At 52.9% G+C, this 57671-nt stretch carries 41 protein-coding genes and 1 riboswitch (1 of these 42 running past the window's edge); of the genes, 2 read left to right on the top strand and 39 right to left on the bottom strand.

Translation table 11 applies throughout. The annotated features are described in order from the left end of the window. The 7 genes from BUB68_RS08980 to BUB68_RS08950 form a co-directional block, all read right to left on the bottom strand. On the bottom strand, positions 1-15291 hold the 5' portion of the coding sequence (locus BUB68_RS08980; RefSeq protein WP_073090314.1) for a leukotoxin LktA family filamentous adhesin. It extends 3696 nt beyond the left edge of the window; only the first 15291 of its 18987 coding nucleotides appear in the window; its start codon is at positions 15289-15291; its stop codon lies beyond the left edge, outside the window. A 72-nt stretch (positions 15292-15363) separates the two neighbouring features. Continuing rightward, on the bottom strand, positions 15364-17055 hold the full coding sequence (locus tag BUB68_RS08975) for a ShlB/FhaC/HecB family hemolysin secretion/activation protein (RefSeq protein ID WP_073090311.1): 1692 nt from the start codon (positions 17053-17055) through the stop codon (positions 15364-15366). A gap of 213 nt (positions 17056-17268) precedes the next feature. Continuing rightward, a complete protein-coding gene (gene rsmA, locus BUB68_RS08970; protein ID WP_073090308.1) occupies positions 17269-18132 on the bottom strand; it encodes a 16S rRNA (adenine(1518)-N(6)/adenine(1519)-N(6))-dimethyltransferase RsmA in 864 nt (287 codons plus the stop codon). After that, positions 18129-18686, bottom strand: a complete 558-nt coding sequence (gene rnmV / locus BUB68_RS08965) for a ribonuclease M5 (protein ID WP_073090305.1) — start codon at positions 18684-18686, stop codon at positions 18129-18131. Before rnmV ends, rsmA begins: the two co-directional genes overlap by 4 nt. Before the next feature lie 9 nt (positions 18687-18695). Continuing rightward, on the bottom strand, positions 18696-19370 hold the full coding sequence (locus BUB68_RS08960) for a dTMP kinase (RefSeq protein ID WP_073090303.1): 675 nt from the start codon (positions 19368-19370) through the stop codon (positions 18696-18698). Further along, positions 19367-20830, bottom strand: coding sequence for an aminotransferase class I/II-fold pyridoxal phosphate-dependent enzyme (locus BUB68_RS08955; protein WP_073090300.1), 1464 nt, complete (start codon positions 20828-20830; stop codon positions 19367-19369). Before BUB68_RS08955 ends, BUB68_RS08960 begins: the two co-directional genes overlap by 4 nt. Beyond that, a complete protein-coding gene (locus tag BUB68_RS08950; RefSeq protein WP_073090297.1) occupies positions 20827-22113 on the bottom strand; it encodes a sensor histidine kinase in 1287 nt (428 codons plus the stop codon). Before BUB68_RS08950 ends, BUB68_RS08955 begins: the two co-directional genes overlap by 4 nt. A 393-nt stretch (positions 22114-22506) precedes the next feature. On the opposite strand from BUB68_RS08950, the gene BUB68_RS08940 reads away from it, so the two are divergent. Then, complete coding sequence (locus BUB68_RS08940) at positions 22507-22968, top strand: nitrous oxide-stimulated promoter family protein (RefSeq protein WP_073090293.1); 462 nt, start codon at positions 22507-22509, stop codon at positions 22966-22968. A 102-nt stretch (positions 22969-23070) separates the two neighbouring features. Here the strand turns inward: BUB68_RS08940 and BUB68_RS08935 are convergent, their stop codons facing one another. From BUB68_RS08935 to BUB68_RS08785, 32 genes are all read right to left on the bottom strand, one after another. Further along, positions 23071-24039 carry a tetratricopeptide repeat protein gene (locus BUB68_RS08935; protein ID WP_178139501.1) on the bottom strand — a complete coding sequence of 323 codons (969 nt, stop codon included), beginning with the start codon at positions 24037-24039 and terminating at the stop codon, positions 23071-23073. Between the two features lie 33 nt (positions 24040-24072). Continuing rightward, positions 24073-24777, bottom strand: a complete 705-nt coding sequence (locus BUB68_RS08930) for a CAP domain-containing protein (RefSeq protein ID WP_073090289.1) — start codon at positions 24775-24777, stop codon at positions 24073-24075. A gap of 52 nt (positions 24778-24829) precedes the next feature. Then, complete coding sequence (locus tag BUB68_RS08925) at positions 24830-26020, bottom strand: FtsW/RodA/SpoVE family cell cycle protein (RefSeq protein ID WP_073090288.1); 1191 nt, start codon at positions 26018-26020, stop codon at positions 24830-24832. Between the two features lie 29 nt (positions 26021-26049). Beyond that, complete coding sequence (gene trmB, locus BUB68_RS08920; protein WP_073090286.1) at positions 26050-26700, bottom strand: tRNA (guanosine(46)-N7)-methyltransferase TrmB; 651 nt, start codon at positions 26698-26700, stop codon at positions 26050-26052. A 12-nt stretch (positions 26701-26712) separates the two neighbouring features. Beyond that, a complete protein-coding gene (locus BUB68_RS08915; RefSeq protein WP_073090284.1) occupies positions 26713-28632 on the bottom strand; it encodes a sigma 54-interacting transcriptional regulator in 1920 nt (639 codons plus the stop codon). Between the two features lie 156 nt (positions 28633-28788). Continuing rightward, positions 28789-30600: a M48 family metalloprotease gene (locus tag BUB68_RS08910; protein WP_371914853.1), complete on the bottom strand. Its 1812-nt coding sequence runs from the start codon at positions 30598-30600 to the stop codon at positions 28789-28791. A 337-nt stretch (positions 30601-30937) separates the two neighbouring features. After that, a complete protein-coding gene (locus BUB68_RS15625) occupies positions 30938-33319 on the bottom strand; it encodes a flagellar hook-basal body complex protein (protein WP_073090280.1) in 2382 nt (793 codons plus the stop codon). 255 nt (positions 33320-33574) lie between these two features. Further along, complete coding sequence (locus BUB68_RS08900) at positions 33575-34528, bottom strand: chemotaxis protein (protein ID WP_073090278.1); 954 nt, start codon at positions 34526-34528, stop codon at positions 33575-33577. A gap of 149 nt (positions 34529-34677) precedes the next feature. Beyond that, the gene (locus BUB68_RS08895; protein ID WP_073090275.1) at positions 34678-35550 is read right to left on the bottom strand and encodes a CvfB family protein; all 873 of its coding nucleotides are present in this window, start codon (positions 35548-35550) and stop codon (positions 34678-34680) included. An 11-nt stretch (positions 35551-35561) separates the two neighbouring features. Beyond that, positions 35562-35906: a ribosome silencing factor gene (gene rsfS / locus BUB68_RS08890; RefSeq protein ID WP_014425449.1), complete on the bottom strand. Its 345-nt coding sequence runs from the start codon at positions 35904-35906 to the stop codon at positions 35562-35564. 24 nt (positions 35907-35930) lie between these two features. Beyond that, complete coding sequence (locus BUB68_RS08885) at positions 35931-36974, bottom strand: LCP family protein (protein WP_073090271.1); 1044 nt, start codon at positions 36972-36974, stop codon at positions 35931-35933. A gap of 15 nt (positions 36975-36989) precedes the next feature. Then, a complete protein-coding gene (gene yqeK / locus BUB68_RS08880) occupies positions 36990-37568 on the bottom strand; it encodes a bis(5'-nucleosyl)-tetraphosphatase (symmetrical) YqeK (protein WP_256625848.1) in 579 nt (192 codons plus the stop codon). Then, complete coding sequence (gene nadD, locus BUB68_RS08875; protein WP_073090269.1) at positions 37565-38170, bottom strand: nicotinate-nucleotide adenylyltransferase; 606 nt, start codon at positions 38168-38170, stop codon at positions 37565-37567. The genes yqeK and nadD overlap by 4 nt, the downstream gene beginning before the upstream one ends. Further along, a complete protein-coding gene (locus tag BUB68_RS15265; protein ID WP_178139500.1) occupies positions 38167-38328 on the bottom strand; it encodes a hypothetical protein in 162 nt (53 codons plus the stop codon). Before BUB68_RS15265 ends, nadD begins: the two co-directional genes overlap by 4 nt. Further along, complete coding sequence (locus BUB68_RS08870) at positions 38328-39581, bottom strand: glutamate-5-semialdehyde dehydrogenase (protein WP_073090266.1); 1254 nt, start codon at positions 39579-39581, stop codon at positions 38328-38330. Before BUB68_RS08870 ends, BUB68_RS15265 begins: the two co-directional genes overlap by 1 nt. A 27-nt stretch (positions 39582-39608) precedes the next feature. After that, positions 39609-40739 (bottom strand): glutamate 5-kinase, encoded by a 1131-nt coding sequence (gene proB, locus BUB68_RS08865; protein WP_073090263.1) that lies wholly within the window; start codon positions 40737-40739, stop codon positions 39609-39611. A gap of 19 nt (positions 40740-40758) precedes the next feature. Beyond that, entirely contained in the window at positions 40759-41061 is a 303-nt protein-coding gene (yhbY, locus tag BUB68_RS08860) for a ribosome assembly RNA-binding protein YhbY (RefSeq protein ID WP_014425456.1), read from the bottom strand. Positions 41062-41091: 30 nt separating this feature from the next. Continuing rightward, positions 41092-42372 carry a GTPase ObgE gene (gene obgE / locus BUB68_RS08855; protein ID WP_014425457.1) on the bottom strand — a complete coding sequence of 427 codons (1281 nt, stop codon included), beginning with the start codon at positions 42370-42372 and terminating at the stop codon, positions 41092-41094. A gap of 205 nt (positions 42373-42577) precedes the next feature. Then, positions 42578-42868 carry a 50S ribosomal protein L27 gene (rpmA, locus tag BUB68_RS08850; RefSeq protein ID WP_026761230.1) on the bottom strand — a complete coding sequence of 97 codons (291 nt, stop codon included), beginning with the start codon at positions 42866-42868 and terminating at the stop codon, positions 42578-42580. A gap of 19 nt (positions 42869-42887) precedes the next feature. Continuing rightward, the gene (locus BUB68_RS08845) at positions 42888-43196 is read right to left on the bottom strand and encodes a ribosomal-processing cysteine protease Prp (RefSeq protein ID WP_073090260.1); all 309 of its coding nucleotides are present in this window, start codon (positions 43194-43196) and stop codon (positions 42888-42890) included. A 3-nt stretch (positions 43197-43199) separates the two neighbouring features. Then, positions 43200-43511 carry a 50S ribosomal protein L21 gene (gene rplU / locus BUB68_RS08840; protein WP_014425460.1) on the bottom strand — a complete coding sequence of 104 codons (312 nt, stop codon included), beginning with the start codon at positions 43509-43511 and terminating at the stop codon, positions 43200-43202. A gap of 343 nt (positions 43512-43854) precedes the next feature. Next, on the bottom strand, positions 43855-45186 hold the full coding sequence (locus BUB68_RS08835) for an NCS2 family permease (protein WP_073090257.1): 1332 nt from the start codon (positions 45184-45186) through the stop codon (positions 43855-43857). Positions 45187-45265: 79 nt separating this feature from the next. After that, positions 45266-45368: riboswitch (purine riboswitch) on the bottom strand. A gap of 48 nt (positions 45369-45416) precedes the next feature. Continuing rightward, on the bottom strand, positions 45417-46730 hold the full coding sequence (gene hemL, locus BUB68_RS08830) for a glutamate-1-semialdehyde 2,1-aminomutase (RefSeq protein ID WP_073090255.1): 1314 nt from the start codon (positions 46728-46730) through the stop codon (positions 45417-45419). After that, positions 46723-47709, bottom strand: a complete 987-nt coding sequence (gene hemB / locus BUB68_RS08825; RefSeq protein ID WP_073090252.1) for a porphobilinogen synthase — start codon at positions 47707-47709, stop codon at positions 46723-46725. Before hemB ends, hemL begins: the two co-directional genes overlap by 8 nt. Positions 47710-47726: 17 nt before the next feature. Continuing rightward, positions 47727-49235 (bottom strand): uroporphyrinogen-III C-methyltransferase, encoded by a 1509-nt coding sequence (gene cobA / locus BUB68_RS08820; protein ID WP_073090249.1) that lies wholly within the window; start codon positions 49233-49235, stop codon positions 47727-47729. Between the two features lie 20 nt (positions 49236-49255). Then, positions 49256-50194 carry a hydroxymethylbilane synthase gene (gene hemC / locus BUB68_RS08815; RefSeq protein ID WP_073090246.1) on the bottom strand — a complete coding sequence of 313 codons (939 nt, stop codon included), beginning with the start codon at positions 50192-50194 and terminating at the stop codon, positions 49256-49258. Beyond that, positions 50157-51473, bottom strand: coding sequence for a glutamyl-tRNA reductase (hemA, locus tag BUB68_RS08810; protein ID WP_073090243.1), 1317 nt, complete (start codon positions 51471-51473; stop codon positions 50157-50159). Before hemA ends, hemC begins: the two co-directional genes overlap by 38 nt. Further along, positions 51427-52092 (bottom strand): precorrin-2 dehydrogenase/sirohydrochlorin ferrochelatase family protein, encoded by a 666-nt coding sequence (locus tag BUB68_RS08805; protein WP_081371936.1) that lies wholly within the window; start codon positions 52090-52092, stop codon positions 51427-51429. The genes hemA and BUB68_RS08805 overlap by 47 nt, the downstream gene beginning before the upstream one ends. A 234-nt stretch (positions 52093-52326) precedes the next feature. Beyond that, positions 52327-52998 (bottom strand): response regulator, encoded by a 672-nt coding sequence (locus BUB68_RS08800; protein ID WP_073090240.1) that lies wholly within the window; start codon positions 52996-52998, stop codon positions 52327-52329. A 36-nt stretch (positions 52999-53034) separates the two neighbouring features. Next, positions 53035-54357: a secretin N-terminal domain-containing protein gene (locus tag BUB68_RS08795; protein WP_073090237.1), complete on the bottom strand. Its 1323-nt coding sequence runs from the start codon at positions 54355-54357 to the stop codon at positions 53035-53037. A gap of 2 nt (positions 54358-54359) precedes the next feature. Continuing rightward, positions 54360-54926: a hypothetical protein gene (locus tag BUB68_RS08790; protein WP_073090235.1), complete on the bottom strand. Its 567-nt coding sequence runs from the start codon at positions 54924-54926 to the stop codon at positions 54360-54362. Positions 54927-55134: 208 nt separating this feature from the next. Continuing rightward, positions 55135-56502: an amino acid permease gene (locus BUB68_RS08785; protein ID WP_073090232.1), complete on the bottom strand. Its 1368-nt coding sequence runs from the start codon at positions 56500-56502 to the stop codon at positions 55135-55137. Between the two features lie 204 nt (positions 56503-56706). Here BUB68_RS08785 and BUB68_RS08780 point away from each other — a divergent pair, with 204 nt between their 5' ends. Then, entirely contained in the window at positions 56707-57354 is a 648-nt protein-coding gene (locus BUB68_RS08780; RefSeq protein ID WP_073090229.1) for a YigZ family protein, read from the top strand. Positions 57355-57671 lie beyond the last annotated feature (317 nt).

The following is a 57671-nucleotide window of genomic DNA, read 5'->3' as shown; positions in this document are numbered from 1 at the left end:
ATTGCCTGCCGACGTGATATCACCGATAGCCGTCACACCAAGATCCTGCGTGGCTGTCATTGTCCCATTCAAATCGATATTCGTGGCAGACAGGGAGATATTATTGCCCCTTGCTTCTCCTGCCAGCTGGATATCTACTGCTTTGACCGTGACATCATTACCTGCTGATACTTTATCCTTGACATCTGCCTTGGCTGCTGCCGTCAGATTTACCTCCTTATCGGCTGAGAGCTGACCATCCGCCGTGATATTCCGGCCGGAAACCGTCAGATCATTGCCCGCGGTCCAGTTGCCTACCGACGTGATATCGCCGGCAGCCGTCATATCAAGGTTATGCGTGGCTGCTATATTGCCATTCAGATCGATATTCGTACCCGCAACCGTCATATCGTTGCCGGCAGTCCAGTTGCCAACCGACTTGATAGCGCCCGTGGCCGTCAAAGTCAGGTCATGGTCTGCGTTTGTATTCCCGACAAGATTGATATTCTGTCCCTCAACAGTAACCTTTCCACCAGCCTTCACATCATCCTTCAATTCCACATCATTGCCCTTGGCATGGATATCGCCGCCGGCAATCCAGTCATTCTGAGATTTAAGGGTATTATTGTCTGCCAACAGTTCCAGATTGCCCTTGACATTGACAATCTCTTTGGTAGTCAATGCGCCCTGGCTCTTCACCCACAAATCGCCGGTAAAGCCCGGAACCGTCTCCGTGCCGATATGGCCCAGATCCATGCCGACAGTATGCAGAGCGGGCCGTTCCAATCCCAGCAGATAGCCATTTACACCCGCAGCCGTTACCGAAACTCCGGAATTCAACAGCCGCAAGGCATTGCCTTTAGCACCCAGATCACCTGTCTGCGAGGCAAGGGAAATACTTGTACCTGCATCCAAGTAAGAAGCAGCTGTCGCTTCCTCTTCCTGATCCGCCATCACAATACCCTTGTCCGCGCTTAAAACCATGGTGTCGCCGGCATAGACCACATTCGCAATAGCCAGCGTCCCCGGTGTATGCAGCCACAAATCATCTGTCAGTTCCACACGGTTCAGTACCATGCTGTTCTTCGCATGCTCCACGCCCTGGAACTGTGCACTATGACCAGCAGCCTGGATATCGACACCATTGCTCAGGATATAGAGCGGCCGATCCGGCGTGCCCAAATCACTGCCAACACCATTATTCGTGGCATCCAGGAACAGATGCTGCGCATTGATATAGGGAATGGTGCCTTCCAGATTGGCCGTGCTGCCCACCAAACCTTTGGCCGACCAAAGCTTCAGCGTATCCGGCGTATAGACGCTGCCTACGGACAAAGCGTTTTCGCCTACATTCTTGATATAGATGTTGGCATTGGAACGGGCACTCAGATCGCCGCCGGCCTGCACATTGATGGCTTTCGCCTCGCTGCCGACAGCACCAGCGCCGCCTTCCAGCAGGACTTCTCCCTTGGCGATGACATTTGCCGCATTGGCATCATCGAGCGCATTTTCCAGCCCGGCCTTGCCCATGATCCGCACCAGACCGTTATCCGCCTGGATGGTGCCCAGCTTCAGCACGGAGGCTTCGCCATCTTCAGCAGCCTTGCGGGCAGACAGGGAGATGTCCTCCGCCTCATTGCCCACAGCCTGCGCATTGATGACACCGGTAGCATGGATGCCCAATGGTGCCATGCCCGTTACCTCAAAATAATCCTTGCCCTGCCCATCCTGACGATGGATCACATCCGCCGCATCGGCATTTGCCAATATCTTCAAGTAATATATATTCGTCTTGCTCGGATCATTGGGGTCCACATAGCCATTGGCCAGCTGCTCATAGGCAATGTTCTGCGGTTTGAGGTTGCTGCCCACATTCTCGCCGACCAGCGTGATATTGCGGCCGGAAACATTGGCTACCTTATCCCTGCTGTCCGTCGAACCGACTTCCTTGTTGACAATCTCGCTGCGCAGAGCGTAGAGCAGTTCATCCTGTGTCCACTTGTAGGTGGGATTCTCCGCTTCTGCCTTGAGCTTTGCATAATCGCTGCCTGCATCTGCTGCCAAATGTGACAGATACGCATCACTATTCGCATAAGCGCCATATTCTGAGTCCAGCTTCGCATAGATTTTCTGGTTTTCCTCCGTCAGGCCAGCCTGATTTTCCTTCATGACCAGATAATCTGCAAAATTCTTTCTGACCATCTCCTCGTAATCGGCAACATTGCGCTCCAACTTGCGGATATAAGCATTGTTGCGGTCTGGTCCTGCAATCATGCCGGCATCAATCCAGCGCTGGATGCGGGCCGCAGTTTCATCACTGGTCTCATCGCCGTTATAAGGAAGAGCATCCACAAAGCTGCCGCCGGCATTGTTCAGGGTAACATCCCCGGCGATGGAGCGAACGATGCCGATGCGCATATCGCCGCCCGTACTTTCATCCGCATTATTCTGCTTCAGGAAGATATCCTTCTGGGCCGTGGCACTGATGCTGGCACTGCGCGAGTCATCATTGAGGGCCTGCTGGCCGGCACGGACCTTGAGCATCTGCCCGGCCGTACCGATAGCACCAGCCCGGCTGGTCAGGTCTATGCGCTGGCCAATCAGGCCATCGCCCGTACCCTGCAGGATATTGCCACTGGCATTCAGCGTGATGTTATTGTTGCCTGCCACGGACGCAGCCGCCTGCGCTTTTACCGTGGATACCTCCACATCGCCATTGACCGTAATGCCGATATTACCATCCTGGGTATTGGCCTGCAGTTGGACGGCTTTCGCCTTGTCCAGTGCTTCAATATTGATATTGGCAACATCCTTCTGTGCATTCAGATTGACCTTATTGCCGATGACCGACACACCGGCGTTGCCAAGGATACCGCCCTGCGCAGAACTGATGTCAATGGTGCCCGCAGCATTATTGTTGCGGATATTGCCCGCAAGGGTGATTCCGCCCCTGCTCTGCACATTGATGGTGCCGTCATCCTGGCCAATGAACTTGATTGCAATGGGATTATCGGCCTTGATGCTGGACACATAGGTCTGCATGGAACCTTTTTTCTTATCCCAATTGTAATAATAGTTTTTCCATAAAACATAATTCTTTGAAGTGGCTTTGAAATTCAAACGATCCATCTCGCTCAGAATCACATTATCCGCGACAATCTGGTAGTCTCCGCTTCCCGTCTGTGGCTGAGAAACAAAGATACCATTCGGCAACGGTTTTGTTTCAGCCGGGTATTCTGTCTTCACGACCTTACTACTATCCGATTCAAAGCTGAATACATCCGCATTGAAAATCTTGGTATCCCGATAGTAGTAATGGATGGTGGTGGTGGAATCCGAACCGACCGTCCAATTGTAACGGCTGTTGGCCGCTGGCGTGTAACTATAGCTGCGGCCTGTATTTACCGTATCGCTGGTCTCTTGCGGATCTGCCCCCATATACCCCGTGGTTGTCGTGACCTTATCGGTGGTATAGCTATGACGGGTCAGGACTTCCTTGCCATTTTCCATGGAAGATGTGGTCAGCACAACTTCTCCATTGATATCATTATTGAGGATTTTCCCCACCTGCATGGCGGTATCGCTCTGATTTTCAATCCGGATATCCGCACCGCCATCTACGGCAAAAATCTGCCCACCGGTGGTGCTGATGATGCGGCCAGTCAGATACACCCTGCCTCCCTGGGCATCGATATCTTCTGTCAGCAATGTATCATTATCCGGATCATAATAGACCTGAACCGTGTACTTCAATGAACCATCTGTATCCTTGTTATCCCAGCTCGTTCCCCCCTCATTGACCTTGTAGATGCGATGACCTTCATAGAGCTTGGATTTGCTAAAATCCTTATTAGCCGCCGCTGTCTTGGCCGCAGCCACCTGCTCTTCTGTCACGACAGCCGCATACTTGCCATAGCCGCTCTGCAGGATGCCATTCACATTGATGGCATCTGCCGCAATGAAAATTGCATTGCCGGCAATCCGGCCAGCTTTTGTTGCCGTGGATTCGCTCTCACTTCTTGCATTCGAACCATCCACTGTTGTTGTCGTATGCTTTGGCTCTGTATAACTATTGCCCCAGCCATTATTTATGTTGGTTATGGCCGCATCATTGGTCGTCTTATACACATCCTCCGGCGTCGAGCCGATATGCACCACGCCCTTGGTATAGCTTTGGGTTACACTGCCGGATGTGGCCGTGAGTCTTATGGTGCGGCCATCTACACCGGTTGCCTTGCTGTCCGAGCCATTGATGATGATATCGCCGTTCCTGTTTCGGTTGGTGATATTCACATCCCCGATACCGCCATTCACATGGCCGGCAATCTCAATGGCCCCCACACCATCATAGGTGCCGGTCACCGTGTCGGTCGTTTCCCCCTTGGTTACTCGATCCGTCAGGGTAATGCCGCTGATGGACGCGTTGTCCGAGGTAATATTCACAGCCGGGCCATCGCCGGTGACAGATTTCAGCTTGCTGTAAGCGACATCATAGTTCTTATTCCCATTGAGCTCTTTGATCTGCGCCTTGCCGGCAGCATCGGAAGCAATGAGGTTATCCCGGTAAATGATGCCTTCCCCTTTGTCGCGAAGCAGGACATCATTGACCACCAGATAAGCATTGGATTGATTCTCCACTTTGACTTCCGGATTGGTCTTGGCCACCACAGAACCCGTACCATAGAAGTTGCTGCTGTCCACGTTGATGGTCCCGCCGCTGGCTTCCAAAAGTTCCGGCAGGGCCACGATGGGAATATCATAGCCTGAGGTAACCGGAATATTGACCTTCTTGCCATTAACCTCTGTTTCCTCCAAAAGGCCCAGATTCTTCATCTTGGCTTCCAGCAGCTCCAGTTCCGCAGCATAACCGGCATAGGCAATGGCCGTTTGCCCATCGCCTCCCTTGCCATCTTTGCCGCTATAGGAGTTGAGGAGCGTTTTCAGTTCCGACCAGCGATTGGCCAGGATATTGGCATAACTGCTGCTGTACTGCTTCGTGGCCTGTTCCAGTTCCGTATAATGCCGGCCCTCATCATCCACTATGGATATAGTATAGGCAGCGTCACCGCCCGCAGCCGTAACATCATGGCTTTCCAGGATAGTTGCGTCTTTAGCATCTTTTACATCATGATGCCCCAGATAGCTCTGCGGTACTACCTGACCTGTGATGGTGACATAAAGCTTGTCCTGATACCCGGCCAGCAGGGAACCATCCACCTGCGCATAATTGGTCGTACTCGTGACCAGCTTATCAATCCGGCCACTGCCGTCACTGGTTTCCACTACGGGAATTGCTTCCTTATCGCCGCCTTTGCCGCCATAAATGGTATGGTAGCTGGCCTGCTTCAGGATATTTTCCTGGCCATTCACCGCCTTGATGTTGATATTGCGCAGAGCTTCCCCAACAGCACCGGCCTCGACCTGCACCGTATTGTTGCGCTGGTTTTCCATATCGAGTTCACGCCGCCAGCCCAGGGGAATGAGCGTATCATTACGCGCATCGGCAATCGACAGCTGCTTGACATTGGACAGATTGCCATTCCGGTCCGCACCGGCATAGAGATTGATATCCTTCTGGCTCTTGATCGTGCCTTTGACGTTTACTTGATTCGTCCGCTTGATATTGTGCTCGGTGATTGCCGTGGGACCGGCTCCGGCAAGACCGCGAACCTGACCTTCCGCATGAACCGTGCTGTCAATATCATCATAAGCCGCCAGCGTAATGCCGCCCTTGTCATAGCCGCCAGTATTACAGAGCATTGCCCCCTGCCCCAGAGTTACCTTATTGGCCGATGTATAATCTGTCCGGGACTGTGTCACAATCGTCTGGGTTAAGCCGCCATTCAGGCCTTCGGCATAGTTATTCAGGACATCCTTGTTGGTCACTTCGTATTCCTGCGTACCGACAGTTGTCACTTTGGCATTGTCACCGATATTGACCTGCGTGCCTTTCTTGATGACATCCTTGCTTTCCAGTACAGACATACCATAGAAAGATATTGCCGTCATATCCAGGCGTTTGCCATATTTGTTGTTCTTGCGGGTGTTGAGGTAATTTTCTGCCCCCACATACACTCTGTTGGCCTGAATATCTGCATCCTTGCCAATATTGGCTGAGGTGATACGCCCCTTGCTGCCGATATCCAGATTGGTATACAAGCCACCTCCTTGATAAATCCCACCGCTGCCAGAGAAGGCCTGGATATCCATGCCATCCTCCTGCTCGGCAGCTACCTGCAGTTCATCCGTAACATCCCACTTGCCATAGATATTGGCACTGGCTGCATTATCAAAGTAAGTAATCGCCTTGGCAGTATTGCCGTAATCGGCGATACCGCCGCCGGAACCACGCACATAGGAATCCGTGTAGGAATCAACCCTGGCGCCCAGCAGCAGTTTATACACATCGCCGCCACCGGCATTAACGCTGGCCGTATCTTCAGCCCGGGTCGTACCGGTAATCGCGCCTGCCGCAAATTTGATGGCACTGACCGTAACATTGCTCACATCATTCTGACGGCTGGCCAGATTGACGGCCGCAATGGTCAAGGCCGCACGTTTTTCCTTGTTTTCACTATCCTTGAACTTATAGTTTTCTTTTCCAATATTGATGGCCGCATTGGTCTTGGTGCTGACCAGGGAATCATCGCCGCTATACCCTGGGATGGCCATACCGGCCACTGCCACACTGCGCAGACGGGAAGCCGCCGTGATTTCCTTCTCCTTGCCCACCTGAGCACCAAAGTATACAGAACCTGCCTGGAAGGCATTATTATCATCGGCATTGATAAGCGCACTGCTGTTGACCTCCGCCGTAGCATACGAAGCCATGCCCGTAGCTACGCCCACTGCATGATTGTCAATATCCACTTTCAGCTTCGGGGCATTGGCCGCCTGGAAGGACAGGGCATCGGCCGCAAAGGCATAGTTGCTGCCCGTAATGTTGATCTGCGAGGTGCTGTTGTCCTTGGCATAAGTCTTATTGCCGCCCGCAGCCAGCAGGCCGGCAGATATGCCTGTGCTGTTAGCCGTAAAGTTCCCCGTATTGACGGCATTCACATTGATCTTGCCATCGGCCTTCGTGCTCTTGATGGTATGCGTTCCACTGTTGTTTTCAAAATTGACCGCCAGCACACTAGTATTAGTGATGCCCGTATCAATAGCGTTTACCGTAGCTACGCCAGCCGTAACCCCATTGACATTGGTATTGGCCGTAACGCCGCTTTTGGCATTGATATTCACCTCACCCGTCGAAGTGATATTCGTATTCTTGACATGCACAGCGGTGGAACCGCTCATTTCCGCTTTGCTGGAAATGGCAGTAATGCCCACTATCCCCAAATTGCCTACGGCCCCCTGCGTGTAAAGGCCGGACTTGCCATCCCGGGAAGCATCTGCAGTATTGGCCCTGATATCCACACTGCTGCCCGTCAGGCTGGCACCATCGAGACTTACGCCATTAGCATTCTTCAGCGTGGCTTCCGCATTGGTAACCACAAAGCTGCCTGCACCCACACTGGTGCCGATGGTCGACAGGCTAAGCCGGTTCTTCTCCTCTGCATCGAGAGACAAAGCGCCGCCGGCATTGATGGACGAACCATTGACCGACAGCTGACTGCCCAAAGATGTACCTGCTACATTGGTGTCTATCTGGAAAGCAGTCCTCTCTCTTGCCTGCTGACGTTCCGCCTTAGTCAGGCCCACGAAGCTGGCTGTATTATCCTTATCCAGAGCATTTGCCTTGCTGATTTTGTCCTGCAGGGCTTTATCGGCCTTGAGACTCTCATTGACGGAGGTATTCATATGATTTACCCCCACTGACACGCCGCCCAGCGACACGTTGAGCATGAAGGTATCGATATCCCGCACGATATCCGCCTTGACTTTGACGGTATCCTTGGCCGTAAGCAGGCTGTTGCTGCTGATGTTGACATAGGATTTATCCGCTACGGTGTTGACGGTGCTGTTGACACCTACGCCGCCAAACAACCCCCCCGATACAGAACCTGTCCCCTGATCGCTCCAGATGACATCATGGGAATTGACATCAATCTTGCCAGCCTGCAGCGTGGAGCCGCTGATAACTACGCCCACATCCGAAGTCAGCTTGCTGTGGTTGAAGGTGCCCACGATACCGACCCCCATGCCAGCCCCTGCACCGGAAACCAGGCTTGCCTCCTGTATCGTCTTGTTCCTGGCTTCGATTTTGGCCTGCGACGTCGTCTTTTCCGTTTCTTTCAGGGTACTATTGGCCACCGTGGTCTTGACAGTGGACTGCTGATCCACCAGATTGATGCCCATTCCTGCAGAAGCACCGATACCAGCCACGGAAGCCCCATAAGTTCCCATATAGATCCGGCTCTCATTGTCCGCCAGGATATCGGCCTTGTTGGCAAATTCCAGATTGAGCCTGTTGGTTCTGGCCTGAACATCCATATCCAGATCATCCGAAATCACATTGGCATTGGCTGCAGCTCCTGTCACGGCCAGACCGCCAGCGATAGCCAGATTGGAAACGCCCTGTTTGGCCAGTGCCTGCAGCTTGAAGTCATGGGCTTTCACATCGGCCGCACTCTGGGAATAACTCTCTGCCAGAACCTTGCGGCTCAGATTGTTGGCATTCTGCGTAGCACCAAAGCCTACGTTGGCCCCACCAGCAGCCCCCACTTCAAAAGCACCGATATTGGTATAATCCGCCGCTTTTACCGTGGTATTTTGGGTGTCTTTAATAGACCCACCGTATTGAGATTTATCCTCATTTACAGAGGTATCATTCAGGCTGGCTCTTGTCTTGCCCTCGATGAAGTTTTCATTGAAAGTACCCGCTACACCACCGATAGCACCACCAGCTCCTGTCAGGAGATCCGAGGCGATGGCATGGGTGGCACTGCTGTCGATGACCAGACCGGTCAGGGACGTATTTTCGCGGCCTTCCTTGAGCTTGCCAGGCACGAAGGTTGCCTTTTGCACCTGCCCTTGGATCAGTCCCCGGCCCTCCGCATCTGTTTTCGCATCCTTTATGCCGTTGTTGACGGCAATCTTCTTCGCATCATCGCTGTTTACCGCCGTATTCGTGACCAGCCTGCTGCCCGTGACCGCCGCCACCGTATCGCCGTTTATCTGATTATTGGCCACCGATACGCCAGCGGCACCACCAGCACCGCCAGCGATAACCCCGGCAATAGCCGAAATCGCATCATCACTCTGGGACACCACGCCGATATTCTGCGCACTGATGATATTGGCCTTATTCATTTCTGCCGTGGTATTGCCCCGGATATAGTTGTAGCTGTATGAACCGCCAACGGCAAAGGTGCTGGCACCTGCCAGGCCAATGCCAATCCCCAGCAGCTTGTTATCCGCCGTGGCATTGATGGCCAGCTCATTCACCCGGCTGGCATTTTCCGGACGGGTGTTCAGATAACCGTAGTAAGCCCTGGTGTTTTGCTCCACATCATTGAAGGACAGGCCGACACCACCAGCTACCAGCCCGGTAAAGGCCGTTGCCAAAGCCGCACCGGCAGTCTTGTTGTTGACGGTCGAATCCGCCTTGATGCTCACATCAGCCTGGGCAGCATCCTGCCCTTCATCAATGGCAGTATTCTCCATGCCGGCATTGACATCTTTACGGACATTGGTACGGGCCACGCCGCCTTGCAGATTGACGCTGCCTTCAATGCCTACACCTACACCCACGCTGACAGCCTTGGACGTATCCAGAGCCGTTACATCAATGGCAGCAGCTGGCTGCGTCGTAATGGACGCATCCTGAATCAGGGCCTGCGTCTTTTCCCGGTTATCCGTCCGGCCAATATTGGCATAGGCCACACCGCCGCCAATACCAGCGATGCCCCCGTTGGTATAGGTGAGACTGCCCGCAATGGTGGTCTTGGACGTGGTATTATCGGCCGCTACCTTCAAGGCCTTTACCTGGACAATATCCGTGCCCTTCGTCCCCTTGCCGATGATGGCCTCACTGCTGTTGCTGCCTTCATTAATGGCCACGGAACCATTGAGGCCGACCAGACCAGAAGCGCCTACACCAGCCCCCACGGCCAGCACATAGGTATCATTATGCGCAGCCAGCGTCAGGTTTTCCAGTTTGTCGTCCGTAACCCCCTGGACTTTGCCGCCCTTTAGATAGACGCCACTGGTATTGTTCATATCGTTGTTGGCCAAAGTCATGCCTGCGCCCACATTGCTGGACTGATTGAACTGGCCAGCCACGCTGACAATACTGGACTTATTGTGGGAAACGCCATTCACCGCATCAGCGGTCAACTTGCTGTCCGTGATATTCACCGTGTTGGTATTGGTCACATCGTGCCAGCTGACAGCCCCGGCGCCGCCGAAATACTCCGCACCGATGGAAGCCCCTGCCGCGACGCCGACAATCTTCGTGTTGTTGGTCGTGCCGGCATCGATGGCCGCACCTTTCAAGGTTGCGCCGTTGATATCTACGGACAGATTGTTCTTGATTTCGTCAATGCCTACGCCTGCACCTGCACCATTGCCGTTGAAGTTGACGCCCGCCGCCACATTCACGGCCAGACTGCTGCCCGGTATGTTGATGCTGCCGCCATTCGCCGCCACACTGATTTCCTTCCCATTCGTCTGGTCTACGACATCCTGATTTGCAATGGTCTTTTTGGCATCCTGCGAAATGTAGTGCTCAATCATATGGTCAACATCAATGCCCTTTGCCTGCAAATCTGCCTTGCTGGCAGTCTTGTCCTCAGCCTTATCGTGAGCGACAAGCGCTACGGCACCGCTGGCTTCGACAGCGGCCCCATTGCGTACAACCGTCCGGACTTTATTGTCCACCTCGTTATAGGCCACGGCCCCATCCAATCCCAGTGCCGTTTTGCCGCCGCTCTTGCTGCCAGCTACAGCCACATTGATCTGATTGATGGACTTGGCCGCCTCCATGCTCAGCGTATCTACCTGCTTATAATTGCCGGCACTGATCATGCTGACCACGTCATTGGACAGGTCACTGACCGTCACGGCCCCGCCCAGATTGGCCGAGGTACCGTCACTGCCCGTCCAATTTGCCGACAGGCCGCCCGCAATCTGCCAATCACTGGCCAGCGCCTTGTTGGTGACAACAGTTTTCGTGCTGCCGGCATACGTCTTGTTGACATCCGTACCAATCTGCAAGGCCCGCACCTGATTATGCACATCATTATAGGATACGGAACCACTGGCGGTAAGATTCGTGCCGCTGCTGGTATTCACCGCCAGCGACAGGCCTGCCGCCACTTCCGTGCCGGCCTTTTCCGCCTGATTGGCCAAGGTGCCAGCCCCCTCAACCTGCGCATTCAACAGCAGGGAATCCACCGTGCGGTTCTGTCTGGTATAGCCGACAGCACCGCCGATAGCCACTGCGGGACTGTTATTCTGCTTCAAGGCATTGAACGCCGCCCCACCGGCAAAGGCACCAATGAACATATCATCTTGGGCCTTGACCGTCACGCTGGCCAGTTCCGCCGCAGAATTCTTCCGGAGCTCGATGCCGCTGACCGCCGCCGTGGTATCGCTGTTGCCCTTATTGATGGCCGCACTGCCTGCGGCGGACAGCTTGAAGCCACCCGTACCGCCGACATTGGCACTGGCGGTATTGCTGGCATTGGACCCCTGAATGGCCTTGGTCAGCTTGTTGCCCTTCAGCCAGTTGTTGAACTTATCCCGCTTTTTCCCGATATTCTCAATCAGGTTGCTGCCCTTATCAAAGAAAGATTTATCGGAACCCGTGGTACCGGCAATCTCCGCGCCAATGCTGTTGATTGTGCCGGTGGTGACAGCCAGTGCCTCAAAGCTGTTTGCCTGCCATGCCTTCCGTCCCGCATTGCCAGCCGTAGCCGCGCCAAAGAAATCGTCCCCGGCCGCGCCAATCTGCTTAGCCAGGTCACGGGCAAGCACACTGCGATTGCCCGTGCGCTTGGCAGCTTTCTGCTCATCCGTATCCGTGTCCGTTTCTGCAGCTTTGACCACACCCCGGCCATTATCAGCCACCTGCACGATATCATTGGTATCGTAATCCACCCAGCTGACGCCGATGCCCACAGCCCCCGAGGCATTCTTGCCGCCTAACGTGAGCCCGCCAGTGATGGCATTGATGGTTGTGCTATTATCCGCATGCAGCTTGATGGCACCATCTGCCGCAGTAGCGTTGATGACGGCCTCATCATCAATGGCCACGATGCTGTTGCCCGCGCCCTTCACGATATTGACCATGCCGCCAATATTCAGGGTATCGGCCTTGCCGGAGGAATAGACAATATCCACCTGCTTCATCGTCTGGTCAGCCGTGATGTCAACCTTCTGCCCTTCGATGACCGCATCTTTGCCCGCCATGACCAGACCGGTGCCGCCGATTTCCTGATAGGCCACACTGGCACCGACGCCCACTTTGCCCTCCTGGTCCAGCGTAGCATATTCGCCGCCCTTGCCCGTAAGAGAAACGGTATAGGTGCCCGAATCGGCCTTGATGCTGGTATTGCCATCAGCATGGAGCGAAGTGCCTTCCCCAATCAGGACAGCCGCATTGTTCTCCAGCTTGTCCACCTGCACGGAACCCGTGGCCGTGAAATTCCCCGTCGTATTCTTGGACTCCGTCCGTACATGATAATGGGTATAGGCCGAGGGATGGGTAAGGTTGACGGCCTTATCCACCGTCGTGAGGAAGCGTTCCTTGATTTTGGCCGCAATCTGCCCATCTTTCTTGATTTCGGCAATGGCCTTCGTCAGCTTCTCACCCTCTGTGAAACTGGACTTGATGGACGAAAGGTCGCTCCAGTCCACCTTCTCGAAAGAGTCCCCGATGCCTTCAAATACATTCTTGACATCATCTGAGACCAACGTCTTGATGGCTTCAAAGGATTCTTTGACATCGCCCCAGGCTTTCTTTACATTATAGAGTCCCTCCGCATCGGGAGCGTAGTCCATATGCGCCTGCGCATTGACCTTGACATTGCCCGTTGCCTGCAGGGATTTAGCAGGTGCTGCTACCTGCACCACGGCATTGTTCCTGACATTGTCCACCAGCACGGCGGCATTGATCAGGCCGCCGTTATTGGCACTGCCATCACTCTTGGTATGGGTCATGGCGCTGACCACATTCATATGGAAACCGCCGATGGGAATGGGGTTATCATCCGCATCCACGCCCATATCGCCAATGGTCGTTTCCGCATTCAGCTTGAGATCGCCCCCCGAGGCCGTCAGGGCAGAATTCACCATGACCTTGCTGTTGTTCTCCTGATTGAAGACACCCACGGTTGCCCCGGCATCGCCGTATTGCTTCAGCTTGCCCACCAGGCCATCGCCCATGTCCACCAATTTGTCCAGATACTTGTTCAGCGTGTTCTTTTTCGACTCGTCCAGCGGCTTCAGTTCTACAGGCTTGGTGTCATTCTTGAAGACCTGGCCGGACACTACGCCCAAGGTATTGTTGACGGTCAGCAGGTCTTTCTGCACCCGGTTCTGCGCATCAGCGGTAATGGTCTTGGCCGTGATATCCTTGTTGAGCGTTACCGTGGCATCGGTCTTGTCGTCCACATAGGCCACACCAGCCGACACGGTGCCCGTGTCCTCATTCATGGCCGACGAAGCCACCACATTCATCTTTTCCTTCATGTCAGCCGTGGCCTTGAAATCGCCACTGGCCGTTATGGCCTTGTCGACCTTGACATTGGCGCCGCTTTCCGTGTTGACGATGGTCACGGCACCATAGACAGAGGGCAGTTTCGTGGTCGTATCACCATCCGCCCGCTTGACATTGAGCCCTCTGGCCACGGCGGAAATATCCGTATTGGCAGCCGAATTCAGAGTGATATCCCCGATATTGCTGCCCAGGTTCAGACCTTCCTTGACCTCAATGTCCGCCGTATTCTTGCCCTTGACATTGGTATAAGCCCGGGCCATGATGCTGGCATCTACATTCATGGCCAGATTAGCTGTGGCCTCAGCCGACAGGGAGGCTGCACGGACTTCGCCGCCCAGGGAAATATTGGCTTGATTCGTACGGTTGCCGGTGCCCTCCATGATGCCCACGAGGAATACGTCAATCCATTTGGTCCATTCCTCGGTGGACGGCTCTGCCAAAGCTGCCGCCTCACTGTTCGTCGCCTTCAGGAACGCCCACATGCCCGTTTTCAAAGCCGCCTTCTTCCCGATGGACTTATGGATCTCATTCTGCACCAGATCCTTGACCTGCTGGTCCTGAAGATACTTGAAGATGGCGCCTTCCTTATAGCTGGTAGCTGCCTTGGCCGTGAGCTTCACCGCTTTATCCGTGATGAGTTTGCCCTGATTGTCAATGGCGGCTTCATTGGTGGCGGCAAAGATTTCCTCCAGCCAGCCCGTTTCCCATTTATCCCAGTTCTCCAATACGTATTCATCGGTTTCCTGACCCTGCTCATTCTTTTTCTTGACCGCTTTCAGTTCCGGCAGGGAACTGTCATCCACCCCGACCGAGCTGGCCGCCGCCAGGACGATGTCGCTGCCCTCGCCCGTGGTGGCGGTAAGATTAGCCGGCACCTGCTGAGCAATGGAACTATTGACGATATCCTCAAACTGGATATTGCTCACGCTCTTCAGCTGGGCACCGTCCTTGATATTGATGACACCTGCACCGAGGAAGATGCCGCTATGGGTATTTATGTGCCCGGACACATCTATCGTGCCACCAATGGCCAGCCCTTTGACAGCATCTAAATCGAATTCAGCCCCCTGCTGCTGGTCACCGGTGGCTTTTTTCCGATTTTCCGTCCCCTCGTAGAACTCGCTGAAGGCATCTTTATCCACGACCATGCCCGTAAAACTGCCCGCATTGATCACCCCCTGTGCACCAATGGCGATGCCTTCAGGGCTCAGGAAATACAGATTGCCGTCAATCTTCCCATCCTTGACCGCATTCAGCACACCATTGATGGTAACCTGGCTGTTGACCAGATTGACCAGATTGGCAGCATAAACCGTTTCCCCCTGCTTATTGAAGAACATATCTGCGCGATTGCCATTTTCCAGCACAAATTTATCAAAACGGTTGACGCCCAGATCACCATTCACGGATTGGGCATAGATTTTATAAGTGCCATCTGCTTCAGCTGCAATGGCAGCATCTGCCCCCTTGGCTTTGATTTCCGTCTGCGCCGGGTCTTCAGCATAAGCCACCCCGGACGGCATGGCAACAAGGCACCCCAGGGCAAGTCCCAGCAACACTTTGCTGGCCAGGACGCTATAAGCATATCGCTCCTGAAGTTTCTCCATCTTTCTTGCTTTCTTGCGGAATTTTCCTGTCTGCGACATGATAGCCACACTCCTTATCTATCCATAGACTGCGCCTGAGTTGTCTTGTCCATTCTTTATTGATGATGTATATCAGAACGTCTTGCTTAGGCTGAACTGCACTCTGAGGCTGTCAACTTTCTTGCCACCCACATCTTTTTTCAGTGGCTTGCCCAAAATCAGATTTGCATGAAAATCATTCTGCTCCCAAGCGATGCCCAGCCCTGTACTCATCAGGGTATCGGCTCCCGAAATCACATAGCCGCCGCTTACCCGGCCATAGTCGAAGAATACCAATCCCTGCAGATATTTCTTCATAAGCGGGAAATGATATTCCGTCCCCAAAGCAAAGCCGCGGTCACCGCCCAAAAAACTTTCCTCATAACCACGCACCGTATTCATACCACCAATATAAAAACGGTTAGCTGTGCTCATATAACTCTTTCCTCCCAGCTGGCTGCTGAAACGGGTAATAAAAGCCGTATCATTTGGCAGCCCCTTACGCCAATACATATTGAGCTGATAAAGAGTCACGTCCTCGCTTTTGCCATCCATCGAAGTCTTGGCCGAACGCATCAGGCCATAGCGATGATAGAAGACCTCATTTTTCCCATAATGAGTGAAAGCCGTATACAGATTATAGCGATGGAGCTTGTCGTCCAGCCAGGTGACCTGACCATTCCCCAAAGTAGTCTCTGATTTCTGATTCAGATACAACAGCCCCAGCTCATACCGCTTGCTGCTGTTCACCACCAGCGGGTAGCGCAAGCCAATGCTATAGGCTGATGCCTTGCCTTCAATCCCCAGAGGCCGCAAGTCACCACGCCGTACATCATTCTGGTTGCCGGTATAATCCATATCCAGTTTCATCCCCTGCCGGCCCACGGGGATACTATACCCCAGATTATATGCCCCTGAACCTTTGCTGCGCAGATAACTGAGCCGCAAGCTGTCCCGAATACCGCTGACACTGCGCCAATTATAAAAGAGTCCATAGCGGAAGCGGCCACTGCTCTCATAGCCATTATTGTCCATATACAAGGTGACATTGTGATCTTTTGGTTCAAAAGCATACAGCACATAATCCGTAGTATCCGGTTTCTCCCCAGCCTGCATCTTGATGCGCAGAGCCATATCATTGGTGCCATTGAAACGCTGCAAGGAGCGATTGAGTTTGCCCGTGTTGGCAATCTGTCCTTCCTGTAAGGGGAAACGTTCCGTGATATAGCGGGTCAGCGTGGATTTGTTTCCTTCCACCCGGACCGTCCCCGTACGGCCCTCCACCAATTTGATCTGCACCACGCCATCATGGATGGTCTGCGGCGGCAGAAAGGCCCGGCAGGTCATATATTCCTTTTGGATATAGGTATTATTGATATTATCGACGATTTTATACAGGTCCTTAATAGTAATGGACTGATTGATATACGGTTTTATGATGGAATCCAGTTCTTCCTGGCTGAGGATGACCGATTGATCGGTTTCGACTTTCTTCAACACAAAAACCAGATCGGATGCAGCAGCCTGCGGCTTATCTTCCGCCTGCCCCTGTACCTTTTCCCCCCGTCTTGCTTCATCTTCCCCTATCTGCTGCGCAATGCGCTCCTGCTCCATGCTCTCCCGGGCCCGTTCCAACTGTACCCCCGCATTGGCAGCTCCGGGCAGTTCCGGGACTGGAGCCGCCTGTGCGCTCAACGGGAAAAATGCCAGCGTTGTCAGGAAAGGCGGCATTATTTTCATCGTCTTTTTAATTGTCAAAAAATTTAAGCTATGATATTTACGCATATAAATCCCTTCTTTACAGATTTTCATCTGTAGCTGAACCTGATTGATAGATGACTATCTGCTAATTGTAACATAGGAAACTTCATAAAACAACGAATGGTTTTATCAATCCATCCATACATTTGCACATTTGTCATGACAACAAAACAGCCCGGAAGCTGAAATTTCTATACCAATCAGCTTCCGGGCGTCTTCCATATATCCTTGTAGATGTCAGGCCAGCGAACTGAACGCATCGGCCAGACGGGCGAATTCTTCCAGACTCAGCGTCTCGCCCCGACGGTTGAGCTCGATACCAGCCTGCTCCATAGCTGGTGCCACCTGTTCCTTGGCAAAGCCGCCGCCCTTGAGGGCATTGGAGAGCGTCTTGCGACGCTGGCCAAAGGCGGCCTTGACCACGCGGAAGAACATCTTTTCATCCTGCACCTCAACAGCCGGAGACTCTCTTACCTTGCAGGCGATGACCACGCTGTCCACTTCCGGAGCAGGGATGAAAGAACGCGGCGGCACATCCAGCACGATTTCTGGCTCGGTGTAATACTGCACGGCCACAGACAGGGCACCATAATCCTTGCCGCCAGGTTTTGCCACCATGCGCAGGGCCACTTCCTTCTGCACCATCGTCACCATATGAGTGATGGGCAGATGGCGTTCCAGCAGTGCCATGAGGATTGGCGTCGTGATATAGTAAGGCAGGTTTGCTGCCACCTTGAAGGGCTTATCCCCCATGATTTCCGGGATGTTGACCTTGAGGATATCACCAGGCACAATGCGCACATTGTCATAGCCTTTGAGCGTTTCGGCCAGCACTGCGGGCAGTTTCTTGTCCAGCTCGACCGCCGTCACATCCGCACCGGCTTCAGCGAGTCCCTGGGTCAGGGTACCGATGCCCGGGCCGATTTCCAGGACGCGGTCACCTTCTTCAATCTCCGCCGCATCCACAATGCCCTGCACGATGCTGGCATCAATCAGGAAATTCTGTCCCAGTTTCTTGCTCATGCGCAGGCCGAACGCCTTGAGGATATGGGTGGTTACCTCCCGGCTGGCAATCTTCGGCTGTATGGCTTTTTCACTCATTTCGCATCCTCCACTTCTTCTGCATTCAATTCGGCTACGGCCCGTTCAAATTCTTCCCGCGTCACGCCATAGTGATTGAGCCGCTTCAAAAAAGTCTTGGCATTGGCAAAGCCCAGACCTAATTTGGCGCCAAGCTTAGCCCGGCGGCTGGCGGCGGCACTCGCCCCGGACAAATCATTCACAATGAGGTCAGCGCCGCTGAAATTGTTGGTCGGCTCCCAATCCATCGTGCGGACTTTCTCCAGCGCCTTGCGGATGGCATCCGGCTTGGCCTGCTCAATGCCGATATCATCGTTGTCCGTGGCATCTTCCACGGGCACAAAAGCATGCTTGGCATTCGGGAAACGCTTGGTCAGATAGGAACGGATCCGCTCTCCTGCCGAATCCGGATCCGTCATGATGATGATGCCGCGCTTCTTATAGGCCTGCTCGATATTCTTGAGGGCCTGTTTCTTCAGATTAAATCCTTCGGTGATGATGCAGTCGGCCTCTACGGCCTTGTCGATGGCCACCACGTCCATCTTGCCTTCCACCACCAAAACTTCCTTTATCATGATAACTCCTTACTTCTTCAACAATGCTTCCACAAGGGCGTAGACATCCTTGTGGATCGCTTCGATACTGCGGGGATCATCCCCTTCATTGCAGATAACCTTATCCCAATCGTACTTTGCCGCCAGTTCCAGATAAGCTGCATGACAGCGGTGCAGGTAATCCGTGTCCCGCTCATGGATATCCTTTTTCGTGGCAGTTTCTTCCGCTCTGGCCGCAATGAGCTTATCGGCCACTTCCGGTGCCATATCGAGGAAAATCACCTTATCCGGCACTGGCAGGCCCATCTTGCCGAACTCAAAATCCCAGAGCCAATCCAAAAAGGCCTCACGTTCGTTCCGTTCCGTGAGCTTGACTGCCTGATGCACCATATTGCTGGTGGTATAGCGGTCAGCCAGGATGATATCCCCGGCTTCATAATAATCCCGCCATTTGCGCTGATAGGAAGCAAACCGGTCTACCGCAAAGAAAGTCGATGCGGCATAGGCATTGACATCAGCGGCCTTGTCACCAAACGCACCTCCCAGATACATACGCACGAGCGCCGAGGAATCATCGGCGTAATCCGGGAACTCAATGCGGTGTACCCTGTGTCCGTCCGCCTTCAAATGGTCATATAGCGCCTTGGTCTGCGTGGCCTTGCCGCTGCCATCCCCAGCTTCGATAATAATCAATCTGCCTTTCATCGCTTCTCCCTCACAACCTGAATCGTTTCCAGTGAATTGTCCGCCGGGCCTACTACCTTTAGTCCCAGCCTCTGCATGGTACGGATATAATAGAGCGCCTCGTCGTCGATCCTGTCCCCCGGTGCCAGAATGGGAATTCCCGGTGGATAGAACATGATCTGCTCAGCTGCCACATAGCCGGCAGCCTCTGCAAAATCCACCGTTTCCCGCCCGGCAAAGAACGCCGCCCGCGGACTGATGCCTCCTGCCGGTATCGGCGGCATCTCCACAGGAAGCGTCAGTTCCTGCGCCCCAGCAAACTGCGCCGCCAAGCCTTGCAGCGCGTTGACCAGAATTTCCACCTGCCTTGCCGTATCCGCATAGGATATGATGAACAGCAGATTATAGGCATCGGAAAGCTCGCACTGTATCTTATATTCGTGCCGCAGGATGGATTCCGCCTGCACCCCGGTGATGCCTAACCCGCGGACACTGACCGTCACCTTGGTCAGATCGAGGTCTTCCCCCGCCGGCAGATGATCTGCCCCAAAGCTCCAGAGCCCCGGAATCTCATTTACCGCCTGCCGCAAGCCTTCGGCCAGTTCCACAGCCCGGCCCACCAAAGCTTCGCCCTGCTCTGCCATCTGCAGGCGGGCAATATCCAGCGAAGCCAATAAAAGCTGATTGGGACTGGTCGACTGCAGCAGACTTGCCGCACTGCGTATCCGCTCCAGATCCACACGGCCTTTCCGGGCCAACAATATGGACGTCTGCGTCATCGAGCCTAAGATCTTATGCGTGCTCTGCGCTGCCATATCTGCTCCAGCATCCAGCGCCTGACAGGGCAACCTGTCGCTGAATCTCAGATGCGGGCCATGAGCCTCATCCACCAGCAGCAACATATTGCGGCTATGAACGAAATCAGCCACCTTGCGCAGGTCAATGGTCACCCCGTAATAAGTGGGATAGACCAACAGCAAAGCCCTGGCCTCAGGATGAGCGTCTGCCGCCGCCACGATATCCTCAACCTGCAAGCCCATGGGAATCCCCAGCTTCCCGTCAATGCGGGGCTGGATGAATACAGGGCTGACACCAGCAAGTATCAGCCCGCCAATCATGGAGCGGTGCGCATTGCGGGGCACCAATACCGTATCCCCGGGCTGCAATGTGCCCATGATCATCGCATGGATGGCACCGCTGGTACCGTTAATCATGAAATAAGCGGCATCAGCTCCATAGAGCGCTGCCGCAAGGTTTTGGGCGTCTTTTATGCACATGGTGGGCTCATGGAGGTCATCCAGTTCCTCCATCAGGGAAACTTCCTCCTTCAAGCCCAATGGGGTAATCAGTTCCTGCAAGAGCGTATGTGCGCCCAGCCCCTGCTTATGCCCCGGTGTATGAAAAGCGAGAGCGCCGTCTCCCGCGTAAGCTTTCATAGCTTCCGCCACCGGCGCTCGCAATTGATTCAATATATCCGTCATTTACTAATCATGCCTCTTTTTTTCTCTGACGTCTTGACCACCTTCACATCTTTTGTCTCCACTTGCGGCTGACGCAGCGGCACACGCAGATGTACCCGGGTTCCCTCCCCTATGGCTGAGGTGATGTTCAGATCGGCACCAATGATCTTCGCCCGTTCCCGCATGCCCATCAGTCCGAAATGACTGGGAATCTCTGCCGCCTCTGCGGCTGGTGACTCACCATCTTCGTTCACAGTCCCCATCCCAAAATCCGGATTGAAACCTTTCCCTGCATCTTCAATAAGCACCGATAACGCAGTCGGTGAGTACAGCATCCGCACCTTGGCATTATCCGTCTCTGCATGATGGCTGATATTGTTGAGTGCCTCCTGCACAATGCGGAAAACAGCGATTTCCACATGTTTCGGCATATCATACACCTTGCCATCCATAGAAAAATCAATCGCCAAAGTCCCGCGGGAAGCGATGCGCCCGATCAACTGATTGAGAGCCGCCACCAGTCCCAGATCATCCAAAGCCATCGGACGCATATCAAAGATAACTTCGCGCACGCTGCCCAGGCAATCCCGCATCTGCTGCCGCAATTCCTGCAAGGTACGCTTAGCCTCATCGGGATCATAATCCACCAGCTTCTCCGCAATGGATGTCTGGAAAATAAGATTGGCCAGATCCTGCGCCGGCCCATCGTGGATTTCCCGGGAAATGCGGTAACGTTCCTCTTCCTGTGCCTTGATGATCCGTGCACCAATGAATTTTTCCTTCTGCACCGCTTCAATCTTCCAGATTACGCCATTGACCTGCGTGCTGAGATAAGAAAGTACAGAACCTACCGCCAGAGCCAGATGCTCTGCCTGTGCCAGCATTACCTGCAGATTGCGCAGACGCAGTTCCAGCTTATCCCGTTGTGCTCTGAGATTCGCTTCCTTCTCCCGTTCCACGCCTAGGGAAACCTGTACGTTCTTCACCGCTTCATAGCTTTCCCGTACCTTTTCCTCGGAATAATCCTGAAAATTACTGCTGACCCTGACCAACCTTTGTTTTTCCTGTTGTTCCCGTTCGGCAAGCTCATCAACCCGGTCAATGGTCTGACGCACTTGTTCCTTTAGATCTGCCAATAGTTTGCGGCTGCTTTCCACCTCTGAGCGGGCAGTCTCGTAGATTTCAAAAATCTGCGACTTGTTATCTTCAATAGTACTGATCGTATTGATTAAAATTTTCTTCAGGGACTGTGCCTGCAGCCCGCCCACATCGGGGGGGAGGCTCCCACTGCGCTGGTCTGCCATATCGTTCTCCTTGATGCCGCTGCTGTACCTTGAGAACCTACTTTTTGCGCTTGCTGAGGAAACGAACTACCAACAACCCTAAAAGGCCGCCAGCCAAAATATACAGATCCGTCAGTTTAAACAGCGCATCCATACCATTCTCCTGCAATTTAGTATAAACTGCCATAACTACCAAAAGCACAACCAATATATTGGTAATGAATTTACCATGATTCCTAATGAACTCTATTTTCTCCACCCTCAATTCCGCATTATACAATCTTACACTTTAAATTATACTAAAAATCAGCTACAGGTCAAGAGTTCATTGTCCCCGCCCTTGCTTTTCTCCTGAAATACCATTAAAATAGAATGGTGTATTATATATCCATTTATATCGAAAGGTGATACGAAATGAGCATTTTTTCGCGTTTTCTGCCCAAGCGTAAGCCGGTAGAAATCAAAAACAATATTCCCAAGGAAAAGGAAAACATCAAAAAGACCTTCGGCATATATTGCCATGGTCATCATGATACGAAAGGCGACAAACTCTGCCCAAAATGCACGGCCCTGCTGGCAACGGTTATGACCAAGATGAACCGCTGTCCCTACGGCATCACGAAACCCATCTGTGACCGTTGCGACCGCGCCGCTGCCTGCTTCGGTGCAAAACAGGCGCAGGAATTCATGACCATCATGAACGGCACCCAGAAGCGCATGTTCCTGTCCCATCCCATGATGGCAATCAAGCACAAGCTGGCCAGCATGGGCGTGGATTATGCCAAATACCAGCAGGCCAAAAAGATCGACGACAAAGTCAAGGCCAAGGAAGAAGCCGCCAAGAAACGCGCCAAAGAACGGAAAGAAAAGAAATAAGGCTCCGGCCGCAACATGACGAAAAGGGGTCACTCCCGATAAGCCAGAAACCATCTGGTTCATCAGGAGTGACCCCTTTGAAGTCTAGCCCAGCACCGCTTTTCAGGCATGCGCTCTGGCTGCATACACAGCCTGCAAGCCTTCCAGTGCCGGCTTTATGCCCGGATTGAGCGACAAGGCCGTCGTGTAACTATTCAGGGCATTATCATAATCCTGCAAAGAATAATAGGCTTTTCCCAGGCCAACAAAAGCATTGCTATCCTTCCGATCCCGCTCCACTGCCAGCTTGAAATCCCGGATGGCCTGCTGATAATCCTGCTTGTTCAGGTAAATGACACCACGGTTGCTATAAGCCGCGCCTTGTGTATCATCCAACCGGATTGCCTGATTATAGTCCGCCAGGGCATCTTCCGTCCGCCCGAGCTGGTTATAGGCCACGCCACGGCTGACCCTGGCCTTATAATGATCCGGCTTGATTGCCATCACCCGGGTAAAATCCGCTATCGCCAGGTCAGTCTTCGACCAGACAGCATATAATTCACCGCGATTCATCCAGGCTTCAGCATAGTCCGGCTTCATCTCTACTGCGCGGGTAAAGTCCTGCACCGCGCCCTCATAAAACGCCGCTGCCTTAGCCGGCTGTTTGTCCGTTCGGCAGCCTTCTGCCATTTCAGCCTGCAAACGGCCGCGGTCATTATAGACCTGCGGAACCTTGCCATCACAGGCAATGGCCTGATTGTAATCTTCCAGTGCCTGCTCTTTCTTTCCCTGCCGCCAATAAGCAGCAGCCCGGTTATGATAGGCCTCTGCATATTTATCCCGCAAATTGATTGCCGCAGTGAAATCCTCGATTGCTTTATCCAGCTCCCCTTTGCGCAAATAAGCAGTCCCGCGATAATGCATCGCTACAGGATTGCCAGGGTCTGCTTCCAGCGCCAGCGTATACTGTGTGATCAACTCATCCGGACTCCAATCCTGATCTGCTGCCAAAACCTGCGGCTGTCCCACCCACAACAAAGCACTGCATATCCCCGCTGACAACAGACAGCGTATTTTTTTTCTGGCCAGCATCTTCTCATCCTCCCACATAACGATCCGCTTCTCTTACCGGCGGAACAACTGTGCCCAATAATGACGATAACGGCTGTTGCTCTCATAAAGATAGCCGATTCCCATTTCCCGGAAATTCGGATAAAGGATATTATCGCGGTGGGCTGGTGAATTCATCCAGCCTTCCACCGTGGCCTGTGCAGACGGACGGCCTGCAGACAGATTCTCGCCAGCTTCCTTATAGGGATTGCGCAACACAGTATTGTAATCGCTGCCATCCGGGCGTTGATGCGAAAAATGACGCACGCATTCCCGCGCCCGCACCATGGCATCCTCATTCAGATCCTGAGCCAATCTGAGCGGTTCCAGATTGTATTTCCGCCGCTCGGCATTGACCAATGCCAGAACTTCTTCTGCATAGCTGTTCACATCCACAGCCGTTTCATCTACGGCCTGACCGGTTACATGGAATGTGAGGTGGTATTCGATGATATCGCCATTGCTCTCATAAAAAACCGCCTTGACGAATACATCCCCGGGCTCTTTCAGGCGCAGGCGCTGTTCGCCATTTTTAGCCACGAAAGTCTCTGCCTTGCGTGGGTCGGCAATCTCAAAACGCACATTGCTGCCAGGATACCCCCAGATTGTCCCCGCCGGCCGGGTCACTTCCTCGGCTTTGGCAAAACGGGCAGCCTCAGTCTGAGGAACACTGACACACAAAACCCCCAACAATATCAAAAGGACCATCAACTTACGCATATGCATCCCCTCCTTGAAAAAACAGCCTTCCCCTGCGAGAAGGCTAAATCATTTATTTAACGATCCGCAAATGCGGCCGTTTCCGGGAAGCCGGCTTTGCGGCCGCTGCCGGCTGCTCATTTTCCAGTGACGGCTTTTTACCATGATCACAGACATTCAGCAGCATCCCCATAGCCATCATCGTGACAATCAAGGACGAACCACCATAACTGATAAAGGGCAGCGGTACACCAACCACGGGCAACAAGCCTCCCACCATCATGATATTGGCAATAGCCTGCCCCGCAATCAGCACCATGATCCCTGTGACCAGCATCTGGCCATACTCATCCGGTGCCCGATTGGCAATGCGCACACAGAAGAGAACCAGCAGGGCCAGCAGCAGGAACACCATAAAAGCTCCCATATAGCCATGTTCCTGGCTGAAGATAGCAAAGGCAAAATCCGTATGCGCCTCCGGCAGATAGGCATATTTGCTGACGCCTTCACCCAAGCCCATCCCCCAGAAACCACCGGAACCGATGGTCGACAGGGACTGTACGGTCTGATACCCCATCCCCTGCGCATCCGCCCAAGGGTCAAACCAAACCTTCAGGCGAGCCAGACGATAAGGCTGGATATTGATCATCAGCACCAGGATCATCAGGACAAATCCGCCGAATCCGGCTACATACTTGATAGACATGCCCGCGACCATGGCCATAAAGACCGGCCCGCCCACCACGATAAGGGCCGTCCCCATATCCGGTTCCAACTCAATCAAACCAAACATCAGGTAAATCAGGAAAAAAGGCCCATTGAACACATTGCCCAATGAATTGGCCGTTCCTCGCTTCAAGCGGGTGGCCAAGGTAGATGCCGCCAGCATGATGGCTACCAGCTTGGCCAATTCCGCAGGCTGTCCGATACCAAAAAGCCAGCGCTTGGCCCCATTTACCTCTGTTCCCACAATCAATACCAGCACCAAAGCAGCAAAGAGTGTCCCCACCAGAGCCATCATCAGACCGCCCCGCAAGGAACGCCAACGCTGATAATTGATCTTGCGGAATATCCAGAACAGCACCAAGCCAATAACCAAAAAGACGCCATGGCTGCGCAGGAAATGATAAGGATCCTCATAATCCGTTGTCCCCAGCACAAAGCTGGAACTGAAAACATTGATCGTGCCCAGCACCATCAGCACTACCATGATAACCAGTATCGGTTCAGCATCATTATTCCAAATCTTCTTCCGAATCCGCACGAAAAAGCCTCCTTGTGCTTTATGCCAGATCAGGCGAAAATGACCTCACAACGGTTGATTTTCTCCCCAAAGCCGCTGAACTTCCGTTCATACTCTGTCATGATATTGTCCGCACGATTTTCCGCATGCAGATCGAAGGAAACATCCTGCACCGTAAGACCGGCCTCTGCAAACTGTTCCAACGAGAAATCAAACAACGGACGATTATCCGTCTTGAAATGCAGCTGGCCCGGTTTCTTGAGCAGGCGGCGATACTTTTCCAAAAAGCCCGTATGCGTGAGACGGCGTTTGGCATGACGCTTCTTCGGCCAGGGATCGCAGAAATTCACATAAAAGCGATCCACTTCCTCTTCCCCGAAAATATTCTCGATATTATTGATATCAAAAACCAGCAGGCGCACATTGGTAAGCCCCTTTTCTGCTACCTTTTTGGCCGCAGAGTAAAGCACATCCTGCTGTGCCTCGATCCCGATATAGTTGATGTCGGGATTGCGCTCGGCCAGCTGCGTGATGAAATCGCCCTTGCCGGTTCCCAATTCCACATGCAGCGGTGCCTTGCGGCCAAAGATCTCACACCACTGACCCTTCCGCTCTTCACCGATCTCCTGATCCTTGCTCACGACAAAAGCATCAAATTCATGGATGGCTTCATCCACCCAGGGTTTTCTCCGTAAACGCACTTAAATTTCTCCTTACTTCTTTTCCAATCCATACTTCTTCAGATAACGGTACAGGGTCACCCGGCTCACATTCAAAAGGTTCGCCAGCCGGCTCACATTACCGCCAGCCGCCTGCCATGCCTTGACGAAAACCTCACGGTCTTCCTTCCACTTGTTATCCGGCTTCACATCCCCCATCAGGCTGATATCGTGGGGATTGATGACATCTTCATTCGTATTGAAGAACGCATACTCCAATACGCTCTGCAACTGTTTGATATTGCCCGGCCAGTCATAATCACGCAGCACCTTTTCCGTTTCCGGCAAAATCTTCTTGACCTTCATCTGATGCTGCTCAGCCAGTTCGCTGATGATATGCGACGCCAGCTTGGGGATATCCTCACGGCGGCTGCGCAAAGCCGGCACGCGGATAACGCTCTTAGCCAGAGCCTCATAAAGATCCCGGTCAAAGAGCCCCCTCTCGGTCAGGCGCTTCAGATCGCTGTCACAAGCGGCAATGATGCGCACATCGATATTGCGCTGTACCTGCTCGCCAACCCGGCAAGCCTTGCCAGTCCGCAGCGCCTCGGCCAGTGCCTTGGCGATATTCTTCGGCATCTTTTCGATTTCGTCCAGGAACAAAGTACCACCAGAAGCCAGTTCCAGGCGCCCCTGATGGCTGACTTCCGAATTCAGCACCACACCAAAGAGCTCCTGTTCCAACAGTTCCGGCGTGGTATCACCACAACGCAGGGTGATAAGCGGACCTGCCGCGCGAAGACTGCCCTGATGGATTCCATGTGCCATACGCTGCTTGCCTGTACCAGCCTCGCCCTGGATCAGCACATGATGCTTGTTCTTGGCCACCCGGCCAGCCTTGTTACGCACACTGGCAAAGGTCGTCCCTTCGCCCACCATCGACCCCAGACTATACTTGGCCGTATAACCTGCGGCATGAGCTACCAGCGTACGCAAGTCCTCAATCGGCATGGATACCACTACCACGCTCTGCACAGCCTGATCTTCATCGCGTTCCAAAGGTACTACCGTGGTAATGTCCTCATAAGTCTTCGCCGGCGTGATCCAAGTTACCTCCTTATTATAGGAAGGAATCCCCCGAAAGCCCTTGTAGATCGGTGTATGCTGATAGTTCATGATCACATCATTGAGATTGGATGCGCTGCGGCGGGTACCAGCTTCCCGCTTGGCCCCGATGCCCTCCAGACGGGTATGCCCCAGGCGATTGGCATAGGCCACCTCGCCGCCGGGCAATACATGATAAACGGCAAAAGGCGTCGAATCGAGTATCGCCTCATCCGCTTTGATGCGAATGGCTTCGCTCAGATGACGCTCCAATGCCTTGCGCATGGTGAAGAGCAGGGAGATCACAGCATCCTGCGGCATTGCTACCTGCTCCATGGATACCAAGGTAATGATATAGGTGAGCTCGCCAGCGACAATCACGGGTGCCGAGCAGGCATCACCTAACTGGCATTCCCTGACCCACATTTCCGGGCCGAACATCCAGAAGGGCGCCTTATGCTCTAAAGCCACGCTGATTGAGGAAGTACCCACCTGATCAATGCCCACATTCGCACCTTCGATTTCCCCCGGAGTCATCTGATAAAAAGGCAGGGAATAACTTTTGAGCACGGTGCAGTCTGCATCGATCAGCAGCAGACTCAGATTGTATTCCTGGAAAAATTCCTTGATCCCATCGCTGAGATCGCTAAGGTATTCAATCGCATCCGCATGTTTCAATTGCAATTCATGAAACGCTTCTTTGGACAACAGATGTTTTATGGCCATCTTCTCCGCACCCACACCATATTTCTGGCTGGCCTTCCAGGATTCTGCCACCCACGGATGAACGTTCGGATCCAATATACCATCACGAGCAAATTTTTCGTAATACGTTTCGAGTTTCGCACGGCTGCGATGCTCTCTAATCATCTTTTATCCTCCTATATATGCCTTATCTGGCGGGCTTGCGCGCCCCGCCTCTCTTCCGGTCACAAAATTTCGTACCTTACATTTTAACAAGCATATTCATTTACTGCAAGGGGCTGGTGGAAAAAAGTTTACATTTTTTTACGATTCTGCTCATTTTCATTGTTTATTTTTACGTTTTTGTTCCTTTTTCCACTCCTTGGCAAATTTCGCCCTGGCCTCGGCTTTTTCCTTCTGTATTTCCTTATATTCTTTGGGCGCTATCGTCTCCAGATACTCTTCCGGGATTTCCCGGTAGGCTCTGGGCCGCAAACGGTAAAATTCGGCAAAATCCTTTTCCGCCTCTTCCTTATTCCCCATTTCATCATAGATCCGCCCTGACAACAGATAACTGATGACATTGTCCTTGTCAATCGCCTTGGCCTGCTGCAAGTCAGCCAGTGCCTTGGCCAGATTGCCCTGCATATGGTAGATATCCGCCCGGTTCAGATAGGTATAGATATTCTTCCCGTCTGTAGCGACAGCAGCATTTGCCTCCTGCACAGCCCCGGCAAAATCACCGCTGACGGCCTTGGCCCGGGCACTGATTGCCTGGCTTTCTGCCAGATTGTCCACCTGACGGCTCGCAAAGACCCGCTTCATCTGAAATTGTGCTTTATCGCCCAAGCCGAAATCACTATAGGCATCCGCATTTTCCCGCATCTTTTTCACGGTTCTCGCATCGGCATTCAGGATTGCCTCCCGCAGGTTATAACGCTGCTGATCCCGCTTCTTTTCTGCCACCCGCAATTGCTGCCGGGCGCCGCTGGCTGCTTCACCGGCATAAGCAGCACGCACCAGACGCTGCAAGCGTTCACCGGCGGACCGCAGCGTGAGGAATTCCCTCAGCTTTGCATTGACCCGGCTGTTATCCAGGCAGGTCAGGCTGCCTTCACCATCTGCCCGAAAATTCCAGCCCGCGATACTATCGTAATCATGGAAGGCCTTCGCAATCGCTCCAGCCACATAATAGGCATTCTCAGCGGTATTGTCATAACCTTCTCCGGTCCATTCCACCGACAGCAATTTCTTTCCATCAATATAAATATCCTTGCGGTTCTGTACCGTTACATGACCGGCACTATAATCCGTCATCATCTGCGCCAGGCGGTCTTCCCGCAACTTGGTCTCCGGATGGTCACTGTAGCTTTCCCGCTCCTGTTTCTTAGGATCCGGGTCCTGATATTCCAGGAAGTTCTGTGTCTCATAGGTAAGATAATATCCCATGCGGGCCATAGCTGCAGCACCACCGCCAGGATTGAACCCCGCACTGGTCATCAGATAAAAGCCGCCCTCATCCGCATCATATTCTGTGGGCAGCGTGACATTCTTGGCAATGGAATAATTGACCAGGCCATTAAGCCTGCCCCAATCCATCGAGCCAGTATCCATATTGACCATGCTCATTCCTATGGACTGCGCCACCGCCTTGGCATAGTTCTTGGCACTATGCTGCTCCAGTCCATGCGTCATCTCATGTGCAAACACGGCCGCCAACTCGTCCGGTTCCAGATTCAGCCCCCGTACCAAGGCCCTGTTGATGCTGATATAATTGGTCGGATAACAGGCCGCATTAAAATCCTTGCTGTCATTCACCGTCCACATAAACGGCAGGGAATTGGCCTTCAGTACATAATCGCCCTGCGTCACCAGCTGTTGCATAACCTGATTGACCACCTGCACATCATGATCATTAGGGTCCTGCCCATTCTGCTCGATATCCTGAATACGGCACTGCATCTGCGCGCCAACATTATTTCCCAAGGCCAGCATCCCAGCCAGGCTGGATTTATACGCCGCAAAGATGCCCAAAGCCTGTGCTGCCGCTCCCCAGGCATCTACCGCCTCCACTGGCCGCAGGGGCGCCAAAATAGTTCCCATAGTCAAGATGCCAGCTGCCACCAGCCGCTTTATTTTTCTATATCTCATCATCAGCACCTCATTTCTACTACCTCCTATTTTATCACATCCTACACATGAAAAAAATTTTTCATTTTTTTTCATTATGTAACCCGAGTTACATATTATTTTCATAAAACTTCGCTATAATAAGCTTGTCAGTAAGAGATACTTGGTTAATCCCCCAAGTGTAAGGCTCTTATTGATTCCCTAAACAAGAAGGAATATCCCACCCTTCTTGCTTCCCATTTCTCAAATTTTTTATCATCCCTTCCCTAGAAGGCCACGGAGTTAATCCCGCTCCGTGGCCTTTTTGTATGCCCCAATCTGAATAAAACCGGCAGCCCATCTGGACTGCCGGCCATTTTATTTAGCGTTTCATATTGATCATGGTTTCCAGCATTTCATCACTGACGGTGACAATCTTGGAATTGGACTGGAAGCCACGCTGGGTGATGATCATATCGGAGAATTCGTTGGCGATATCCACATTAGACATTTCCAGAGCAGATGCCTGCAACGTCACGCCCAAATCTGCCGCCGTCTTGACATTCGGTTCACCGGAGTTGTTCGACTGCTGATAAAGGCTGGTGCCGGTCTTGGTCAGGCCGGAAGCATTGGTGAACTGCGCCACGGCAATCTGTGCCTCTGCCTGGCTTACACCATTGGTATAGGTCCCTGTGATGATCCCGGAAGAATCGATGGCGATGGATTTCAGCGTACCGGCTGCATTGCCATTGCAAACACCATTGATGGTGTTGTTGCCGGAATACTGCGTCAGCTGGCTGACATCAATGGTCAAGGTCTGCGTTGCGGTGGAGCCGTTGGTCAGTTTCAGATTCAAGGTACCGGAACCATCGCTGTATTTGCCGTTCGTGTTGAATTGCAGGACGGTATCGGACATCTCAATGGTCGTGGTGCTGCCATCCGGTTCTGTGATGGTATTCTTGCCGGACCCATCGATATTCACAGCAGCTGTCCACTGATTGCCGTTGACACTGTCCGTTTTGGTCTTGGTAAAGTACACGACTACAGTATGGGCATTGCCCAGCGTATCATAAACATTCAAAGTAGTCGTCAACGGCAGGCTGTACCCCATGGTATACTTGCCGCTGGTATGCGTACTGGTCGTACCATCACTCATATCGAGCAAGATGGAGGAAATATCCGACGCGTAGGTTGTCGTTCCTGCCTTATAGCCGGTGGTATCACTGTTGGACACCTTGATGCTGCTCCCCAGGCTGTCGGTCAAGGTCAATTCAGAAACCTTCAGGCCGCTGAGCGGGGTGATATAACCAGAAGTCACATTGAAGGTATCCGTGGAAGTGGTCGTACCATCGGCAGAATCAACCGTACCGGAAATGCGGGTGATGGCACTCGGGGATACGGCGGAAATCGAGCTGACCTTAGAGGCTGATAAAGTCGGCATACCAGCAACAGTAGCCGTAAAGTTGAAGCTATAGCCGGGAACATATGTACCGGTGGACATCTGGGCAGGTGTCAGTACCAGTGTAGAACCATCGCTCAGAGTTGCCTGTGAGCCATTGACACTCATGATGGTCAGGTTGAGAGCATTCGTAGTATCGTATGTCTTAGTCGATTGGCTGGAGATCTTTATCTTAAGCGTACCATCGGATACCTCATAAGGGGTGCCGCTATTATTCGTCATGGTAGCACCAGAGGCTAATTTTATGGAATTTCCCGTAATGCTGGTAATCGTATCCGCCGGTGCATTTGTGCCTACGGTATACGCAGCAGTCTGTGTGGAGTTGGCAGGCACTTCAATCGTATCGCCATTAAGCAATTCGACTTTATAACTGCTGCCGCTCTTATTGGCAATGGTGGAATTGTCATCCAACGTGACTTCGGTATTCGTGCTCGAAACGTTCAGCGTTTTAACCGGATTGGTAGCTGAGGGCACATCACTGCCCACACGCCAGGTGATGGCCGAGTTGTAAGGTACAGTCACTTCGTCACCATTAGCCAGATTGACGGTCACAGAAGTCGTGTTGGGAATATAGTAAGTCTGTCCCATGGCATAGGTACCCTGTGCCGAAGGCAGGGAAATGCCCGAAGCAAAGGTCACGGCTGCTTTACGGACCGTAGCTGTATAGGTATTTCCTACGCCTACCGTATAAGAATTGGTATTGGTGGAATCCAGCGTGATGGAGTTGCCCTTGGCATCGGTAAGTTTCATGCCGATGACGGTTTCCTTTGCCGCATTCAGATTATTTTTATAGGTAGCCGTGGTAGTTACTGCCGACGGCATGGACTTGCCTGCTTCAATCTGGATATTCCCGATGGCGCCATTGGTGTTGAGCGAACCATTCGAAGCCGTCCATCCCTGTACGAAATGGCCGCTGCCCGGCAGGACATAATTGCCTTTCTCATCGAATTCGAAGGCACCATCACGGGTATAATAGGTTTCACTGCCGCTCTTTACGACAAACAAGCCGTTGCCGGACATGGCCACGTCTGTATTCTTACCCGTAGCCTGGACACTACCATCCGTGAACAGCGTATCGATACTGGCCACGCCCACGCCCAGGCCGATCTGCTTGGGATTTCGGCCGCCGAGGTTCCCGGTAGCCGAAGCCGCGCTGGAAGACGTCTGGCTCAAGGTATCTGCAAAGGTAACACGGCCGGATTTGAAACCAGTTGTATTGACATTGGCAATGTTATTGCCGACAACATCCATTCTCGTCTGATGACCCTTGATACCAGAAACACCAGAATACAACGAACGCATCATGATAAATCACTTCTCCTTTATCCCATACATTGTTACAAATTAAGCGACGTTCCCTGTCAAATACCGTACTGCGAATCCCTGCATGACGGCGTTATTGTGTTTTCCTTTCCAATCTACAATGTTTATCGGAGCAAATGATGAATTTCTTAAGTAAAAAATTTATTTTCATAAAATTTCGTTTTCAAGCCAAAAAAACAGGAACCGATGGATTCCATGCTCCCATCGGTTCCCGGTCTCTCTATGTACAATTATAAATCAATCATCATCTGCATTCTGATCTTTGATTGGCACTCCAAAAATCAGATTGTCCAGCAAGCCGATCAGCTGATTGATTTCCGGCTTCGCAATCTGGCCGGACGCTCCCAGCTGTTCGCCTTTCAAGCGCATCTCTTCACTGATCAGGGACGAGAACAGAACCAACGGTACGGATTTCAGCGTTTCATCTTCACGCACCAGTTTCAGCAGGCGATGACCGTCCATTTTGGGCATTTCCACATCAGAGATGATAACCCCCACATGATCTTCAATATTGCCAGGCTTCTTCGCCAGTCCCTGCAGATAGTCCCAGGCATCCTGGCCATTGCCGAAGTCACGGACAAAGCGGTAGCCGGATTCATGCAACGTCGTAACCAAAAGGTCACGGAGCATCGGCGAATCCTCTGCCACTACTACATGCACATCCGAACGCTTGGATTTCACATCCTCGGTTGCTTCTTCATAAGTCGTGAGCTTCGCATTGATTTCCGGATTGATTTCCGCAATGATGGTCTCAAAGTCAATCAGGAGAACAATGCGGTCTTCCATCTTGATGATACCGACAACACGAGACTGGTCACCCACTTCTGGTGCCGGCTCCATGTCCTTCCAGGAAATGCGATGAATGCGGGAAACATTCTCCACCAGGAAACCAATGTTATAATTGTTGATCTCCGTCACGATAACATTGCGGGGTTCAGCCTTGGACTGGACATTGAGGCAACGGGGCAGGTTCACCAGCGGAATTGCCTTGCCACGCAAGGTGAACAGGCCATCAATATAAGGATGTGCCTGTGGCATAGCCGTCACCGGCGGACAGGTGATTACTTCCCTTACCTTTGCTACGTTGATGCCATAATTAACTTGTCCAATGCTGAACTCGACAATCTCAAACTCGTTGGTGCCGGTCTCCAGCAAGATTCCTTTCTTGTCTCCACTCGTTTCTGCTGCCATCTACTTCGCCCCCATCTATTTAATATCCCATTCAAATTTCGTCTCTAGCTTTCTTATTCGCTCTCAGGGTGTAAAATCCTTCAAAGCCGTAAAAAAATTCTGCATTTATATCCGAAAAAGAAAAGTTGCCCCATCGGGGCAACCTGCCTTTACTTCAGATACGTCCAGCCATCCTCTTCATAGATTCGCTGCTCTTTGATCAAATGTCCCAAGGCCCGCTTGAAGGCAGCCTTGGAGATGCCGAACTTGTCCCGAATGACTTCCGGTGAAGATTCATCGCTGTAGGGCATCTTGCCATCACGGTTCCGCAAAAGTTCCAGGATCTTCTCACCATCGGTGATCAATGCCTTTTCCTTGGACTCCTTCAGGGAAGCATTGAGACGGCCATCATCGCGGATATAGGTGACACGGGCCGTAACCACCTGCCCGACACGTGGGCGGTTGTTCGCATCTATTTCCTTGTTGGCGATAAAGACGATATAGCGCTCCTCACTGAACAGGAAGGCGCCGGCATCGGTATAGTTATAGATAGCCCCCTTGACCAGCTGGCCCTTTTTCACGCCCTTGGCTGGCTGGGAGGCCCGGCGCATCTCGTCCTCAACTTCCATGGTCACGGCCAGACGGCCGGATTTATCCGTGTAGAGCTTAGCCCAGACCACTTCGCCGATCTGGGGACGGCCACGCATGCCGGCATAGGGCATGAAGATACCGCGCTCCGCCCCTACATCAACAAAAGCGCCATCCCGGCTCACATTGATGACCTTGAGGCGGGCAATCTGCCCCTCCCGCATCTTCGGCACCCGCATGCTCGCAGTCAGTTTCCGGTTCGGATCGAGATAGAGGAAGACCTCCACCTCGTCACCGATTTTCACCGGTGCAGTCTGCTGATTTTTGTGCAGCAGGATATCGTCATTGGTATTGCCGGTCTCCGCATCGAGGAAGGCACCCAATTCCGACTCGCGCACCACTTTCAGCGTAGCTACGGAGCTGGGGCCGTATTTTCTTTTTTGCTGTTCTTCCATAATGCCCTCAATCAGTCCTCATATACGGACAGTTTCGCATCGCCCCAGAGCTGTTCCAAAGCATAGTATTCGCGGGCTTCCTGCATGAACACATGCGCAACCACATCACCGTAATCGAGCAGCACCCATTCCCCTTCGCGATAGCCTTCCTTGTGGAAGAAATCCACGCCAGCTTCCTGCAGCTGTTCTTCGATGCTGTCGGCAATGGCCCGCACCTGCGTTGCCGTATTGGCCGAGCAGACCACAAAGTAATCGGTGGACGGGGACAATTCCCGCATATCCATGATCACGATATCTCTGGCTTTTTTATCACTGGCAGCCTTACAGATTGCCTGGCTCATCTCTTCAATGGTCATAATAAATCCTCCCATTTATATCAACTAATTATTTTCACTAAGATTTTCCGGCGGGAAAAGTTCCTGCATCCGCTGGGCAGCAGCGGCATCGTCCAGCACCCAGATGGACGCGTCATCAGCAGCCGGCGCCCCGGGCAGGATGATGCTCTCCGGCGGCACGCTGCTCAGATGGCGCAACACATTGGCTAAGTACATGGAATCAAATATTTCCGCACTGGTCTCCACGCGCTGCTTGATGATTTCGGCTATGGCTGGCAGCTTCGTCAAAGTCTTGAACTGCAACAGATTCTGATATAAGGCCTTGCAGAAACGCTGCTGCCGCTGCATGCGGCCCAAATCATTCAGATCATCACTGCGATAGCGCAGATACTGGACAGCCTGGCTGCCATCCAGATGCTGATAGCCCTGCGGCAGATGGATGGAAATGCCACCCTCGGCATCATCATAATTCATATCCGATTCCACATAGATATCCACACCGCCAATGGCATCGATAAGCTCCGCAAAGACCTGCATGTCCAATACCACATATTGATGGATGGAAACGCCCAGCAGTGCATTGACCTGCCGTGTTACCAGCGGTGCCCCGCCCAGAGCATAGAGATTCTTGAGTTTCATCTGCTGCTGGCTGCCCGTGACATTCACCCAGGTATCCTGCAGGATATGGATAAAGCGGAGCTTGCCCGTGGAATTTTCCAGGCTGGCCACCACAATACCATCGGCACGCTTGCCTTCGCCATCATCTTCGTCCACACCATCATCAATGCCCATGACCAGCACATTGGTATAGCCATCAAAGCGATGGTCAATCGTCCCCCGCCGGGCTTGCTGCCGTTGGCTATAACCGGCATACATGTCCTGATACTCCTGATTGAGCTTGGAGCCTAATGAAACCAAAGCATAGCCGGCCAGGAGCACACCGGTCAGAATCGTACCGACAAAGATCAGAATCACCAACAAGCGCAATCTGGCACGCCGACGGCGTTGAGCCAGAAGCTTCCGTTTGTATTTTATATTCTGTTGGGTGACATTTACCTTGCCGCCCTCATCATTTCCCTTTCTTCCCATCTGCGTGCCCTTCTATTATTTTTTCAGCAGGATTTCATTACGTGCGATGACAGTGGCCGGATGTACGAGGCCACCTTTTCTCAGGACAAAGGCAATCGACTCGGTCAAGCCTTTCAACAGCATTTCATCCAAACTTGCCGTTTTCGCCAGCTCCCTGAGCATCTCCACCTCGGGATAATCGCGATGCGGTTCGATCATATCGGCAAACCAGATGATCTTGTCCAAATCCGTCATCTGCGGGCCGCCCACGGTATGACGCCAGATGGCCTGCTCGATGGCATTGTCATTGATGCCGTACTTTTCCGCGACCAGACGGGAACCCACGTAGGCATGCAAGAGCAGGGGCATATGCCGTTCCAACGGTTCCACCACGATTAGACGCTTTTCGGCCTCGCCAACCAGATCCTCATTGCGGAACTCTCTGGCGCAGTCATGCAGCAGGCCGGCAACCCATGCCTGCTGTTCATCCACGCCAAAACGCCGGGCCAGAAACACTGCCGTTTCCGCTACACCCAAAGAATGTTCATAACGGCTGGGCTTCAAGCTTTTCTGCAAAAGTTGCTGCATCTCTTCATAACTCATAGCAAAACTCATTGGTACAAACCCTCTTTTCCGATATAATCAGCCACGGCTTCAGGCACCAGATAGCGGATGGAACGTCCGGCTGCAATCCGTTCCCGGATCAGGGTGGAAGAAATCTCCATCATGGGTACAGACAATTCATGGATATGGCTCCGCAGTTCCGGGCCAAAAAAATCCAATAACAGTGCATCATCAAAGGGTACTTCCGGCCGTGTAGTGCCAATGAACTGGCAGGCCCCGACCAATTCCCGCGGATGGTTCCAGGTGGGCAGGTCATTGATGGAGTCCGAACCTGTGATAAAGAACAGTTCTGCCTCCCTGCCCTGCCGTTGCTGCATTTCCTGCACCATCAGCCAGGAATAGGATGGGCCCTTGCGTTCCATTTCCAGCAAATCGATAGCAAAATGCGGATTGCCGGCAATGGCCAGTTCCACCATCCGGATACGCTGTGCCGCCGAGGCAATCTTGCGCCCCTGTTTATGCGGCGGCTGAGCAGCAGGGATGAAGAGCACCCGGTCCAGGGCAAAAGCCTCCCGGGCTTCTTCGGCAATATGCAGATGGGCAAGATGGATGGGGTCAAAGGTGCCCCCCATCAGGCCAATGCGTTCCTTCACAGGCTTGCGCCTCCCACAAAATATAGAATCAAATAAACCACTGCCATGGTGAGCATGATGAGCAGCACCGCCCGGGCATAATCCCGGCTGTCATGAGCCCCCTTGGGCGTAGCCAGATACTGCCGCATAGTACGATAATACCCGGATAAACGAAACATCAGCGAATCTGCCCCTCGCCCATGATGAGATACTTGGAACTGGTGAGTTCCATGAGTCCCATCGGCCCGCGGGCATGAAGCTTCTGCGTGCTGATGCCGATTTCCGCACCGAAACCGAACTCAAAGCCGTCCGTGAAACGGGTGGAAGCATTGACATACACCGCCGCGGCATCCACTTCCTTCTGGAAGCGGGCAGCGTTCCCCAAATCATTGGTCACGATAGTTTCCGAATGCCCTGTGTTATAGCGGTTGATATGGGCGATAGCCGCCGTCACATCATCCACCACTTTCACAGAGAGGATCAGATCGCCGTATTCCGTAGACCAGTCCGCCTCGTCTGCTGCCTGCATCTCCGGACAGATGGCCTTCGCCTGTTCACAGCCGCGGAGCTCTACCTTCTTCGCCGTCATGGCTTCATAGAGTTTCGGCAAGAAGCCAGCCGCGATGTCCTTATGCACCAGCAGGGTTTCCATGGCATTGCAAACCGAAGGACGGCTGGTCTTGGCATTGATGGCAATATCAAGCGCCATGGCCTGGTCAGCACTCTCATCCACAAAGGTATGGCAGACGCCAGTACCAGTTTCGATAACAGGCACGGAGCTGTCCTCCACCACCCGCTTGATGAGGCCAGCGCCCCCGCGGGGAATGATGACGTCAAGCAGGCCCGTCAGATGCGTCATGACTCCCACGGCTTCCCTGTCCGTGAAGTCCACGAACTGGATAGCCCCCTCGGGAATACCATGTTTGTAGGCGGCTTCAGCGAGCAAAGAACTGATGGCGATATTGGAACGGATAGCCTCGCTGCCACCTCTGAGCAGCACTGCATTACCGGATTTCAGGCAAAGGGCCAAAGCATCAGCCGTGACATTCGGACGGGCTTCATAGATGATGCCCACCACGCCTAAAGGCACCCGCACCCGGCGGATGGAAAGGCCATTGGGACGAATCGTGCTGTAATCCCCCTGACCAACCGGGTCAGGCAGGGCTGCCGTCTGCCGCAGGCCTTCGGCCATGCCGGCAATGCGGTTCTCATCCAGCATCAGGCGATCCAGATAAGAACGCTTGACTCCCTTTTGCCTTGCCTCTTCCAAATCCTGGGCATTGGCTTCCAGAATCATGCTGCTGCGCTGTTCCAGGGCATGGGCCATGGCCAGCAAAGCTTCATTCTTCACCTTCGTCGAAAGCGTGCCGAGCTTATAGGAAGCTGCTTTGGCGGCTTCTGCTTTTTTGCGTACTTCGCGCTGAATATCCAATCCGATTCCTCCCGTACTACAAAAACATCAAACCATCAATACCATATTATCCCGATGAATTACTTCTGTAGGTACATCACCGGCCAGAATCTTGCCGATATTCTCCGTCTGCTGACCGAGAATCTTCTGCAAGTCCGCTTCTTTAAAATTCACGATGCCCCGGGCGATTTCCTGCTGGCTTTGTGTCAAAACCCGCACGGTACTGCCGGCGGCAAAATCGCCCTCACAGGCCGTAACGCCCGCAGCCAAGATGCTGGCACCGTTTTCCCGCAGGGCGGCAGCACAGCCATCATCCACGGTTATCTCCCCGGCCAGGCGCTTGCCAAAAGCCAGCCAGGACTTGCGCACCCGCAGATGGGATTCCCTGGCGGGGAATACCGTACCGACATTCTGGCCCTGCAGAATATCCCGGAGCACATTTTCCCGTGAACCGGAGGCAATGACCATCGTGACACCGGCACTCATCGAAACCTGCGCCGCCTGGATCTTGGTCATCATGCCGCCGGTGCCCAGCTTGGAACCAGCACCACCGGCAATGGCTTCCACCTCAGGCGTGATTTCCGGAATCTCCGGAATGAGTTCCGCCTCCGGATGGGTAGCGGGATTAGCCGTGTAAAGACCCTCAATATCCGACAGGATGATCAGGGCATCGGCATCCACCAAGGTTGCCACCATAGCCGAGAGATTGTCATTGTCGCCAATCTTGATCTCATCCACCGCCACGGCGTCATTTTCGTTGATGACTGGGATGGCTCCCATGGCCAGCTGCGCCAACAGCGAATTGCGGGAATGGATATACTGATGATGCTGCACGGAATTTTCCTTGGTCAGGAGCACCTGCCCCATCACCTGCCCATATTCGGCAAAGAGCTTCTCATAGATATGCATGAGTACCCCCTGCCCGATTGCCGCCACCGCCTGTTTTTCCGGGATGGTGTCGGGTTTTTGAGAAAGCCCCAATTTCCCCAGGCCTGCGGCAATAGCGCCCGATGATACGAGAATCATTTCCTTGCCCTGATTCTTGAGGTCCGCGATTTCCCGCAGGAGCAGGTCAATGCGGTGAAGATTCAATTTTCCTGTTTCATGTGTCAGGGTACTGGTGCCCACCTTGACCACAATGCGTTTGGCTTCACGCAAACGCTCTCTGGCAGTTCCCATGGTTTTGCCTCCGATTATATTACGGCAGTTCGATTTTCGGCTTGTCGTAGTTGCGCTTGAACAGCAGACCGTTGCGGCCGATAATCTGCACGAGGTTCACATCGGCACGTTCCGCCAGCATCGTGATGGCATCTTCCGGCTCTTCCATGCAGTTCTGCAATACACGCACTTTGATCAGTTCACGTTTCTTGATGGCTTCCCGAGCAGCTTCTACGACCGTGGGGGTAACCCCTTCCTTGCCCATCATGACCACCGGTTCCAGCTTCTGGCCCATGGAGCGCAAAAAGCTCTTCTGCTTGCCCGTCAATGAATTTCTTAACAAATTGGTATCCTCCGTATTTCCTTACTTATCTTAATCGCGGAATTCAAATTCCATCTCGCCGATATGGATGGTGTCGCCCTCTTTGGCACCCTTTTCCCGCAGCTTCTCATCGAGATTCTTGATGCGCCAGATGTACTGAAAGCGGCGCACGGCTTCATCGTTGAGGAAGTTGGTCATCTTCACGAGCTTCTCGATATTCTGGCCGGATACCACGAGTTCACCGCTGATATTGCGGGTGATGGTAATCTTGTCCGGGTCTTCCTCATTCTCGTCATAGACCACGACTTCATCTTCCGTCTCCGGCTCTTCTACATAATTGTCGAGCCATTCGCCGGTATAATCGATGAGCTCCTGCACGCCCTCACGGGTAGCTGCAGAAATGGCAAAGAACTTCAAGCCATTCTCCTCCGCCAGCTTCTGCAGACGCGGCAGATTTTCCTGCGCTTCCGGCAGGTCAATCTTATTGGCCACCAGCACCTGCGTGCGGCGGGCAATTTTCTCGCTGTATTTCTTGAGCTCCGCATTGATCTTGTAGTAATCATCAATGGGGTCACGGCCTTCGAGCCCCGAAGCGTCCACGATGTGCAGGATCAGCTTCGTGCGCTCCACATGGCGCAGGAAGTCATGACCAAGGCCCACACCATCAGCGGCGCCTTCAATCAAACCGGGAATATCCGCCATGACAAAGCTCTTCTCATAGTCCGTCTTGACCACACCGAGCACCGGCGTAATCGTCGTGAAATGATACTCTGCAATCTCCGGACGAGCAGCCGAACAGCTGGCCACGAGACTGGATTTGCCTACACTCGGATAGCCTACCAGACCAACATCAGCCAAAAGCTTCAATTCCAGAATCAAATTCTTGGCTTCACCCGGTTCACCGAATTCGGCAAAGGTCGGCGTGCGGTTGGCGGAGTTGGCAAACTTCGCATTGCCACGGCCTCCGCGGCCGCCCTTGCAGACCACCGCCTCCTGACCGATTTCTGTCAGGTCAGCCAACACCTTGCCCGTAGCCTCGTCCTTCACGATCGTTCCGGGCGGTACCTTCACATAGCAAGCCGGTGCATTGGCACCATACTGATTCTTGATGTCCCCGTTCTCACCATTCTTGGCCGTGAATTTCCGATGGAAACGGAAGTCCAGCAGGGTATTCATGTTCTGGTCAACGACAAAAATGACATCGCCACCCCGGCCGCCATCGCCACCAGACGGGCCGCCTTTCGGCACAAACTTCTCTCTTCTGAAAGCCGACTTACCATGACCGCCATCACCGGCCTTCACGATAACGCGGGTTCTATCGATAAACTGCATATTTCCTCCATCTTTTATATAATGTCAATTCGTACTTTTCTTTGCACCAAAGAAAAGTATCACCACGCATTTGCAATACACAAAGGCAAGAGCCGGCATTGCGTTCAATACCGGCTCTTGCCTTTATGCACTACAACGCAACCTAACGCCGTTCCTTATAATATAACAATACCTGCGCTAAAGAGCGCAGGTATCCTTATATGTCTTACATAGCTTCTTCAGCCGTATAAACGCTGACCTGACGCTGGTAGCGGCCTTTGCGCTCGAAAGCAACCTTGCCGGCAACCTTTGCGAACAGGGTATCATCCTTACCGATACCAACGTTGTGGCCCGGATGGAAGTGCGTGCCGCGCTGACGAACCAGAATGCTGCCAGCCGTTACAACCGTACCAGCCTGTTCCTTAACGCCAAGGCGCTTGGAATGGCTGTCACGACCGTTACGCGTGGAGCTAACACCCTTTTTATGTGCGAACAACTGCAAATCAAAAGTAAACATCAAATTCACCTCCGCCGCTTTAAATGATGCGTACACCTTCTGGACTGAGCTTCTCGATCTCCATCAGCCCTAGAAGCATTGTTTGTAAAATCGCCTCGGTCAGTTCATCAGGAGCCCCTTTGAGCCTCACCTTGAGCTGTCCACTCGCTACGGAATAATCCAAGTCGCGATGCAGATGCTCGCCGAGTCCCAAAAGCGCCGTCTGCGTCAAGGAAGAAACTCCTGCACAGACAATGTCCTGACCATGCTCTGCCGTGCCACTATGGCCGGCAACTTCAAAGCCAACGATACGTCCCGCTGGCTCTTTAAAGATTTTCACCTTAATCATGGATTAAGCTTCGATCTTTTCGATAACAACCTTCGTGAACGGCTGACGATGACCCTGACGTTTGCGGTAGTTGCTCTTAGCCTTGTACTTGAAGACCAGAATCTTCTTGTCCTTGCCCTGAGCTTCAACCTTGCCCGTTACCTTGGCACCTTCAACAACCGGCTTGCCAACTTTGACATCACCGTCGTTTACTACCGTCAGAACTTCGTCAAACACTACAGCTTCGCCTTCAGCAGCGGAGAGCTTCTCCACCATGATTACATCACCTTCAGCGACTTTGTACTGCTTGCCACCAGTTTTGATAATTGCGTACATGAAAACACCTCCCTAAAAGATTACTCGCCAGCTACGGCACAGCCCCAAATGGCTGTTTTACGAGCCCCGCTGTGCGGTTGGGGATGGGCTTTAAAACCCAAATCAGACGCACTACATGCGCCTACAGTTAGTAATAGTAGCATAGGCACGGTGGGTTGTCAAGGAAAATCCTGTGACTGGCGAAGAATATTTTTGCGATAGGTTTCACAGTACGCCCATGAGGAAACAGAGGCCTAACCAGCCTGCTGTCCTAAGCAGCCTGACTTTCTTTGGAAAGCCGGGCTTGTTTTATTTCCAACCACAAAAAAGCCCTCCCCGCAGGGAAGGCTTGTATATGGCGCAATCAGGAACGCATAAAGAGATTGATCATAAAGGATATGCTCACAAGCCACATAATCGGGCTGACTTCACGAGGACGATTGGACAAGGTCTTCATGAAGGCGTAGCTGATGAACCCAAAAGCAAAACCATTGGCAATGGACGAGGTCAGCGGCATCATGATGATTGTCAAAAATGCCGGCAACCCGTCGGTAAAGTCAGCAAAATTTACTTTTTCCACATCCGACATCATAAGCGCACCGACCAAAATAAGCGGCGGAGCCGTAGCATACCCCGGCACCAGACCAATCAACGGTGCAAACAGCAGGGAGACGAGGAACAATACCGCTACCGTCACTGCCGTGAGCCCCGTCTTGCCACCAGCAGCAATTCCCGTAGCACTTTCAATGTAAGAAGTTACGGTAGAAGTACCAAAGATAGCAGAAAAAATCGTACCTACTGCATCGGTATTAAGAGCCCGGTCAAGATTTTCAATCTTGCCATCGGGCTTGACCATCTTGGCCTTGGACGTGAGTCCAATCAGCGTACCCATATTATCAAAAAGTTCTACCACCGTGAACGTAAAGATAATGGAGACAATGCCATAATTCCAGGCACCAACGATATCAAGCTTGCCAAAAGTCTCGCCCATATGCGGCAAGGATGTGCTGATGACATCGGCAAAACTGTGCGGCACCGGCGCATACCCCAGCACCATAGCCAAGACCGTGGTAGCAATAATACCAATGAGGATTGCCCCTTGAATTTCCCGGGCCATAAGCACTCCCGTAACGATCAGGCCAAACAGAGACAATGCCGTTTCCGGCTTCGTGATATTGCCCAGGGTGATAAAGGTCGCAGGATCACTGACAATGAGTCCCGTACCCTTGAGACCGATAAACGCGATAAACAGACCGATACCCACACCGATAGCCACGCGCAGATTCTGCGGTACGGCATTGATGATGGCCTGACGCACATGGCTGATGGTCAGGATCAAAAACAGCAAACCAGAGAAAAATACCGCACCCAGAGCCACCGTCCAGTGGAGTCCTAACACACCACAGACGTAGTAAGCAAAGAACGCATTAAGGCCCATGCCCGGTGCCAGCGCCACCGGGTAATTGGCGAACACGCCCATCATCATCGTGGAGAGCGCCGCGATCCAGATGGTGGATGCGATGGCCGCCTCTTTGGGGACACCGGCATCCGCGAGGATGTTCGGGTTGACGAACATGATGTACGCCAGAGCGATAAAGGTGGTGAAACCAGCGATGATTTCCGTCCGCACCGTGGTTTCCTTTTCCCGCAGCTTAAAGAAGCGCTCCAGGAAAGACGGACTTGCTTGCACTTGCATAAAAAATAAAAGCCTCCTCTTTCTTAGGCCGACCATTTATCATAATCCGCCAAGAAAAAAGAAGCTTTATTGATGTCCATAAATACTTCGTTCTTCTTGTAGACTATGACAATTTACGGTTGCCTGTAGAAACGCCCATACCATATCAATGGGCTTATACAAGAAATTAACGATAACAGGATAGCAAAAAACAGGACATATGTCAATTTATTAGAAAATTTATCTTTTTGTCACATTGCGGCCACTTTGGCAAAGGCAATTTCGGCTGCAGCAATGGTACGATTGATGTCTTCATCTGTATGTGCACCGCTCATGAAGAGGGTTTCGAACTGGGAGGGCGCAAGATAGATCCCCTGCTCCAGCATGGCCTTGAACCAGACTTTGAACTTCTCCTGGTCGGCGTTGCAGGAATCCTCATAGTTCAGCACATCCTTATCGCTGAAGAAGATGCCGAACATGGAACCAGCCTGATGGGCCTGAATCGTGACGCCGGCTTCCTTGGCCTTTTCCAACCAGCCAAGGAGCAGTTTCTTCGTCTTAAGGGTCAGCTCACGGCTGTAATCTGCCTTGCCTTCTTCCGGCTCAGCCGTGATGATCTGCAGCGTAGCCAGGCCTGCGGTCATGGCCAGCGGATTGCCGGAGAGAGTGCCCGCCTGATAGACAGGGCCGCTCGGGGAAACCTTGGCCATGATATCCTTGCGGCCGCCATAAGCCGCCACGGGCAGGCCGCCGCCAATGATCTTGCCGAGACAGGTCAAATCCGGCGTGATGCCATAAGCCGCCTGCGCACCACCCAAGGACGCACGGAAACCACACATGACTTCGTCAAAAATCAGCAGAGCGCCATGCTTTTCCGTGAGTTCACGCAGTTTATGCAGATAACCCTGCTGCGGCAGGACAAGCCCCATATTGCCGGCCACCGGCTCTACGATAACAGCGGCAACCTCGTCACCCACTTCATCCATGACCTTCGTGATGGCTTCCACATCATTGTAAGGTACGGAAATGGTGTCCTGCGCCGTGCCCTTCGTGACGCCCGGCGAACTCGGCACGCCGAAGGTGGCCATGCCGGAACCGGCATTGACCAGCAGACTATCGCTGTGGCCATGATAACAGCCGATGAACTTCACGATCTTTTCCCGGCCCGTATAGCCGCGCGCCAGGCGCAAAGCGCTCATGGTGGCTTCGGTGCCGGAGTTGACCATGCGGATGGTCTCAATGGAAGGATAGACTTCCATGACCAGCTTGGCCAGTTCCGATTCAATGCAGGTGGGAGCACCGTAGCTCGTGCCGCGGGTGGCGGCTTCCTGCAGGGCCTTCACGACTTTGGGATGGGCATGGCCCACGACCATCGGCCCCCAGGAGCCCACATAGTCGATGTATTCATTGCCGTCGATATCGTAGATCTTATCCCCTAAAGCATGATCGATAAAGGGCGGATTGCAATCCACGCTCTTATAGGAACGCACGGGGCTGTTGACGCCGCCAGGCATGAGTTCCTTGGCCTCGGCAAAGGCGGCGGCAGATTTTTCCAGATTAAGCATTTGCATCCTCCTTCAACCAACGAGCCACATCCATGGCATGATAGGTGATGATGATATCGGCACCAGCCCGCTTCATGGACAGCAGGGTTTCCATCACGATGCGCTTCTCATCAATCCAGCCATTGGCAGCAGCCGCTTTGACCATGGCATATTCACCGCTGACGTTGTAGACCGCCACAGGATGATGGATATGGTCGCGCACCTGACGCACGATATCCAGATAAGCCAAAGCGGGTTTTACCATGATGATATCGGCACCTTCGGCAATATCGAGATCCACTTCCTTGATAGCCTCATGGGCATTGGCCGGGTCCATCTGATACTGACGACGGTCACCGAAAGCCGGCGCACTGTCAGCGGCATCACGGAAAGGCCCATAGTAGCCCGAAGCGTATTTCACAGCATAGCTCATGATGGAGACATTCTGGAAGCCATTTTCATCCAAGGCTTCACGAATGGCGGCCACACGGCCATCCATCATGTCGGAAGGCGCGATGATATCCACGCCGCACTGGGCTTGGGACACGGCTACCTTCTGCAGGAGTTTCAGCGTCTTGTCGTTATCCACATAGTGGCCTTCGAGATGGCCACAGTGACCATGGTCGGTGTATTCGCACATGCAGACATCGCCCACAATCATAAGTTCCGGCACCTCAGCCTTGATGGCCTTGATGGCGCGCTGAACAGGGCTGGTCATATCCCAGGCACTGGAACCATCAGCATCCTTGTATTCAGGAATGCCGAAGACTTCCACAGACGGAATGCCCAATTCCCAGCATTCCTTGGCCGTCTTGACCGCTTCATCCACGGACAGATGGAAGCAGCCCGGCATGGAGGGAATTTCCTCGCGGACTTTTTCGCCCGGCACAACAAACAGCGGATAGACAAAATCCTTTACCGAAAGGCTGGTCTCCCGCACCATAGCCCGCATAGCGGGGCTGATGCGCATACGGCGGGGACGGAGTTTCTGTTCATACATGACTATAACATCTCCTATTATTTGCAGATAGCCTCCACAAGGCCATCAATGGTATATTCTTTGGCAACAATATCCGGCTCAATCCCTAAGGACTTGGCCGTTTCGGCTGTAATGGGGCCGATGCAGGCAGTCTTGACATCCTTGAGCAAATCTGCCGAACCGATGATTTCCACCAGATTCTTTACGGTGGAAGAACTCGTGAAGGTCACCATATCGAACTGACCGTCTTTGATTTCAGCGGCCAGCGCTTCGCCATCCACCTGACCGCAGACCGTGCGGTAAGCGGCGGCGACTTCGACTTCTGCGCCCATTTCCCTGAGTTTCTCCGGCAGGATTTCCCTTGCCTCCTCAGCCCGGGGAATGAGGATCTTAGCATGAGGCGGCAGTTTGCCCTTGAGAGCTTCAATAATGCCCTCAGCCCGGTATTCACCGGGGATAACATCGGCCACAATACCGTACTGTTTGAGTTTCTCTGCCGTAGCTGAACCGATAGCCGCAATCTTGGCATAGCCTAGCGCACGGGCATCTTTATCCGCCTTAAAGAGGCGGGCAAAGAAACGGCCTACACCATTGGCGCTGGTGAAAATCAGCCAATGGTAATCCTGCACATGGCCAATGGCCTTGTCCAGTGCGGCATAGTTATCCGCAGGGTCAGCCAGCGAAATCGCCGGCGCCTCAATGACCTCTGCCCCGAGATTCTCCAGCTTAGCCGTCAGCTGGGAAGCCTGACTGCGGGCCCGCGTCACGAGAATCCGCTTGCCGAACAGCGGACGCTGGGAGAGATTGTCGAACCACTGCAGACTGTCGCGCAACTTGACCACTTCGCCCACGATAAAGATGGCGGGCGGCTTGATGCCGTTTTTCGCCACATCTTCGGCGGCCTTGCCCACGGTGGTAATCAGCGTACGCTGTTCCGGCTTGGTGCCCCAGCGGATGACAGCGGCTGGTGTATCGGCACTGCGGCCGTTCTCGATCAGCTTGCTCGTGATATGCGGCAGATTGGCCACGCCCATCAGGAATACCAGCGTATCCACACCGGTAGAGAGATGCTCCCAGCGCATATTGCTCTTGCCCTTGGTGGGATCTTCATGCCCCGTCACCACGGCAAATGATGTGGCCACGGCCCGATGGGTCACGGGAATGCCCGCATAGGCTGGCACGGAAATGGCCGACGTGATGCCCGGCACAATCTCGAAGGGCAGGTTGTTTTCCCGCAACAACAGTCCTTCCTCGCCACCCCGGCCGAAGACAAAGGGATCACCGCCCTTGAGGCGCACGACGCATTTGCCTTCTTTTGCCTTGTCCACCAGCAGCTGATTGATATCTTCCTGCTTCATGGTGTGGTTGCTGGAGGCTTTGCCCACATAGATGTATTCGGCATCCTCCGGCGCCCAGCGCAAGATACGGTCATCCGCCAGACGGTCGTAAACCACGACGTCTGCCATTTTGAGGCAATCCACTGCCTTCATGCTGATAAGCCGGTAATCTCCGGGACCTGCTCCTACTAAATAAACCATTCCTGCCATATATGTCATCTCTTTTCGTTTTATTTATCCTGCAGCAAACCGATTTCCTGCAATATTTCCTGCCCGCCTGCGGCGAGAAGCTTTTCAGCCAGAGTCACACCGAGTTTTTCGGCGTCAACGGCCTGACCGTCTAATTTGTCCCGATAGAGGCGCTGGCCGTCCAACGAGGCAATCACGGCTTCTACCTGAATCCCGTCACTGCCTGCGGGCACGGCATAGACGCCCACGGGCACCTGACAGCCGCCCTCTACCCTGCCCAGGAACGCACGTTCCGCTTTGGCGCAATGCACAGTGGCCTCATCATTGAGGAACGCCAGCAGCTTCCGCATCTCTTCATCGTCCTCGCGGGTCTCGATAGCCAGCGCGCCCTGCCCGACAGCGGGCAGTACCATATCCCGAGGCAATACCTCGGTAATGCGCTCACCAAAGCCCAGCCGCTTGAGGCCGGCCACGGCAAGGATGATGGCGTCGAAGTTTTCGCTTTCGAGCTTGGCCAGGCGCGTATTCACATTGCCCCGCAGGTCACAGATATTGAGGTCCGGACGGGCATGCAAAAGCTGTGCCTTGCGGCGCAGGCTTGATGTACCTACTTTTGCGCCACAAGGCAACGCGTCAAATGTCTTGAATTTTGGACTGACCACGGCATCACCGGGGTCGAAACGCTTGGTGATGGCAGCAAGGCACAAGCCTTCCGGCAGTTCTGTGGGCATATCTTTGAGGCTGTGCACCGCCAAATCGATACCACCTGCCAACATATCCATTTCGAGCTCCTTAGTAAAAAGCCCCTTGCCGCCGATCTTGGCCAAGGGGGCATCCAAGATCTTATCCCCCTTGGTAGTCATAAGCTTCAATTCAACTTTTAACTCCGGATATTCTTCCTCCAAGCGGCCTTTCACATATTCTGCCTGCCATAACGCCAGCTTACTGCTGCGCGTACCGATAACAATCGTGTTCTTCACTGTTTGCCGTCTCTCCTATCGTATCTAATTTAAAGAGCGCCCGCATGGCCTCGATATAGAACTGCTCGTTTTCTGTACCTGCAGCGGAGTTCAGCTTCATCATGGGCATGCGCAGGATCTTGCGCACAATCATGCGGCTCATATGCTCTACCTGCCGCCACTGTTCTTCATTGAGATCCGGCAGCTTGGAGCTGGCCCGCTTGACCTCCCGGGCGCGGATGCGCTCGCAGCGGTCAGAAAGCCTGGCCATGAGCGGACGGAAGGACAGATATTGGAAGCGTTCCATGATGGAATCGACTTCTTCCTGCACGATTTTTTCTGCCTGTCTGGCTTCGTGACGGCGCTCCTCGATATGTTCATCCACCACTTCTTCCAGCGCGTCGATATTGTAAAGGGTCACACCTTTGATTTCCCCGACTTCGGGGTCCACATCCCGTGGCACAGCAATGTCAATCAGGAACAACTGTCTTCCCTTTCGCTTGCTCATAAGCTGGCGGGTTTCCCAAGGCTTGATCACATAGTGGGGCGCGCCTGTGGAAGTCACGATCACATCCACATCCACAGCCCGTTTCATCGCCTCTTCAAACAACACGGCTTCACCACCGAATTGCGCCGCCAACAGCTCCGCCCGCTCGATATGACGGTTGGTCACATAGATTTTCTTGACCCCATGTGAAATCAGATGCTGCGCCGTAAGTTCCGCCATCTTCCCGGCACCGAAGATCAAGGCGCTTGCTTCATGAAGTTCGCCCAAGGCCTCTCTTGCCAGCTCCACCGCCGCATAGCTCACGGATACGGAATTGAACTGGATGCGGGTTTCCGTACGCACCCGCTTGCCCGTGGCAATCGCCCGATGGAAGAGCGTATTGAGCACCGTGCTCGTAGTACCCGCCTCCCGGCTCATGGCATAGGCCTCTTTCACCTGGGAAAGGATCTGTCCTTCCCCCAATACCAGTGAATCCAGACTAGAAGCTACCTGAAACAGATGCTGCACGCAGGCCTCATCTGCATAATGATAAAGATATTCATCAATATCCTCCTCATTACCGGTCAGATCAAAGAGAAACTGTTTGAGTGTCGCTAAATCCCTTTCAGGATTCTCCACCACCGCATACATCTCACTGCGATTACAGGTGGATAACACCACAGCCTCCAAAATCCCTTCATACTTTCCTAAATTAGCCAAACCACTCTTCACAGCCGCTTTCGGAATGGAAAAACGCTCACGCACATCAACGGGTGCCGTCTTGTGGTTCAATCCCAGCATCAATAATTCCATTTCTTACCTCTTCCTCCGCTTGGTCCAAATGACCTGCTCTCACTAAATCAATCACATCCTGCGTCAGGGCCTGCCGCCAGAGCCGTTCATGCTCCCGGCTGCCGCCCGGCCTCCCCTTTACTTCCTGACGCAATACATTCAACCGTGCCAAAAATTCGCCAAAACAATCCGGGTATTCATTCTCCAGCCGCTCACGCAGGAGTTTAGCAAAGGCGGGGCTCCCGCCCCCGGTAGAGATGGTCAACAGGAAATCCCCCCGCGCCACCTTGGAAGGAACTGAAAAATCCGTCTGTTCTGGTGCCGCTGCCGCATTGACCAAAGCTCCCATCTCTTTGGCCTCAGCAATAGCCAGATGATTCGCTTCTTTATCACTGGATGTAACAAACACCAATAACGGACGCAAAGGAAGCAGCATTCCAGGATGAAAAACACTGTTTTGCCATACCACCTGTCCCGCTGCCACCAACTTTTGCAATCCTTCCGTCAGTGCCGGTGCGATAACGGTAACCCTGGCCCCTGCTGCCAGCAAATCCCTGACTTTCCGGCCAGCCACCTGTCCGCCGCCAATAACTACACAGGCCTTACCAGCCAGATTGAGATTCAGCGGATACAGCACCATAATCACCTTCTACGTTTTTGTGAATACCTCTCAATTACGAATCGGATTCATATTTTTCTACTATTACTATTATACCTTATACCGGCACGAAAAAAAAGCAGAAATCCATAAAAACACACGGACATCCCATAAATTGCATAACAAACAAAAAGCCTTCCCCAAAAGGGAAGGCTATATGCCAAAATCTATGAAATGTCCGTGCTGAAACAGGAGCATGCCTGCAGATATTTCCCCTTATTCCAGCGAAATGATCTTGTTCTTCAGTACATAGACCAAAGCCTGCGTACGGTCTTCGACCTTTAGTTTACGCAAAACCCGGGTCATATGGTTCTTGACCGTCTTTTCACTGAGCCCCAAGGCCTTGGCAATATCCTGATTGGAAAAACCTTTAGCCACGCACTCCAGTACATCCATTTCCCGGGCAGTCAGACGTTCTCCCCGGCTTTCATCGAGCATTTCCTTGGCCCGGTTTTCCAAATCATCCGTAACATTAGCACTGCCAAACAGCCTTTCCGCCAATTCCGGATAAACAAAGGCATCACCGCCATTGACCACGTGAATCGCCTTGATCAGCACAGCGGGTTCCACATCTTTCAGCAGATATCCCAATGCACCATTTTTCAACATCTCCAGGATATAATTATCACTGTCATGGATTGTCAACGCAATGATACGCGTTTCACATTCTGCCTGCTTCAGCTGCTTCACGACTTCCAGTCCGTTGAGTCCCGGCATATTGATGTCCAGCAAGAGCACGTCCGGCTGCAGCATCAACGTTCTGGCTACCGCTTCCTGGCCATCCTCAGCCTCACCGATAACCTCAAAACCATCCTCGAAATTCAGGACTCTCTTTATTCCTTGTCGTAGAAGCGCATGGTCGTCTGCTATCAAAATTTTAATCGCCATAATCGTTTCCTCCGTTATTAACATTGAATCCATATATTATAGCACATGAGCCTTCAGAAAGATCATCACCTCAGACTCAACATGACTATGTCTGATATTTTTGAAAAAAGCACCTAAAATGGGCAGATCACTAAAAAAGGGAAGCTTGCTCAGGCTATGGGATTCCTCACTGCCAATAAGCCCGCCAATGACCATGGTCTCTCCGTCCCGCAGCCGCACAGTGGTATCAGCGCTGCGCCGCTGGAAGCGGAACGCCTTCAAATCGGTCACAAGTTCCGGCGTACTCACATCCGTATGCACCTCTACCGTAATCCGGCCATCCGCATTCACCCGTGGCGTGCACCGCAGGACAATCCCCGCCTGCCGGTAAGTCACCGTGTTGGTGGTTGCCGTTTCTGTCATGGTCTGGGTGGGCACAGGTACCTCGCCGCCGATCTTGATGACGGCTTCCTGCCCCTGAATGGTCGTAATATTGGGCCGCGCCAGGATTTTAGCCTTTCCATCCGCTATCAGGGAATTGAGCTTCAAACCAAAATAAAATTCAAAGGGCTGCCCCTCCGGCCCATGACCGAACTGGATGACCCCGGGAATTTCATCCGTCTTTCCATTATAACGGCGATTGGTTTCATAATCTACCCGTTCATTGTTTTTTCCCGCGTAATGATATGTTTTTTTACGTTCCGGATACTGTGGTAGTTTTGACCACTCCCATTCCACGCCCAAATTCCTGGACGCACTTTTGGACAGTGCCACTACCTTTGCTTCTATGCTCACCTGTTTGGCCGGCACATCCACCTGCTCCAGAGCAGTCCGCAGCTTCTGCGCCTCAGCCGCCGTGCCATAAAAGATTACCGCCCCGGCAGCCTCGTCCACCATCACTCTGGCAGGACGCTCCTCTGTACCCTTTTTTAACGTTTCCAATTTACTTTTCTTACTCGCTTTATTATCATTCGGCGTTTGGGACTTTTTTCCTGCCTCTCCCAAAGATAAATTTGCAACTTTTGCCAAATCAGCCGGCAAAGCATATCTGGCTTTATAGACATGCACGCTTCTGAGTTCATTGCTCCGTTCTGGTGTGGTCACCACATAGACATTGTCATATTTTTCCAGCAACAACCCCTGTGAAGCAGTCAAAAATCTCAGGATTGCCTCAGGTTCTTCCTGAACATTGACCGTCACGGTTCCGCCAATATTGTCTGCCAGCAAAAGGTTCAGACCACCTAACCTGGCAACGGACATCAGCACGGCACTGGTAGCTGCATGCTGGACTTGAATATGCACAGGTGCTGCTCCAGCCAGATTCTGCCCGCAGAGAAAAATGCCCCCCAGCAGCATCCCTAAACGCTTCACGAGATTCATCTTCAGTTCGCCCCCATATCAGACATCGTCAGCGGCAACTCCAGCACCTGCCCATCGCGCACCAGCGTAACCGTATTGCTCCCCACAGCTGTGACCTGCCAGCCACTCACATGTTCCCCTACGGCAACAGCCGCTGTGTCATCAGCAGTCTGCAGAAGTGCCAGCCGCCCACCAGCACCTTCCCCGATTCCACGGAGGACAAAATCCGCTCTTTTCTTTGGTTGTGCAGGTATTTTTTTCGCTTCTTTCTTTTTAATTGCAATCTTCTGTATATCAGGGTGTGATGACGCCTGCTTCACCTCCGCCCCCTTCACTGCCTGAACCGGTATTTCTCCTTCCCGTTCATGCAGCAAAGAAAATGGATTGCGCAGCGCCTTTCCCTCATCAGCCTGCTGCAAGCCTATTATGCCAGTTGGCACCTCTGCTTCCTCCTGCACCGGTTTCTGCTGCAATACAAGCGGGGGCTCCTCTGCCCTACTGGCATGATAAGCCCCTGCTCCCGCTGTCAACAAAAGAAAAACACTCCCCCATACTCTCAACCTGCGCTGCTTCGCATCCTGTAAATCCATACTCTCGCCTTCTTTACCTGCAATCGATGGAGTGATTTAATCTTATTATACACCTGTTATGCACATTTTTCTATAATATAAGGAAAGCAACACACTCCCTCCTACGATTTTCACACATAAACCACGTGGGCTGGTGATACTCTTACCAAAAAGCATCACCAGCCCACGGGCATGTTCCTATATAGATGAAAACCAATACAGTTTTATTTCAGCGAGCTAACGCCGCCCGCCGTCTGGCGCGGAGTTTATACCACACCATCGGTGCAATCAGCATGGGGACACCGGTGAAGAATGCTTCCCGCAGATCCGGCATGAACACCATGATGACGAGGCAGATGACCTGCGACCAGATGCCAAACAAGGTCACATAGGGGAACAGCGGCGTCTTGTACTTGAGACTGTCTTCCGTTCCTGCCGCAATCATAGCCTTGCGGCTGCGGTACTGGCTCCAGCAGATGGAAATCCAGGCAATGGCACCGGTAAAGCCCGATACCGCCAGCAGATAGGTGTAGATCACCGAATCCGGATTGAAGGCATAGAGCATGATGACCGCCCAGCAGGCGCAGATGGAAATCCAGATGGCATGAGCCGGCATGCCGTTCTTATTGAGCGTGCCGAAGGCTTTCGGTGCCATATCCATCTTCGCCAGCGCATGCATAGCGCGCGCCGCGCCATACAAACCGGAATTGGAGCAGGAAATCGCCGCCGTCAGGATGACGAAGGCAAAGAACGCGCCAAATCCCGTAAGGCCATACTGATTCACAGCCGCCGCAAAGACGCTTTCCTCCAGTGAAGCCTTATCCCAGGGCAGGATGGAAACCAGCAAAGTGATTGGAATGATGTAGAGTGCGATGATCCGCCAGGTCACATTGCGCACAGCGATGGGAATGCTCTTGGCAGGATCCTTGCACTCGCCAGCCGCCAGACCAATGATTTCCGTACCCTGAAAGTTCACGAGGATAATCACCATGGTCAGTACGATGGACCAATAACCGTTGGGGGCAAAGCCACCGCTACCCAAAAGCACACTGGCCCCGATATAGCCCTGGTCGCCGATAAGGCCGAAACAGATCAGCGCCGCCACCACGCTGAACGCCATCAGCGCAATAATCTTGATAAGCGCCAGCCAGGATTCGCTTTCCCCGAATTTATCGACATGAAAGAGATTGATACAGGTCACCAGCAGGCTGAAAAAGACCGCCCACCATAGCTGGCTCACCGCCGGCAAAAAGAGATTCATGATGATGCCTGCGGCAATCATTTCCGAGGGCACATAGGCCACCCAGGTCAGCCAGTAGGCCCAGCCTACCCCGCAGGCCCAGGTCGGAGAGATATGCTCCCGGGCATAAGTGACGAAAGAACCCGAAATGGGTTTTTCCACCGCCAGTTCCGCCAGGCAAAGCATCACGCAGAGCACGATGATGCCCCCCAGCAGATACGCCAACACCGCCGCAGGCCCTGCCTGCTCCAGCACATACCCCGTCCCCAAGAAATAGCCGCTGCCGATGACCCCGCCGAGGGAGATCAGCTGCAAGTGCCTGTTCTTCAGACCTCTGTTCATTTTTGTTTCGTTCATGGACTTAATAACACAACCTTCCCAGCACCGCTGCTTTCTGTGATTTGTATAGCTGCTGCCATCCGCGATGCTTCATATAATAAGCTAAGAATACTACAAATCCAGTTGAATTACCATAAATTTTTTTGTCCAAACGCCCTTTTTTTCCATGTATACAATAGGTATACTAGAAAGAGATAATTTTTCGTGAAATCAGGAGGTCTTATGCATAGCTATCGTACCATTGAGGAAATTGACGACCGCGTGGAAACGCTTTATGAAATACAGAAATCCAAGTTCATCACCCATCTGCGCCATGTAGATACAGAAGAGGAAGCCCGGGAATTCATCACAGCCATCAAGAAGCGCTACTTCGATGCCCGCCATAACTGCTCTGCCTATGTGCTGGGAGAAAAGGCGGACAAACAGAAATCCAATGATGACGGCGAGCCCGGCGGCACCGCAGGCAATCCCATCCTGGAAGCCATCAAAAAAAACGGGCTGACCAATATCGTCGTGGTGGTCACCCGCTATTTCGGCGGTATCAAATTAGGAGCAGGCGGCCTGATCCGTGCCTACTCCCATGCAGCAGCTCTCGGCATTGAAGCTGCCACTATACTGGAAATGACGCCCTTTTCCCAGCTCGATGTAGCTGTCGGCTACGAACACCTCGCCACCATCGAACACTATATGCGCCAGAACGAACTGCGCAGCCTGGAGGCCGACTACGGCGAGGGCGTCACCCTGCACTTGCTCATTGCCCCCTCTGAACTGGAAAAGGTCACAGAAGACATCACCAATATGACCGCAGGCAGGGCAAAACTTTCATCCGAATCCGAACAACGCATCCCCATCCGAATCGAAAAGCCCTGAAAAGCAAATTGCAGTTTGTAGTTTAGTTCGTGCTGAAGGTATCCCGTTCATACGCAGCAGGGGTTCACGGGGGAGTGCTTTTTCTGTTTCCGCTAAACGACCCTCCCTGTAAGGTTAGAGATGTTTAGCTGGATTGCGCCGGGCAGGCCAGCGGCGCGTCTTTCAGCGTGCTCTTTAGCTGCTGCCTACGTCGGGCCGGTCTTCGCTGCGCTCAGACGGTCGCTCCCACAGAAAAAGCACTCCCCCGTTCGCCCCCCGTCACGATTTTGGCAATTGACACGAACTCGGTTCTCCTGTAACAAGAACATCGATGTGCT

This window comes from Pseudoselenomonas ruminantium (assembly GCF_900142515.1).
In the GTDB taxonomy this organism is placed as follows: Bacteria; Bacillota; Negativicutes; order Selenomonadales; family Selenomonadaceae; genus Selenomonas_A; species Selenomonas_A ruminantium_D.
This window is presented reverse-complemented; position numbering and strand designations above follow the sequence as displayed.

Bases quoted from the DNA above. Each gene is read 5' to 3' on its own strand.
- BUB68_RS08975 (WP_073090311.1), bottom strand. From the start codon at position 17,055: ATGCGTAAATATCATAGCTTAAATTTTTTGACAATTAAAAAGACGATG.
- rsmA (WP_073090308.1), bottom strand. From the start codon at position 18,132: ATGAGTGAAAAAGCCATACAGCCGAAGATTGCCAGCCGGGAGGTAACC.
- rnmV (WP_073090305.1), bottom strand. From the start codon at position 18,686: ATGATAAAGGAAGTTTTGGTGGTGGAAGGCAAGATGGACGTGGTGGCC.
- BUB68_RS08960 (WP_073090303.1), bottom strand. From the start codon at position 19,370: ATGAAAGGCAGATTGATTATTATCGAAGCTGGGGATGGCAGCGGCAAG.
- BUB68_RS08955 (WP_073090300.1), bottom strand. From the start codon at position 20,830: ATGACGGATATATTGAATCAATTGCGAGCGCCGGTGGCGGAAGCTATG.
- BUB68_RS08950 (WP_073090297.1), bottom strand. From the start codon at position 22,113: ATGGCAGACCAGCGCAGTGGGAGCCTCCCCCCCGATGTGGGCGGGCTG.
- BUB68_RS08940 (WP_073090293.1), top strand. From the start codon at position 22,507: ATGAGCATTTTTTCGCGTTTTCTGCCCAAGCGTAAGCCGGTAGAAATC.
- BUB68_RS08935 (WP_178139501.1), bottom strand. From the start codon at position 24,039: ATGCTGGCCAGAAAAAAAATACGCTGTCTGTTGTCAGCGGGGATATGC.
- BUB68_RS08930 (WP_073090289.1), bottom strand. From the start codon at position 24,777: ATGCGTAAGTTGATGGTCCTTTTGATATTGTTGGGGGTTTTGTGTGTC.
- BUB68_RS08915 (WP_073090284.1), bottom strand. From the start codon at position 28,632: ATGATTAGAGAGCATCGCAGCCGTGCGAAACTCGAAACGTATTACGAA.
- BUB68_RS08910 (WP_371914853.1), bottom strand. From the start codon at position 30,600: ATGATGAGATATAGAAAAATAAAGCGGCTGGTGGCAGCTGGCATCTTG.
- BUB68_RS15625 (WP_073090280.1), bottom strand. From the start codon at position 33,319: ATGATGCGTTCGTTGTATTCTGGTGTTTCTGGTATCAAGGGTCATCAG.
- BUB68_RS08900 (WP_073090278.1), bottom strand. From the start codon at position 34,528: ATGGCAGCAGAAACGAGTGGAGACAAGAAAGGAATCTTGCTGGAGACC.
- BUB68_RS08895 (WP_073090275.1), bottom strand. From the start codon at position 35,550: ATGGAAGAACAGCAAAAAAGAAAATACGGCCCCAGCTCCGTAGCTACG.
- rsfS (WP_014425449.1), bottom strand. From the start codon at position 35,906: ATGACCATTGAAGAGATGAGCCAGGCAATCTGTAAGGCTGCCAGTGAT.
- BUB68_RS08885 (WP_073090271.1), bottom strand. From the start codon at position 36,974: ATGGGAAGAAAGGGAAATGATGAGGGCGGCAAGGTAAATGTCACCCAA.
- yqeK (WP_256625848.1), bottom strand. From the start codon at position 37,568: ATGAGTTTTGCTATGAGTTATGAAGAGATGCAGCAACTTTTGCAGAAA.
- BUB68_RS15265 (WP_178139500.1), bottom strand. From the start codon at position 38,328: ATGTTTCGTTTATCCGGGTATTATCGTACTATGCGGCAGTATCTGGCT.
- proB (WP_073090263.1), bottom strand. From the start codon at position 40,739: ATGGGAACTGCCAGAGAGCGTTTGCGTGAAGCCAAACGCATTGTGGTC.
- obgE (WP_014425457.1), bottom strand. From the start codon at position 42,372: ATGCAGTTTATCGATAGAACCCGCGTTATCGTGAAGGCCGGTGATGGC.
- rpmA (WP_026761230.1), bottom strand. From the start codon at position 42,868: ATGTTTACTTTTGATTTGCAGTTGTTCGCACATAAAAAGGGTGTTAGC.
- BUB68_RS08845 (WP_073090260.1), bottom strand. From the start codon at position 43,196: ATGATTAAGGTGAAAATCTTTAAAGAGCCAGCGGGACGTATCGTTGGC.
- rplU (WP_014425460.1), bottom strand. From the start codon at position 43,511: ATGTACGCAATTATCAAAACTGGTGGCAAGCAGTACAAAGTCGCTGAA.
- BUB68_RS08835 (WP_073090257.1), bottom strand. From the start codon at position 45,186: ATGCAAGTGCAAGCAAGTCCGTCTTTCCTGGAGCGCTTCTTTAAGCTG.
- hemL (WP_073090255.1), bottom strand. From the start codon at position 46,730: ATGCTTAATCTGGAAAAATCTGCCGCCGCCTTTGCCGAGGCCAAGGAA.
- hemB (WP_073090252.1), bottom strand. From the start codon at position 47,709: ATGTATGAACAGAAACTCCGTCCCCGCCGTATGCGCATCAGCCCCGCT.
- cobA (WP_073090249.1), bottom strand. From the start codon at position 49,235: ATGGCAGGAATGGTTTATTTAGTAGGAGCAGGTCCCGGAGATTACCGG.
- hemA (WP_073090243.1), bottom strand. From the start codon at position 51,473: ATGGAATTATTGATGCTGGGATTGAACCACAAGACGGCACCCGTTGAT.
- BUB68_RS08805 (WP_081371936.1), bottom strand. From the start codon at position 52,092: ATGGTGCTGTATCCGCTGAATCTCAATCTGGCTGGTAAGGCCTGTGTA.
- BUB68_RS08800 (WP_073090240.1), bottom strand. From the start codon at position 52,998: ATGGCGATTAAAATTTTGATAGCAGACGACCATGCGCTTCTACGACAA.
- BUB68_RS08795 (WP_073090237.1), bottom strand. From the start codon at position 54,357: ATGAATCTCGTGAAGCGTTTAGGGATGCTGCTGGGGGGCATTTTTCTC.
- BUB68_RS08790 (WP_073090235.1), bottom strand. From the start codon at position 54,926: ATGGATTTACAGGATGCGAAGCAGCGCAGGTTGAGAGTATGGGGGAGT.
- BUB68_RS08785 (WP_073090232.1), bottom strand. From the start codon at position 56,502: ATGAACGAAACAAAAATGAACAGAGGTCTGAAGAACAGGCACTTGCAG.
- BUB68_RS08780 (WP_073090229.1), top strand. From the start codon at position 56,707: ATGCATAGCTATCGTACCATTGAGGAAATTGACGACCGCGTGGAAACG.